Source organism: Halobacterium sp. DL1 (assembly GCA_000230955.3).
In the GTDB taxonomy this organism is placed as follows: Archaea; Halobacteriota; Halobacteria; order Halobacteriales; family Halobacteriaceae; genus Halobacterium.
In genome coordinates, this window is sequence record CP007060.1 from 1,285,557 (window position 1) to 1,341,103 (window position 55,547).

Consider the following 55,547-nt stretch of genomic DNA (forward strand, 5'->3'; position numbering starts at 1 on the left):
CTGGTTCCTGAAGTAGTGTTCCTCGCCCGGCTCTACTGTGTAGGCGTCGCCCGGTTCGAGTCGCTTGCTGTCGCCCTCGACGACGACGGTCAACTCGCCCGCTACCGCCTCGAAGGTCTCGTCTCGCGTGCGGTGAACGTGGGGCGGGAGTTCGGCGGCGTCGGGCGCCAGCCAGACGACCATCTCGGGACGCGGGTCGTCCCAGTCGTCTAGCAGGACGGCCCACGTCCTGGACCCCGGGCCGGACGCGAGTGCGTGCGGGGAGTCGTGGAACAGTTCGGCAGCGGGGCCGTCGGGGTCCAGTTCCAGGCCCAGGCCGTTTGTGGGGTCGCCGTGCTCGTCGAGCGGGCGACCGGTTATCGTGGAGGGCACGTTCAAATTCCACGGGGGGAGCCGGAAAAGTGTTGGCGGGCCTCGACGTCACCCCGTCTTCTCGGCCTCCAGGGGGTTCCTCGACGCCAGCGTGCACGGGAACGACGAGTGCTCGGCGAAGTGCCGCACGAGCATATGTCGCCGGGACCCCGTGACGCCCGCGCTCGACAGCGCGTCGGCGTCGAAGGTGGGTGGTAGTCGTTCGAACAGTCGCCGGGCCTCCGCGAAACTGTCGAAGACCGTGGAGTTGCCCGTGGAGTCCGCTCCGCGGCGCTCGACGACGTACGTGCCGTCCTCGCGGTGCTCGCAGGCGGTGCGGAAGAACTCCTCGCGGCGGGTCAGTGCGTCACCGACGGCGTCGCGCAGTTCGGCGGCGTGCTCGCGGGAGAGCGCGAGTTCCTCGCCGTCCACGGTGACGCGGATGTCGCCGCCGTCTGGCTCGGCGGCGATGGACTGTTCACTATCCGAGAACTCGACCAGGAGCCTGGCTACTCCGGTGCATGTTCGAGCGAAGCGACTCCGACCCTAAAAAGATGTCTACTGCGTGGTGGGCGCTGGCACGGCGCGCAGCGAGCCGACGACCGGGTCCAGAGCCAGGATGCCGTCGTCCTCAGTCGTGGTGGTGTTCTCCTCGGCGGTCGTAGTCGTCGTCTCCTCACTCGTCGTTGTTGTTGTCGTAGTCGTCGTTTGGTCGTCGCTGGTCGTGGTTGTGGTCGTCTCGCCGTCCGAGTCGTTCGAGTCGTCGGTCGCGTTACCCGACGCTCCTTTCGTCCCGAAGAAGTCCGTCTCGATGGTCTGGGTGTGGGTGAGGTCGTCGAGTTCCGCGCGGAACGTCTGGTCGGTGCCCGGCGGCTTGATCTCCGCGTAGAAGTCGATGCGGAGCTCCGTCGTCTGGTTGTTCTCGATGTGGCTCACCCACCACTCGTCGAGTTGCTCGTTGTCGATGACCGTCCGCGTCTCCACGACGCGGTAGGTCTTCCCGGGGATGGTTTCGGTCTCCTGTGTCTCGCCGGACCCCATCTGCACGTCGTTCATCGTGATGTCGTAGCCGACGTTCGAGATGGCGACGGGCGACGCCTTCGGGTTGTAGACGCCGAACTGGATCTGGATGGGCGTCTCGCCCTCGGTAACGGTCCCCCAGGAGGCGTTCGTCTGGCGGATGACCAGCACCGGGTCCTCGACCAGCGCCATGTTCGCGTTCACCGGCCGGTCCTCGCTTGAGTTGAACCCGCCGACGAGGTCCGTGTCGATGGACTTGCTGGCCGGCTGGAACGTCGCGGACCGACCGAGGGTCCCCGACGTCACCGTCGCAGTGACGTCGAGGTCCGTGTGCTCGCCGTTCCGGATGTGGCTCACCCACCAGTCCGGGATGCGCTCGTTCTGGAGGTACGTCGTCAGGTTCAGCGTCGAGTTGCCGGTGCCGATGCCGACGCCCCGCTTGGTCCCCTGGGCCATCGCGACGTCGTTCATCGTCACCGTGTAGTTCACGTTCATGTTCCCGAGCCGTACGCCGACGGGGTTCGGGTTGTTCACCACGAGGTCGGTCTCGATGGCGGTGTCCGTCTCGTTGACCGCCCCGAAGCGGTTGTCGATGCCCTCGACGCTCGGCACCCCGACGACACCCGCGAGGAACGCCCCACCGAGGGTCAGGCTGAGGCCGAACAACACGGTCACGGCTATCCGTATCTTGCTGCCGAACAGCAACGCTCGCGCGTCCATGCTCAGTCCGGTGCACCGTGACGGTGAAAGCTTGTTGGCTGACGGCTGCCGCGAGTAGAACGAGTTAAGGGACGCCCGGGGCAATCACCGCCCATGACGACTGGGTCCGCTCAGGAGACAGACATGGGCGTGGGTATCGGCCTCGTGTTCGGCCTGCTGGCCGCCGCTGCGGCCGTCTACACGTTCGTCGCGCCCGGACAGTTCGAATCGGCTCTCGGCTTCGGTGCCGCGGTGGCGCTCGCCTCGCTCTGCGTCGCCGCCATCCACGCCTGGGGGTAGCCGGAGCGGAAACCGTTAAACCCAATCAGCGCTAACCATTTCCACAATGAGCGACGACTACTCCGACGAGGAACGCCGCATCCTCGATTACCTCCGGGACAGCGTCGAGAAGGGTGAACGCTACTTCCGCTCGAAGAACATCGCGGACCACCTCGGTCTCTCCTCGAAACAGGTCGGTGTGCGGCTGTCGGAACTCGACGAGAAGTCCGAGGACGTCGACATCGAGAAGTGGAGTCGGTCCCGGTCGACGACGTGGCGCGTCGAACCGGCCTGAGCGGCAGAACCCCCGTAATCGGCGGCTTTTTGCGGTCGGCGGTCGAACTGCCGGTATGACAGTTCGGGTCGAACGGACGTTCGATTTGTCGGCGACTCCCGAGGACGTGTGGGCGTTCATCTCGGACCCGGAGAAACGCGCTAGCGTCATCAGCGTCGTCGACAGCTACGAACGGGAGGGAGATACGACGACGTGGCACGTCAGGCTCCCGATTCCCGTCGTCCGGAGCACGATTCCCGTCGAGACCCGCGACGTCGAGACCAGGGCCCCGAGCTACGTCCGTTTCGTCGGCAAGTCACGCATCTTCAACGTGACCGGCGAACACGAGATCGAGGACCGTGAGGGCGGTTCGCGGCTCGTCACCCGGTTCGTCGTGGACGGGAAGGTACCGGGGGTCGAACCGTTCTTCAAGCGCAACCTCGACGACGAACTCGATGAGCTCCGGGACGCCCTGGAGGCGGAGGCCTGAGATGCGACTCGCTCTCGCCCAGATCGGTGTCGAATCTGCGGCCGTCGACGCGAACGTCGAGCGCGCGGTCGACGCCGTCTACGAGGCGGCCGGCGAGGGCGCCGACATCGTCTGTCTGCCGGAGCTGTTCAACGTCGGCTTCTTCGCGTTCGACAGCTACGGGCGCGAGTCCGAGGCGCTCGACGGCGAGACGCTGACGACCCTCCGTGACGCCGCCGTCGAGGCCGACATCGCCGTCCTCGCGGGCACCATCGTGGAGGACCTCGCAGCCTCGCCGGGCGGGCCCGACGACGAGGGACTGGCGAACACCAGCGTGCTGTTCGACGCCGACGGGGAGCGCCGCCTCGTCTACCGGAAACACCACCTGTTCGGCTACGGGTCCGCCGAGGCGGAACTGCTCACGCCAGGCCAGGAGCTCCAGACGGCGGAGCTCCTCGGGTTCACCGTCGGCGTGACGACCTGCTACGACCTCCGGTTCCCGGAGCTCTACCGCGAACTCGTCGACCAGGGCGTCGACCTCGTGCTGGTGCCGTCGGCGTGGCCCTACCCCCGCGTCGAGCACTGGCAGGTGCTCCCGAAGGCGCGCGCCGTCGAAAACCTGGCGTACGTCGCGGCGGTCAACGGGAGCGGCGAGTTCGAAGACGCCGGCCTGGTCGGCCGCTCGACGGTGTACGACCCCTGGGGGACGACGCTCGCGAGCACGGACGACGACCCCGACATCGTCTACGCGGAGGTCGACCCCGAGCGCCCCGCGTCCGTCCGCGAGGAGTTTCCGGCGCTCCGGGACCGCCGCTGCTGACGAGGCGGGAAGTGGAGCCGGGATACGTGAATTTAAGTACGGTCGCGACTTACCGACTGACGCCGGTTGACGACGCTTTTCTCGTCGCACCCGGCAAGAAGAAAACTCCGCGCTCGCGTCCACGTCCGCCAACGGTGGCCGCGTTCCGGGACCCGCGGCCACACTCCGTCCACCTCTCGTTCCGACGCTCGTGCCCACAGCGACGCTATCCCCGAATTTACTCCGCGTCGCTCTCCGACCTCGTTCTCACCGGCCGGTCACGGCAGCGAGACGAGCGTGACGCCAGCGACGACGAGCGCCGCCGCGACCAGCCGCGTCCCGAACCGCGGTTCGTCCAGCAGCAGGCCCCCGAGCACGACCGCCACGACGGCCTGGGAGTTCACGAGCGGGGACGCGATGCTCGCCGAGAGCGTCTGGAAGGAGACCGCCGTCAGGTGCTGTGCGCTGGCGACGAGCACGCCCACGCCGAGCCACTTCGGTAGGTCGCCGCGTGGACCAGCCTCTGGCCAGGCCCGGAGCGCGAAAGGCGCCATCGTGGCGGCGACCGTCGTCAGCAGCACCGGAACGAACACCTGCGGCGGCACCGCGAGTTCCTGCATCAGCAGTCGCTTGCTCACGTCCACGAACCCGAAGATGGCCGCGCTCGCGACAGCGAGCCTGGCCGCTGGCGTCGTGACGGCGCGCCGGAACGGGTCGAGGAACGCCCCCGGTTCGTAGTTGGCCACGTAGATGGCGACGGTGATGAGGACGACGCCGCCAACCTGCAACGCCGTGAGGTGCTCGTCCAGCAGCAGTATCTCCAGCGGGAGGACGAAGACGGGCACCACCTTGCTGATGGGCGCGACGTAGGAGACGTCGCCGAGTTTGAGCGCCCGGAAGAACGCGAGCAGCGCGAACCCCGTGGCGACCGACGACCCGACGAGGAGCGCGAGGGCCGCCGCGTCGAACTCCGCGAGCGGGGCCGGTGGGAGTGTCGCCCAGGCGACGGGAGCATAGATTGTCAGGCCCGCGATGTTCGCGAACAGGACGAACGCCGGCGCGGAGTAGCGCTCGAAGTAGCGCTTCGCGACGAACAGGTAGACACCGAAGACGAGGGCTGCCGCAACGGCGACGGTCACACCAGTCTGCACACCTCCCCGGTGTCCATCGGTCCACAAGAGTGAGTCGATGTCCGGCAGGGCCACCAGATTCCTCGAGACGGTGGCATCGGGCGAGTGCACCGCTCGCTTGGCAGCGTGAACGCTGATTCAGTCGGCCTGCGACGCTTCGCGGATGGCCGCCAGAACAGCGCCGGTGACGACGACGTCGTCGCCGAACTCGGTCAGGTGGATTTCGGGGGCGTCGACCATCAGGTAGTCGCCGACGCACTCCCGAATCGGGTCGAGCACCGCCTCGGGGTTGTTGAGCGCGACGCCGCCACCGACCGCGACCCGGTCAGGCGCGAACGCGTGAACGAGGTTCGCGACGCCCAGCGCGTTCCAGCGGCCGACCCGGTCGACGACGGCCGTCGCCAGCGGGTCGTCCCCTGCTGCGTCGAAGATGGCTGAGGCAGTGAGCGCCTCGCGCGTCGTCGGTAGCGCCGTCTCGATGACCTCCTCCTCCCGGAGTTCGAGCGCGTACGCCGGGATATTCTCGCCGCTCGCGAACCCCTCCCAGTGCCCCGTCTTGCCACAGCCACACCGCCGGTCGCTGTCGGGGTCGAGCACGAAGTGTCCGACCTCCGCCGCGTTGCCGTCCCGGCCGTGGAGCACGGTATCGTCGACGACCACGCCGGCACCGATACCGCTCGACAGCGTGAGGTAGACCACGTTCGCGTCGTCACCGTCCCGGTGTTCGGCGACGGCGCCGGCGACGGCGTCGTTCAGCAGGACCACTGGCGTCTCGTCTGCGAAGTGAGCGGCGACCGTCTCGCGAAGCGGGACGTCCGCCAGGTCGGCGTCGAGGTTCGGCGTCTCCGCGATGATACCGCTGTCGGCGTCGAGTGGGCCGAAGGCCGCGATGCCGACGCCAGCAATCTCTCCGGGAGCGACGCCGCTCTCCGCGAGCGTCGCCTCGATGGCCGCGTCGATACCGGCGGTGAACGCGTCGACAGTCGGTCCCTGCGCCGTCGGTCGGGAGACTTCCGCGACGCTCTCCAGGTGCTCCGTGGTGACGAGACACCGGACGTTCGTCGCGCCGACGTCGATTCCGAAGTAATAGGGCATCTGTTCGGTTGGTCGACCCGGGGCCGCCGGGTGGCCGGGATTACGCGGTCAGTCGTCCTGGAACTTGATGTCCGCCGAGAGGCCCTGGGCCATCTCGATGTCCTTGGAGTTGTTGAGCGTCCACGCGGTGCGCTCGGTGACGGCCTCGATGACCTCGCGGGCGCTCGGGTAGCCGTTGCCGGACTTCTTCACGCCGCCGAACGGCAGCTGGACCTCCGCGCCGATGCACGGGAGGTTGCCGTACGCGAGCCCGATCTCCGCGTTGTCACGGAAGTGGTTGATCTGGCGGTAGTCCTCGCTGATGACCGCGCCGGCGAGGCCGTAGGGGGTGTCGTTGTGGATCTCGACGGCGCGCTCGATGTCGCCGGAGTACTCGATGAGCGCGACGTGCGGCCCGAAGACCTCCTCCTTGATGGAGCGCAGGTCCGGGGAGTAGTCGACCTCGTAGACGAACGGACCGACCCAGTTGCCCTCCTCGTGGCCGTCGGGAATCTCACTGTCGTCGAACTCCGTCCGGTCGACGAGCACGTTCTTTGCCTCCTCGCGGGCGAGGTCGTTGTACTTCCGGATCTTCTCGACGTGCTCGGGCTCGATGGCGGGCCCCATGAACGTCCCGTCGTCGAGCGGGTCGCCGACCGCGACCTTCTCCGCGATCTCGACGTAGCGCTCCTTGAACTCGTCGTAGACGTCCTCGTGGACGATGAGGCGCTCGCTGGAGACGCAGCGCTGGCCGGTCGTCTTGAACGAACTCATCACGGCGGAGTGGACGGCGATGTCGAGGTCCGCGTTCTCCGTCACGACGATGCCGTTCTTCCCGCCCATCTCGCAGGCCGCGAGCTTGCCGGGCTGCTCGGCGACCTTCTGTGCGACCTCCTGACCGACCTCCGCGGAGCCCGTGAACAGCACGGTGTCCACGCGGTCGTCGTCGACGATGGCCGCGCCGGCGTCGCCGAAGCCCTGCACCATGTTGAACACGCCGTCCGGGATGCCCGCGTCCTCGAACATCTCGGCGATGATCTGCCCGCACCACGGCGTCTGCTCGGCGGGCTTCCAGACGACCGTGTTGCCCTCGACGAGCGCGACGGCCATGTGCCAGAACGGGATGGCGACCGGGAAGTTCCACGGCGTGATGCAGCCGACGACGCCGCGGGGCTTGCGCCGCATGTAGGCGTCCTTGTCCGGAATCTCCGAGGGTACCACGTCGCCAGACGGGTGGCGGGCGTCGCCCGCGGCCCACTCGACCATGTGCCACGCCTCGGCGACGTCTGCTTTCCCCTCGCTGATCTCCTTGCCACACTCCTTGGTCACTACTTCGCCGAGTTCCTGGTGTCGGTCTTTGAGCTCCTGGTAGATGTCCCAGAGATACTCGGCGCGGTTGATGCGGGAGAGCGACCCCCACTCTTCCTCGACGGCGTCTGCCGTCGCCGCTGCCTCCTCGACGTCCGCGGGAGTCCCGCGCCGGAACTCGCCGAGCGTCTCGCCGTTGGCTGGGTTGGTGCTCACGAAGGTCTCGTCTCCGTGACCGTCGACCCACTCGCCGTCGATGTAGTGTTGGTACGTCATCGAATGAAGGTGGGGGTGGCACAGTGAAAAAGATACACCTTCTATGGGCGGTGTCCACGCCGCGGGTACTGGTTCTCGCAGGCTCGAGCCGTCTCAGCGAGTCGCGTCTTCCTCTGCGGATGCTGCCTTCTCGATCTCGCCGGTCAGCGCCTCCGAGTCGAAGGCGTGGTCGGGGCGGATCTGGACGAAGGAGAGGAAGTCCTGGGCCCGCAGCAGCGCGTCGGCGGCACTGTCGACGTCCTCGGCATCCTCGACGTTGTAGTTCTCGAGCGCCACGGTAACGACCGTTCGGGCGCCGAGTATCGGTTCCAGCGACGCGAGCGCGGAGGCGAGGTCGTACGCCCGGGCATTCGTGATGCCGTCCTCGGCGACGTTCGTCGCGTCGATGAAGTAGAGTTCGCCGTCGGAGACGAGGACGTTCTCGCCGCGCAGGTCGCCGTGGGCGACGTCGTTGTTGTGCATCAGCGCGAGTGCAGCGAAGAGGTCGGCAGCGTACCGCTCGACGTCCTCTGGCGGTAACTGATCGAGCGGCGTGAACTCGGGGATGTACTCCATGACAAGGACGCCAAGGCCGTCGACCTCGAACGCCTCGAGTGGTCTGGGGGCGTTCAACCCGAGGTCGCGGACCTTCTGGGTCGCCAGGAGTTCGTGTTCGGCCATCTCCACGGGGCCGTCGAACGGTTCGAAGAACCCCTCCCGGCCGCTGGAGAACGCGCCAAGGTTCCGCGCGCCCGTGAACAGCGCGTGGACGAGCGCGTTCTGCCCGGAGACGACTTTCACGAACCACCGGTCGTTCATCACGCACGGCGTGGAGAGCCAGTTGTCAGCGTCGAGGAACGACACCCGGACCGTCTCCTCGTCGTAGCGGTCGGCCATCTCCCTGGCGACGGCCTCCAGGGAGTCCCACGGGACGGTACCTCGGACGAACCGGCGAATGCTCACAGTGGAGAAACGCGCCGGTCAGATAAATGTCCGGCGGCAGTCTGATTCTTCGGACGCCCGGTTTCGACTCCCAGTTCCGGTGTGTTTATGCGGTCGGTGGCAAATTTTGAGACATGAACTTCGACCTTCCCGACGAACACCGGATGATCCGGGACACCGTCCGGGAGTTCTGCCAGGAGGAGATCGAGCCGATCGCGTGGGAGATCGAGGAGGAACACCGCTTCCCCGAGGAGGTGTTCGACGAACTCGCCGCCCTCGACATGATGGGCGTCCCCGTCGACGAGGAGTACGGCGGCCTCGGCGGCGACCAGCTGATGTACGCGCTGGTCACCGAGGAACTCGGTCGCGTCTCAGGTTCTATCGGCCTCTCGTACGCAGCACACATCTCGCTGGCCTCCAAGCCCATCGAGCTGTTCGGCACCGACGAGCAGAAAGAGCGGTGGCTCCGCCCGCTCGCGGAGGGCGAGTATCTGGGCTCGTGGGCGCTCACCGAACCCAGTAGCGGGAGCGACGCCAGCGACATGGACACCACCGCGGAGAAGGACGGCCACGAGTACGTCCTCAACGGCACCAAGCAGTTCATCACCAACGCGTCCGTCGCGGGCAGCGTGCTCGTGAAGGCCGTCACGGAACCCGGCGCGGGCTACGACGGCATCTCGACGTTCATCGTCGACCCCCGCAACGACGACGGCTTCGAGGTCACGACCGAGTGGGACAAGATGGGACTGAACGCCTCCCCGACCTGCGAGATTCAGCTTTCTGACTGCCGCCTCCCCGAGGACCGCCTGCTCGGCGAGGAGGGCGAGGGCTGGGACCAGACGAAGAAGACCCTCGACGGCGGCCGCATCTCCATCGCCGCGCTCTCCACGGGCCTCGCCCAGGGCGCGTTCACTGCCGCGAAGGAGTACGCCGTCGAACGCGAGCAGTTCGGCCAGCCCATCTCGAAGTTCGACGCCATCCGGAACAAGCTCGTCGACATGCACCGGAAGACCGAGCGCGCCCGCCTCCTCACCCACAAGGCCGCAACCCGCTACGACAACGGCCAGTCGGTCACCCAGGAGTCCGCGCTCGCGAAACTCGACGCCAGCGAGGCTGCCCGGGAGGTCGCCGAGGACGCCGTTCAGACCCTCGGCGGCTACGGCTACACCACGGACTTCGCGCCCCAGCGGTTCTTCCGCGACGCGAAACTGATGGAGATCGGCGAAGGCACCAGCGAGATTCAGCACCTCGTTCTCGGTCGCGAACTGGGTCTGTAGTCCTCGGACCCGGCCTCTCTTCTCCTGGGGCGAGTTCTGGAGTCAACACTACCCCGAAAGCCCCCGCTCGCTCGACTCGGGAGTCTCGCTGTGCTCCTCGCTCACTCCGTTCGCTGCGGTGCTTGCGTCGCCTGCCATCGTCGAGCGAGCGGCCCCTTTCAGTCCCACCCACTGCCAGCTGGCCAACCGATGGACCGTGCTGCCTGACGAACTGGCGTGGGGAGACTGAAAGGGGCGGCCGGCTACGGGAAGCCCGGCGACATAAGCACCGCAGGCCGCAGGCCGAGGAGCGCAGCGAGCCGCGCGAGCGGAGCCGGACGGGGCTTTCGAAGTTTTGGCGGCGCTGCTCGGTTCAGCGCCTCGAACGGCACAAGCAGAAACTACTAGCCGCGTTGTTCGAGAATCCGGTCGACGATGGTGCCCGTGGAGAGCAGCTCCTCCTCGTACTTCTGTTCGCGGGGGGAGGCGCGTTTCACTTCGCAGTCCACCCCGCGTTCGGCGAGTTCGGCCTTGATGGCGTCGGCGTCGTGGTGTTGGTCGTAGCCGAGCGCGATGACCGACGGCTCTATCTCCTCGATGGGCGCGAAGATGTCCGAGGGGTGGCCGACGCGGGCGTGGTCGACTGGGTCGAGGGCGGCGACGACGTCGCGGCGCTGGCGGTTCGGGAGGATGGGCGGGTCCTTGTGGGTGACGTTCTCCCGGCGCGCGACGATGACGTGGAGTTCGTCGCCCATCCCGGCGGCGTCCTGCAAGTAGTGGACGTGGCCGGGGTGGATGAGGTCGAACGTTCCCTGCGCGACGACTCGTCTCATTCGAGTTCCTCGTCGATGTCTTCCTGGGTGAAGTCGAAAAACGATTCGGGTTCGGGGAGGTCGACGTCGAGGACGTCGAGGCTGCGGGGTTCGCCCTCGTGGTCGAACGCGCGCCAGCAGTTGCGGTCGTAGGGCGCGCCGAGGATGACGTGGACCTCGCCCTTGCCGAACATCGCGCGGTCGGCGTCGGAGGGCGCGAGCACGCCGTTGGGGTGGGAGTGCACGCTCCCGACGGTGCGCATGTCGTTGGGAACTTGACTCGAGTTGAACGTCGCACTCACGGGGTTCGTCTTCGTCCCGGGAACCATCATCACGTCGGTGACGACGTATCCCTCGTCCGCGACGTCGAGGTCGCGGGCTGGCGTCGCGCGCAGCAGCCCGAGATACTCGTTGGGGTGGGAGTCCTCGGCGGCCTCCATCGCGAACTCCACGGTGTCCTCGGCGATGCCGAGCACGGACGGTCGCCCACCGAACAACATTGTGCGACGGTGGGTGCCCGCGACTGTTGAGGCTTCCGGAACGCCGCCCGTGCGCACCTGTAAAGAGTTAAAAACGCAGACGCCGAACCTGCTGCCAAGATGAACGACGTTACTCCGGACGACGGGGCCGACCGCCCGGTCGTCGTCCGTCTCCACTCTTCTTGTACCACGCAGGAGGTCTCAACTGGTGAATACTACCACGCGACCGTCAACGGCGTCGTCGACTACGGCATCTTCGTGGACATCTCCGAACACGTCTCTGGCCTCGTCCACGAGTCCACGTTCGATGGCGGCGAGTCCTTCGAGGTCGGCGACGAGATCGTCGTCCACCTCGCCGAGGTGCGCGACAACGGCGACCTGAGCTTCGAACTCGCCGACCTCGACGAGTACGACACCGTCGAACGCGAGCACAGCTACGAGCGCAGCGCCGCAGCCACCGTCGGCGAACGCGTCGGCGACACCGTCCACATCGAGGGCGAGGTCGTCCAGATCAAGCAGACCGGCGGCCCGACCATCTTCCGGGTGCGCGACGACACGAGCGCGGTCCCCTGCACGGCCTTCGAGGAGGCCGGCGTCCGCGCCCACCCCGACGTCGAGGTCGGTGACATCGTCCACGTGACGGGTGCCGCCGAGGAGCGCGAGGGAACCTACCAGATAGAGGTCGACGAACTAGACGTGCTCGCAGACGAGGAGGCCACGGACGTCGCGCGCCGCCTCGACGCTGCACTCGCCGACCAGGCCGAACCCATCGACGTCGACCCGCTGGTCGACTGGCCGGCGCTCGAACAGATGATTCCGGGCCTCCGCGATGTCGCACGCACGCTCCGCCGCGCCGTCCTGGAGGGTCGCCCGATCCGGATGCGCCACCACGCCGACGGCGACGGGATGTGCGCCAGCGTCCCGGTCCAGTACGCGCTCACGAAGTTCATCGATGACGCTCACCAGGACGACGACGCGCCCCGCCACCTCCTCAAGCGCCTCCCGTCGAAGGCGCCGTACTACGAGATGGAGGACGCGACCCGCGACCTCAACTTCGCGCTCGAGGACCGCGCGCGCCACGGCCAGAAGCTCCCGCTGCTCCTGATGCTGGACAACGGCAGCACGGCCGAGGACACGCCCGCGTACAAGACCCTCGACCACTACGACATTCCCATCGTCGTCGTCGACCACCACCACCCCGACCCCGAGGCCGTCGACCCGCTCGTCGACGAGCACGTCAACCCCTACCTCCACGGCGAGGACTACCGCATCACGACGGGGATGCTCTGCGTCGAACTCGCCCGAATGCTCTACCCGGGTCTCACCGACGAACTCGAACACGTCCCCGCGGTCGCCGGGCTCTCCGACCGCTCGAAGGCCCAGGCGATGACGGACTACCTCGACCTCGCCCGGGAGGCGGGTTACGACGAGTCGTTCCTCCAGCAGATCAGCGAGGCGCTCGACTACGAGGCGTACATGCTCCGCTACGACCCCGGCACGGACCTCATCAACGACGTGCTGAACGTGAATGGCGACGAGGAACGCCACCGCGAACTGGTGCCGTTTCTCGCCGAGCGTGCCGACGAAGACGTCGAGGAGCAACTCGACGCGGCGATGCCCCACGTCGAACACGAGCGCGTCGCCAACGGCGCGAACCTCTACCGCATCGACGTCGAGAACTACGCCCACCGGTTCACCTACCCCGCGCCGGGGAAGACGACGGGCGAAATCCACGACCGGAAGGTCGAGGAGACCGGCGAACCCGTCATCACCATCGGCTACGGGCCTGACTTTGCAGTCCTGCGCTCGGACGGCGTGCGCCTCGACATCCCGGTGATGGTCGAGGAACTGAACGACGAACTCCCGGGCGCCGGCGTCTCCGGCGGCGGGCACCTCGTCGTCGGCTCCATCAGGTTCGTCCCCGGAATGCGCGAGGAAGTCCTCGACGCCCTCATCGAGAAGATGGCGGAAGCGGAACTCGACGAGGAACTCCGCAGCGCCCCGACGCGGTAACTACCCGCTCGTTCCCTCGAAGCTGATTCTCCGGGCGAAGCAACCGGCGACCAGCGTCGCCGCAGCGACGACAGCCCCGACCCCAACCGGGAGTCGCCAGGCGCCGCCGCGCCAGTCGGCACGGAACGCCCGCTCGTATCGTCGGGCGACGCGCTCGTCGCGGACGACGACGTTCACCTCGCGGTTCTCCGTGACGGCGTGCTGGTTCCAGTTCAGGCTCCCCACGAGCACGCGTTCGCCGTCGACGATGGCTCCCTTGGCGTGGATCTTCTCGAAGCGCGAGCGTGGTTCGACGAGCCGGGCGCTGAGATCGAGGTTCTCGCTGTCGGCGAGCCGTTCGAGCTTCCGGGTGACGTTGCGGTTCTCCTCGCGGTTGTACCAGGCGCCGGAGAGCAGCACTCGGACACGGACGCCTCTTCGTGCGGCGGCAATCGTCCAGTCGAGGAACTCGCTATCGGGGTCGACGCTCACCTGCTCGACGAGCAGCGACTCTTCGGCCGAACCAATCAGGTCTCGAACGCCCCGGCGGGCGTTGTCCGGAGCGACGAGGACGCGGACACTGTCGGCCCGCGTCCGTATCTCGTCGAAGCGGGTCGGGTAGGACGCCGTCGCCGGGTCGCCCTCGACGAGCGTGACGTTCGGACGTACCTCGTGCCAGGGCTTCGCGTCCGCCCAGCCGGCGTCAGCGCGGAACACGCTGGCGAGGTGATTCGACAGGCGGCTGTCCCGGAGCGCCACACCCCACCCGCGACTGCCGTGGCCCCCGGTCCCGGCGGGCTTCCAGTTCTCCGAGAGGACGACCGCGCGGTCGTCGGCGACCGCGTACTTCGGGTGGTGGAAGCTGTAGCGTGCGCGTTCGCCGTCGAGGACGCGGACGTCGACGCCTGCTCCGGCGAGTGTGTCGAGGCGCGGTGCCTGCGCTGCGGGCATCCCGCCGACCGGCCCGCCCTCGACGAGCACGCGGACTTGGACGCCCCGCTGGGCTGCGTCGACGAGTGCGGCGGTCACGCGTTCGGACGTGAGCGTGTAGCCGGCCAGGAAGAGCCGTTCGTCCGCACTCTCGACGACAGACAGCGGTGGTCCGGGCGCGTCCGGCAGCACGAACCCAGTGACCGCGACGTTCTGGCTCGCGAACGGTGGGAAGTCGGTCGCCCCCAGCGGCGTCCACTCGCCCGCTGACCACCGTTCGGCCTCGGGTGCGGCGGGATAGGTCACCGCATCGACAGTCTGATTCCCCGCTCTGAGTGCGACGCGCTCGCCGCCGTTCGACAGCGAGAGCGACCCGTTCAGCCCGACGACTGGGAGGTCGGTGCGGTTCCTCGCAGTTGCGGGGTCGGTGGAGAGTGCGACAGTTCCTGAGAGCGTTCGATTCGGCAGTGGAGCCGTCGTCTCGCCGTCGTCGAGGGCCCAGTCGGTAGTGTTCGTCTCCTCGGGAATGCGCACTGCGACGAACTCGCCGGCGTCGCCGCTCGTGGCGGGGTTGGGAGCGACGGCCGTGATGGTGGCCGAGGCGAGCAGGACGGCGACTGCGAGGCGGACGAGCACGGGGCTGGGTGGTCCCGGCTTCGCACTTGAACGTTCGCGTCGCGAAAATCGAGGACGGGGTCGACGGTACGGGAGTTACGCGGTGGGCGCCGCGCCGGCGTCGATGGCGTCGTCGGCCTTCTGGGCCTCCTGCTGGACGATGTACGAGCGGTCGTCGGTGTACTCGGCGGCGGCCTTGAGGGCGTCCTCGGTGCCGACCTGAACGAGCGCCCAGGCGGCCGACGTGCGGACCGTGTCTGAGTCGTCGTCTGCGAGCACGTCCGTGAGCGGGTCGATGGCGCGCGTGTCGCCGATGAGGCCGAGCGAGCGGGCGGCCTGACTACGGACGCCCTCGTCGTCGGCGACGAGCTGGTCGGCGACGTCCTGGGTCGCCTCCTCGCTGCCGATCTCGCCGAGCGCCTTGATCGCGGTCGTCTGGAGCTTCCGGTTGCTGTCCGAGTCCACGTAGTCGATGACGTGTTCGACGCCGTCCCCGCTGCCGATCTTGCCGATGACCTCGATGGCACGCAGGTCGCGTCGCGCGGCGAGTTCACCGGCCTTTTCGAGGGCGTCCTCGCTGCCGATGTGGAGGAGCGCGTCCATGCAGTACTCCTCCATGAAGTCGGTGTCGCCCAGGTGGTCGAGGGCGAGCAGGATCATCTCGACGTTGCCGCGCTTCTTCCACTCCTTGAGGGCGCTCAGTTCCGGGGGGAAGTCCTTGTGCTTCTGGTTGATGACGTCGTAGTAGCCCTCGAACTGGAGCTTCTGCCGGACGGAGAGGTCGTCCCACTCCTGGGCGTCCTCGACGCCCTCGACGAGTCCGTCGGTTGCCTCGACCAGTTCCGTGATGGTCTCCTCGTCGGTGTCCGGGTGGAGCGCGGCGGCCTCGATGGCGGTGACGACCTGGTCGAGGTCGTCCGCGAGCACGTCCGGGTCGGCGGTGTCGCCGCCGGTGAACGTCTCGCCGAGCACGTCTGCCGCATCGTCGAGGAACGCGTTCACGGTGGCCTGCAGGTCCTGCTCGCCCTGCTCGGTCCAGCGCGTGTCGCGCATCGTGGACTGGGACTCCTCGACGTCGGCGACGGCGTCTTCGGCGTACGGCCCCCGCTGTGCTTCGAGGTCGTCCCGGAGTGCCGAGACCCTCGTTTCGAGGGACTCCTGGGGGTCTTCCTCCTCGTCCTCGTCGTCCGGTTCCGGGAGGTCAGCGGCCTCGATGTCGCTCTCCACGTCGTCGAGTTGCGCCTCGACGTCGTCGAGTTCGGCCTCGGTCTCGGCCGCGTCGAGTTCGGTCTCGGCCTCGTCGAGGCGGACATCCAGCGTCTCGACGCTGAGTTCCGTGGCCTCCTCGTCGGCCGTCTCCTCCGGCGTCTCGGCCGTCTCGTCGGGTTCCTCGTCCCCGTCGCTCATACTAACGGGTTCCGCCAGCGCGCCTATGAGCGTTTCCCTTCGGGCCGCCAGTAGAACCGCGGTGCGAGGAGGAGGTAGGCCACCGCCCACGCCAGCAGCACGCGGGGCAACGCCCGTGAGAACGCAAGCGGCGCGAGGAGTGCGGCCGCCTGGACGAACCCCATCGACAGCGCGTCGCGGGGGTAGAGGTCCGGGTACTGTATCGTCGTTACCATCAGGACGGCGAGGACGCCCGTGGCGGCGACGACGACCAGCGGGTCCGAGACGCCGGCGAGGACGCCCGCCGCGAGCAACGTTGCGGCCAGGGTGGTCGGTACGCCCTCGGTGTGGGCGTTCCCGGTGTCGAAGGCTGTGTACAGACCGAGCCGGACCACGCCAGCGGCGACGAACAGCGCACAGACGCCGACCGCGAGCAGCGCCCGGGGTTCTCCGAATCCCCAGTTGTCGCCCACGTGGGCCACTACGAGGAACGCGGGCGCGACGCCGAACGACGCCACGTCGGCGAGCGAGTCGAGATGTTCCCCGGCAGGCGTCGAGCCGTACCGCCGCGCGAGAAGGCCGTCGAGGCCGTCCGCGATGGCCGCGAGCAGCACCAGTCGCGCCGCGAGTTCTACGTCGACGGTCGCCGCGACGACCGCCACGAAGCCGAGCGCCGCGTTCGCCGACGTGACGGCGTCCGCGACGCCCAACCGGCCGACGAACCGGGGGTGCATGGTTCGCTCATGACGACAGGCGTGCTTACGTGTTTACATCCGTGGTCCGCCCCGTCCGTGGCCGCCGCCCGCGCAGTCGACGCGGACCGCGGCGCCTATATGGGTCACGTGCCGACTGTCGACTATGCAACGCCGGGCGTTCCTCGCCGCCGGCACGGGCCTCGCGACGACTGCTCTCGCCGGCTGTATCGGCCCCTCTCTCGGCTCGACGGACTACGACATCGGGATGCAGTCCAACGCGTTCGTCCCCGAACCCCGCGTCGAGGGCGAGGACCCGCCGACGTTCGCGGCCTCGGTCGGTGAGACGGTCGTCTGGGCGAACAGCGGCTCCCGCAACCACACGGTGACCGCCTACGACGACGGCGTTCCCGAGAGCGCGGACTACTTCGCCTCCGGCGGCTTCGAGAACGAGACGGCCGCTCGCGAGGCGTGGGCGAAGAGCGTCGACGGCGGCGGAATCGTCCGTCCCGGCCAGACGTACGAACACTCCTTCGAGTTGCCTGGCGACTACTACTACGTCTGTATCCCCCACGAGGCTGCGGGGATGATCGGAAAAGTCGTCGTCAGCGAGTAGTACGCGTCGGTCGAAGACCGGTCAGGCCTCGACTTCGTCTTCGTCGACGTCGACCGCGGTCTCCTCCTCCTCGTACACTTCTTCGGGGTGGGCTTCCAGCGTGGCCTTCTGGACCTCGACCCGGCGGAGTGGGTAGATGGTGTTGGCCTCGCCGTAGATTGCCGATGAGAGACGACCCTCGATGACGGAGTCGATGAGCGCCTCGAAGGTGCGCTCCTCGCCAGCTTCCTCCACGAGGTCGATCATCGTGCGGCGGATGGCCTTCTGCTGGCTCTGGTCGGCCTGCTTGGTCGTGTAGGCGACCGGCTGGACCTTCACGCGGTAGTCGTCGGTCGTGAGGACCGTGATGGTCGCCTCGATCTTCGACGAGCCGCGGCGCACGAGACTGCGCTTGTAGTCCCGCGTGAGTTCGTGCTTGACGAACTGCGTCGACGCGGTGTCGCTGCCGACGTCGCTCACCTGGAAGGTGAGTTTGACGTTGTTCTCGCCGCCGTCGGCGAGTTCGCTCATCGTCGTCTCGATGGTTCGGTCGTAGACCTGTTCTGGCTCCTCTGCGGGGGTCTCGCCGAGCTCCTGCCGGTCGAACTCCTCTGGCGCGAGCACGGTGTACCACCGCTTCTCCTGGTTCTGCTTGGATACGGAACGTTCGCTCATGATTGGTGTGTTGTGTGTCGTTCGGCGTGCTCTGCAACTTCGGTCGCCACCGTGACGTTGACGACGTAGTCGTCGAGGGTCGACGCGAGGCCGGCGGTGTCGTCGCGCTCGATGCGCGTGACGACGGTGCCGCTCTCGCCCGACGAACTGGCTTCGTCGCGCTCTACGCGCGTCTCCATCTCGGTGGTGTTGTCCGGGCGAACCGAGCGCGCGACGATCTCGGGGTCCGCAACGTCGGTGCGGACGGTCGCCGTGCGCGTCATAGTTCACCCCGGACGGTCTCTACGAGGGACGCTTCGTCCTCGACGCGCGCGATGGCGACGGACGGCGAACCGACGCCGTTCGGCAGCACGTCGCGCGCGTCTTCGTCGGTCGTCGCGAGCGCAGCGGTGCCGTCACCGACGACGAGCGCCGCGGGTTCGGCCGACCGGTAGTCTCTGACGAGACGGGCGACGGTCGGATTGGCCGTGTCGGCGTTCGCCACGACCACGCCCTTGTGTCGGGCGGGGTCGGCGGCGCGGACTGCTGCGTGCGCGTCCACGGCGTGCGAGCGCCACGCGTCGAGCGCGGGCGTGCCGTCGACGCTCCCGAGCGCGAGAGCGACCCCGAGGCCGGGGGCGTCCCACGCCAGCGCACCGAGCACGTCGGCGTACCCTTCGACCGTCTCGAAGGGGCCGTCCGGCGTCTCGTGCGGGCGGAGCGCGTCACTCACGCGTTCTGCCGCGCGGGCCTCTCCCCCGTCTGTCGCGTCGAGCGCGACCACGGAGGCGAGTCTGCGCCGCGCGTCGTCGTCGAGGTCCGCCGGCAGGCCGAGTTCGGCGAGGGTCGCGCCCGCCGCCTGCTCGTCCCCCGAGAACGACGCGTGTAGCAACGTCGTGTGCGCCAGGCCCGCCGCGAGGTCCGCGGTCGGGACGCCGACGCCCGGTCGCCGACCGAGGTCGGCGGCTTCGCGAACGTTGCTGGACGGCTCACCACCGTCGGCGAGCGCGCCCGCGAACGCCAGCAGTGGACTCGGTGACGCACCGAGTTCCCGGGCCGCGTCGTAGGCTTCGTTGGCGGCGTCAGCCGCGAACGATGCGTCAGCGGCCGGCGTCTCGACCCCGACAGTGACGTGGGTCGCGTCGGCGACGTCCGGAGCCGGAGCCGTTCGAGCCACGCGCACCTGGTACGGTGCGTCGCGCTCGTCGCAGGCCCCCGCCAGCATCGCGGCGGCCGCGAGGCTCCCGCCGGTCGGCGCGGCCGTCACGCGGACGAACTCCGCGTCGGCGAGCGCCGAGACGGCGTCGGGCTCCGTCGTCGCTGTACTGCGTCCCGTCGTCGCCATCTACTCGAGCAGTTCCTTCGCGTTCTCGTGGGAGTACTTGAAGTCCTGGTCGAGTTCGTCGCCCCGGTAGTAGTTTACGAGGCGGCGGATCTTCGACTGCGTGTTCTGCAGTGCGCGCTTGTTCTGGTGGTCCTGTCCGTTCTCCTCGACGTGCTCGTAGAGGCGGACGGCCTTCTCCAGGAGGTTCCGGAGGTCCTCGGGAATCTCGGCGTCTGCGTCGTTCTCCTCGAGAATCTCGGTGACCTTCTTCCCTGTCGCCAGTTTCACGTCCGGAACCGGCGTGCCCTGCACGCCCTCGTCGCGAAGCTTCAGGCCGATCTGGGAGGGGTCGTGCCCCTGCTCGGCCAGCTCCACGACGCGGTCCTCGACTGCGTCTTCGTCTACGTCGCTCCACTCCGGTGGTTCGTCTGCCGTCGGGCGGTCCGAACCGGAGGACCCGCGACGGCGCGTGTGCATTCGTGCCATTGTTCGGATTGGAACTACACGAAACGCTGGCGGCACCCGACGGTGCCACGACACTACCGCAGTCCCAAGCCGCCCCGGCAGCGTGGCGAACAAACGGTGCCACGCACCCGGCGAGCGGCGAGTCGGATCTACGGCCGTGTGGTTCCCTATCGTCTGCAAAACGCCCGGGCACGTAAAGGGTTTCCATCTCCGTACTGGAGCCCGACACCCCACGTCTGCCGTCGAATCGCGGGGTTTATCAGGAACCCCGGGCAAGGAGGAAACGCGTTCGAGGGCTCGTAGATCAGTGGTAGATCATCCCCCTGGCACGGGGAAGGCCTCGGGTTCAAATCCCGACGAGTCCACTCCCGTTCCTTCGCCGTAGTCGGTTTTCGGGTTTCAGCCTATAGCGGGCCGGACGCTCTAACTTTCGTTCGTTACAGTGTGCTACACACCGGCACGCCGGGACCACGACAATAAGATAAATAGTTGACGAGTGGCATCGAATCCAAGTGTCCAGGGGTCGAATCGAGAGGAGAATACTAGATGGAGATTACAAATGGCTGTTCGCGACCGTCCGAGGAAGGGCCTGCAGAGTACTTCACCGGTGACGTTCGAATCGATCCCCTGTTCGAGCCGAACGACGACGCCCGTGCAGCCGCGCTGAGCGTGACGTTCGAGCCTGGCGCGCGCACGGCCTGGCACACGCATCCACTGGGACAGCGCCTCGTCATCACGAGCGGCTGTGGGCTCGTCCAGCGCGAAGACGGTCCGATCGAGGAAGTGCGCGCGGGCGATGTCGTCTGGTTCCCGTCGGGAGAGAAACACTGGCACGGCGCACGACCAGAGAAGGCCATGACGCACATCGCTATCCAGGAGGAACTCGACGGAGACGCCATCTCCTGGATGGAGCACGTCACCGACGACGAGTACGCGGGTAGCGAGTAACGCCTGCTGGCTGATTCCCCGTCATTGGTCGCAACCGACGGAACTCGCGAGATGTCCCAGAACGGGTTGTGATTGTCGCGGTTCAGCTTCCGAACCTCTGGAGAGGCGGGTTGGCATCCTGGCCGCTGCATCCTCTGTTTTGAGGGCGGCATCTGTCCCGGATTTGAATCGGGTATCTTGGGGGCGTGCTGAATAGGGGTGCATCTCCAGCAGTGACGCTCGGCGGGACCGAGATTACCGCACTGAATAGTACAGCCGGAGTACCTGCCGCGGCAACAGAAGTACGGCTGGGCCTGCTACGGTGGTTCTCCGTATTCGTCTCTTGCCGACGATATGGGTATTGTCGCCGACTTCAGTGTCCCAACCGACGCCTGGTGTCTCGGCGAAACTCAGGCAGCGCTTCCGACGGCCACCGTGGAACTCGACCGCTTCGTCGCCCACAATCCAGAGTACGTAATGCCGTTCCTCTGGGTCCTGGACACCACTCCAGACGCGTTCGAAGAGGCAGTACTCACCGACCCGACAGTCGAGAGTGCCACCGTCACCGGCTCCTTCGATGGTGCCCACCTCTATCAAATCGGCTGGACAGACGTCGTGAGTGACCGCCTCCGCACTATCGTCGACCACGATGGAGTCATTCTCAACGCGCTTGGCTCTGGCGAACGTTGAACGAAGCCATCGTAGTGGCAACTACTGGCAGGAAGCGAGCGTAAGGGCGGCTCTGCCAGTGGCTGCGAGTGGTTCTCTGGGTTCGTTCAGTCGTGGTTGCTTGGGATACTGAACTCGGTGCCGCCACAGTTCGGGCACGCGTCGTGAACTGAAACGACCTCGCCATCCCGGGCTCGCGCCGCCCACCGCCGCCGGCAGTCGTCGCATCTGACCGTCAACGAGGCCATCGTGGTTACGCCTGGGAGTCCTCTCCCGGTTCGACGATGACGGTTCCGTGGCCATTGACGGTGACGACCTGGTCGGCGTATTCGAAGGCGAGGGAGCTCTCACCCTGGCCTGGCCCGTCGGGTGCAGCGGAGAAGAGCCCATCGAGGGCGTCGGGGTCGAGAACGGAATACAGCGGCGGCAACTCCAGGGGACCCATTCCGGTGGCGGTCGCCACGGCGGTGACGACTGCCTCAGTTGCCGGGTGTGTTTGCTGGTCGAACTCCGCCCGATAACTCTCAGTCGGCTCGTGATACTCTATGTGGGTGGCAGCCGTAGAATCCGCGAGATCTCGACCGGCAGGTCCCTCTCCGAGAGTCATTGACCTAGGAGTATGCTTGAGCGCCGGGTGTAGATTGCTTCTTCGTGTGAGCGGCATTTATATGGAATGTGGTGATCAGTCGGCGGAACTGGCCAGAGTGCTGCCGATGAGGTGATCAATGCCCCGTCGGAGGCGCGACCCGAAGGACTGCCCGGTAATCCCGACTTCAGCAGCGAGGTCCTTGAGGGAGGCCTCCCGTGGTGAGTGGTAGTACCCCCGCTCGTAGGCGAGCAGGAGCGCTTCTCGCTGGGCGTCAGTCAGGGCGTACTCGGCCCCGCTTCTGAGTGCGGCAACCGAGTGGAGCGAGGCCAGTTTGACGGGGATGCCGTGGTCGCGGCAGTACTGCTGGAACGCGGAGATTCCCTCACGGGTGTCGCTCCGGACCTCGAACGTCCAACTCCCCTCTGACCCGGCGCCGGAGACGAGCGTCACGCTCGTCTCGGTGATGGCTCTGAGCACGCCGTGGTGAGTGGGGACCCAGTCGACGCGCAGCAGATACTCGTCGTCAATCTGGTCGACGAGGGTGACGGCTTTCACGTCGGCGTGGCTGGACGCCGTGGCTACGATTCGTTTCTGCTCCGTGGAGCTTGCCCCTCGAACCCAGACGTAGGGAATGAGCGCGTGGTTGGTCGGGACGATGCGCTCCAGTTCGACGGTCACGCTGGGGAACTCTGTGAAGAGGCTTCCCAGGGGGAACGACTCGGACGGGATCGTGAACTCGCCAACCGTCGCCATAGTCGAACTACGGCGCCCGGTGTGATAAGGAGTGGCATGCAACTCATAGTCGTACGCTGGTTGCCCCTCCTGACGGGGTCACTGGCCCACTTGGACGTGACCGCGAAGCGACGACGCTATCACTTCCGACGACCGGAGAAGGAACAGTTTACGTCCCACTGGCCAGTAGCGCACCCAGTGACCGACCGTTCGAACCGGACGGGTGACACCCGGGAACGGAGACGCAGGCGCCCTCCATTTCGGCCTCCGCTAGGGGTTCGGCGATGAGCCTCGCTATCGAGGCTCTCGTCGAGGCGGCGACCGGACCGCCGGGTCTCGTCCTCATCTTCGTCTACTCGGTGCTGGTCGCGTTCGTGCTCCCGCTACCTGGGGAACTCGTCCTGCTGCCGGCACCACAGATGGAACTGGGCGTCTCGCCGGCCCTCAGCATCGGGGTCGTCATTCTCGTGAGCGCCGCCGGGAAGGCAGTCGGGAGTCTCGCCGCGTTCCGCATCGGTCGTGGGGCGGCCAGCGCCCGTCCGGCGCAGTGGCTCCTCGACCGCCTCACCCCTGGTCACGGCGAACCGCAGCGTGGCGGGCCCCTGATGGCCTTCGTCCGCCGGTACGAGTACCCGGGGCTGGTGGCGCTGCTCTCCGTGCCGCTGATGCCCGACACAGTCGTCATCTACGCCTTCTCCATCCTCAGCGCCGACGACGAGCGACGCCTCTTCCTCGCCGCCTTCTTCGGCACAATCGGGCGACTGCTGGTGACGCTGGCGCTGGTGACTGGTGCGCTGGCTGTCGTCTGAGAGCGGCCACCGCCGCGACCCCGCGACACGCTTACGTGTTCGGTCGCTGTCGGTGGGCGCATGTCCGAGGACCCGCTGTTCTGCGAGAACTGCGAGAAGCACCTGGCCCACGAGGAGGTTCACAGGGTGGACGGCGTCCCGCAACTCGACCCCGAGACCTTTGAGATGGAGAACCAGGTCGCGGAAGTGTACCAGTGTCGAGGCTGTGGACTCGTCCTCGGTTTCGACGCGCCCGCCTGACCGGCGTACGCGGGACGACGCCGCGGCGTTCTGTGGGACCACCAACCTATTTCTCCCCGGTCGCGGAACTTCGGGACGAACCATGGCTCCCTCCACCGATGCTGTCGAGGACACCGCCCGCGAGTTCGCCACGCGATTCGCCGACGAGTCGTTCGCGGCGGCCGCGGAACTGCTCTCCGAGGACGGCCGGGACGCGGTCGTCGAGTCGTTCCCAACCTTCCACATGGTGCCCGGCGAGGACGCAGAGACGGCGTTCCGGCGGTACTGGTACGGGCTGACCGAGCAGTACGGCGCCTTCGAGTCGGTCGGCGACGTGACGGTCGACGACGACGCGGTGACCGTCGAGCTCGCGTTCGCGCAGGGCAGCCAGCCACTGGAACTGTCCGTCGACGACGGCGCGGTGACGAACGTCTCGTTCCCGGTGTCGTACACGCCACCAGAGTACGCGGACGAGTCCGCGTTCACCGAGCGCGAGGTGACCGTCGACGCTGGCGACGTCGAACTCGGCGGCACTCTCACGGTGCCCGCGGGCGAGACGCCCGTGCCGGGGGTCCTGCTGGTCCACGGCGCTGGCCTCCACGACCGTGACGGGACCGCCGGCGAGAGCAGGATTCTGCAGGACCTCGCGTGGGGACTCGGATCGCGAGGTGTCGCAGTACTCCGGTACGAGAAGCGCCTCCTCGACCACGAGGACGAGATTCCCCCGGAGGAGCACGACCTAGACACCGTCGTCATCGACGACGCCATCGCCGCGGTCGACGAACTCGCGAACGCGGACGAGGTCGACGCCGACAGGGTGTTCGTCGCGGGACACAGCCAGGGCGGCATGTGTGCGCCCAGCATCGCCGAGCGACACGGCGTTCGAGCGAGCGTAGCGAGCTCGAGCTCGGCAGGCTCGCAAAGCGAGTCTGCCGGCGGCGTCGCGGGCATCGTGAGCCTCGACGGGCCGGCCGATCCCGGGATCGACGTCGAGGCAATCACCGACAACATCCGGTACGGCCTCTCGCCGGACGGCGAACTCACGGAGGCCCAGGCGGAGTTTCTCGCCGAGGAGCGGGCCGAACTCGAGGCGGCCGCGAACGGGGAGTACGACGAGGACGACACGGTACTGGGCGGCCCCGCAACGCTGCACGAGAGCTTCGTCTCGATGGACCCCGTCGAGACTGCGAACGACCTGTCGGTCCCGCTGTTCGCCGCCACGACCGAGCGAGTCGACCCCGAGGTACAGTCGGAGCTTGTCGAGTCGCGCCGGGAAGGTGTCGAGCAGTGGCGGGAAGCAGGGTCGATCGACGACGACCGCTTCGAGCACTACGAGGACGTCGGCCACTACTTCCAGCACGGGGAGACACCCGCGACGACGATGGAACACCTCAAATTCGGCGGGAACGTCGCCGACTACGTGGTCGAGGACGTCGCGGAGTGGGTCCACGAAGTGAGCGAGCGCTGAGGGCGGTCTCGCGGTGAGGGGACCGATTGTGGACCGACCACTTTGTCCCGTTCTCGCTCGGTTGCTCGCTCAGGCCTCAGCGTTCGACGCGAACTGGTCCGGAGAGTCCTCCTTGACGCGCCGTTCGGTGCGCTCCTCGCGCGGTCGCCCGGGTCGCTCCCGGTGAGACGGTCGAGCACCCACAGCACCGCGAGGAACGGGGCCAGCGGGAGGAAGAGCAGGAGCGACCCCGCAGCGACGGCGATGACGCTCATCTCGGCGTCGGGTTCGAAGCCACTCGCCGGGCCGACGCTGTTCTGGTCAGTCGTGGCACGTAGACGTAGGTGCGCCGAAAATACCACACGCGAGGCGGAGACGGAGAACAGGCCGGCGTGGAGTTTCCGGGCAGTCGCGCCTCGATCAGGCGGGGCTCGGCGTCTGGACCGTGGAGATGTACGAGGTGAGGTCCTTGGTGGTGATGATGCCGATGACGGTGTCGTCGTCGAGGACCGGCATGTGGTGGAACCCGTGCTCGACCATCGCGTCCGCGACGTCTCGAATGGAGTCCTGTACGCTCGCGGTGACGACGCCCGTGGTCATGTAGCGCTCGACGGTCGTCTCGGCCTTCGGCTTGCTCTTCGCGACGATGTCGACGAAGTCCGTGGTCGTGAGGATTCCCTCGAGGTGGTCCTCTTCGTCGACGACGATGAGCGAGCCGATGCCGTGTTCGAGCATCAGGTCCGCCGCGTCCGCGACGAGCGTGTCCTTCGAGACCGTGTGGAGGTCGTCCGACATCAGCTGGCCGACGAAAATATCGTCCATGTGCGAACGTGCTACCGGACGTGTGATAAACGTTGTCCGATTCGACCAGTCGCTGGGGCGAACGAGCGCGGAGTATGCGCCGGGATAATTCTCCCAGCCGGAAAAATTATCACATAGTCGAAACGTCTTAGTTGGCGTCTGTCGACGTTCACGCATGGACGACCGCCCCCGCATCGAGACCCGCGCAGTCGGTCACGGAGAAGACCCCGGAGCGACGCTCCGTGGCGACGTCGTCTCCCCCATCCACCTCGCGTCCACGTTCGCCCTCCCGGAACTCGACACCAACCTCAGTCTGGAGGACGTCGACCCCGCCGAGGGACAGTTCCTCTACTCCCGGCTCAACAATCCGACACGTCACGCCCTGGAGCAGCGCCTCGCCTCCCTGGAGGGCGGTGAGCACGGCTTCGCGTTCTCCTCGGGCACGTCGGCCATCGCCACCGCGGTCATGGCGTCCGTCGAACCCGGCGACCACGTCGTCGCCTTCGACGACCTGTACGCCGGGACTCGGCGCCTCCTCGAGACGTTGTTCCGCGACAGACTGGGCGTCGACGTCTCGTTCGTGGACGCCACCGACCCCGACAACGTCGCCGACGCGGTCCGCCCCGAGACGACGCTGCTCTGGATGGAGACGCCCACCAACCCGCTGCTGAAGCTCTGTGACGTCCGGGCCATCGCCGACATCGCCCAGGACGCAGACGCCCGCCTCGGCGTCGACAACACGTTCCTCAGCCCGTACTTCCAGACCCCACTCGACCTCGGCGCGGACGTCGTCGCCCACTCCACGACGAAGTACCTCAACGGCCACAGCGACTCCGTCGGCGGGGCTCTCGTCACCGACGACGAGTCGTTCGCCGACGACGTGGCGTTCCTCCAGCAGGTGGGTCTCGGCAACGTGCTCTCGCCGTTCGACGCCTACCTCGTGTTGCGCGGCACCAAGACGCTCGCACCCCGGATGCGCGACCACGAGGCGAACGCGCTCGCCATCGCGGAGTACCTGGAGTCTCACGACGCGGTCAGCGCGGTCCACTACCCCGGACTGGAGAGCCACCCGCAGCACGAACTCGCTCGCGAGCAGACCGCCGGCTACGGCGGCATCCTCTCCTTCGAACTCGACGGCGACTTCGCGGACGCGAAGCGGTTCCTGGAGGCCCTCGAGGAGTTCGCGCTCGCGGTCAGCGTCGGCGGCGTCGAGTCTCTCGCCGAACTCCCCGCGGGGATGACCCACGAACCGATTCCCAAGGCCGAGCGGGATTCCCAGGGCATCACCGACTCGCTGATACGGATCTCCGTCGGGATCGAGCACGTCGACGACCTCGTCGCGGACCTCGACCGCGGCTTCGCGGCGATGCGCGGCCAGCCAGTGGACCAGTAGTGGACCAGTAGTGATACGGGATAACCGGTTCGCTCAGGTCGCGCTCAGGGCGACCACGCGGCCATCGGCGTACATCACGTAAATCTCCGCCGCGCCGTCGCCGTCCGTGTCCGCGAGTCGTGGGTGGGTGTAGACGACGACGTCGCGGCTGTACGTCGCCACCACCTGGCCGTCCGACGGCGAGACGACCTTCACCATGCCGTCGTTCGTCGTCGCGACGAGTTCTCGGTCGCCGTCGCCGTCCACGTCGCCGAGCACCGGTGGGGGCATCATCTGGACGTCCGCGGTCGTCAGTGTCGTCGTCCACTCCGTCTCCCCGCTCTCAGCGTCGAGGTTGCGGAGGACGCCGTCCGCCGCGGTGGCGTAGACCTCCAGTGTTCCGTCGTCGTCGCCGTCGCCGACCGCCCGGACCGCCGCCAGTGCCTCGAACTCGCGGGTCCACTCGGCGCGACCGGTGCGGCCGTCCACCGCGACGACGGACCCGCCACGCGTCGCCACCACTATCTCGCGCGCCGGGTCGTCGTCGACGTTCGCCGTCGTCATCCACGTTATCGACGTCTCGGTGAGGTTCGCCCGGTGCCAGACGGTCGACCCGTCCTGCTCGAACAGGTTGAGTTCGCCACCGCCGGCCACGCCCACGACGAGTTCCCGGTCGCCGTCCGCGTCGAAGTCAGCGACCGACGGCTGCCCCCAGGTGTAGGCGTCCAGCTGCCGCGTCCACGCTGCCGTCCCGTTCGCGTGGACGACCGATACCTCGCCGCGCGCGTCGACCACGACCACCTCCCGCTCGCCGCCCCCGACGAAGTCAGTTAGGAGCGGGCCGGAGTAGCCGTAGGAGGATAGCTCGTAACTGAACTCCGCGTCGCCGGTACGGGCGTCGAACCCGGTGACTCGCCGTTCGGTCGTCGCGACGAACACCTCCAGCGTGCCGTCGCCGTCGAGGTCACCGACGACGGGGTCCGCGACGGCGTGGATGGCGCAGTCCTCGGGCGCGACTGGGTGGCTCCACTCCCGGTCGCCGTCACCGTCCAGCGCGAACAGTCCGCAGTCGTCGGTTCCCTTTCGGCCGCTCACCGGCGCGAACACGAACATCTCGTCCCCGAGTCTCGCCGCCGCCGGCTCGTGGTGGGTCACGCGCACGTCGCGCCCGGTGTCGCTCACCCACGCCACCGAGAGGTCGGTGCTGTCGCCGCCGGAACCGCCGAACGCGAGGAACGCGCCGCTCGCTCGGCGACGACTCTCCCGTATGCGCTGGACGCGCGTCGTCGGTGTTCTGCTCGCCGTCCCGTGGCTGGTCGGCGTCGCCGCTGCCCACGAGGTCCCGGGCGGGCGCCTCGACGCGCCACTCCCGCTCCCACTGCTGTTCGCGGGGGCCGGCTTCACGGTCGCGGCGACCGCGTGTTGGTTCGCCCGCGACGACCACACCGTCGACGAGCGAGAGCGACGCCAGGTGGAAGTTCCGTGGCTCCCGCTCGGCAGACACCTCCTCCGTGCGGTCGGCCTGGTGGGGTTCGCGGGCGTGCTCTGGTTCGGGCTGTTCGGGCTGCAGGTGGCCGCCGACAACCCCGCCACGCTGTTCGCGTGGGCGGTCGCGCTGAAGGGCGTCGGCCTCGTCGCCGTCGTCGCCGGGAGCCCGTGGCGCTCGCTGTCGCCCTGGCGAACCGCCTACGACGCGTTCGTCGCGCTCGAGGGCGACGAGCTAGCGCGCTTCGACTACCCGGACTGGCTCGGCGTCTGGCCCGCAGTCGTCGGGTTCGTCCTCCTCGTCGGCGTCACCGAGAACCTCACCGGGATTCCCCAGTCGCCACGCCTCACCGCGGGCGTCCTCGCCGCTTACGCGGTTCTGATGCTCCTCGGCGGACTCGCGTTCGGCCGCACGTTCTTCGACCGGGCCGACGCCCTGGCGGTGCTCTACGCCCTCCTCGGTCGGGTCTCGCCACTGGAGTGGCGCGAGCGGGGCGTCGTCGTCCGCCCACCCTGGGCCGCCTGCGCTCGCACGCCGTCGACTCCAGGCGTCGCGGCCTTTGTCGTCGCGGCTGTCTACACCGTCACCTTCGACGGGTTCTCGAACTCGCCCGAGTACCAGACCGTCTACTTCGCCCTCCGCGACGCCACCGGCGCAGTCACGCCGCTCGCGCTCTACGTCGCGGGCCTCGCGGCGTTCCTGGTCGCGTTCGCCGTGGTCGCGCTCGCGGCGGACCGACTCGGGTCGGGGCGGAGCGTTCGGGGCGCGGCCGCCGCGTTCGCGCCGACCGTCGTCCCCATCGCGGCCGCCTACGAGGTGGCCCACAACTACTCGTTCGTCGCGCGGAACCTCTCGCAGTTGCTGTCGCTGGTCGACGGGGTCTCTGTCTCCCTGCTCGGCTGGCTGCCGCTGTCGGCGTTCTGGTGGTCGCAGGTGGCGCTCGTCGTCGCCGGCCACCTCCTCGCCGTGGCGGCCGCACACCTCGTCGTCAGCGCCCGGTACGGCAAGCACGCCGGTCGGGCCCACGCGCCGCTCGTCGCGCTGATGGTCGGCTACACGGTGCTCTCCCTGTGGGTCGTCTCCCGCCCGGTCGTGACCTGACCCGAGCGCTTAGCACGCTCCGGCCGCAAGGGACGGTCGTGATTCCCGTCGCGCACGCCCAGTCGGCTGGCCTGAGCCTCCCCCTGGTGGCGGCGCTCGCTGTCGCCGGGCTCGCCGCCGCCGTGCTCACGGGCGCGGCGCTCGCCGTCTTTCTGCGACGCAAGTCCCGCTCGCACCTGCTGGTCGCACTCGCGCTCGGCGCTCTGCTCGCCCGCACCGGCGTCGCCGCCGCGAGCATCGGTGGCGCGATGGCTCTCGACAGCCACCACCTCGTCGAGCACTCGCTGGACGTGGTGATGGCGGCACTCGTCGTCGCTGCGGTCTACTACGCCCGATCTACAGAGGTCTCCTCGGGAGGTGGGACGCGGTGACGGCCGTCCGCGAGCGCGTCCGCGACCACGTCGCCGCGAACCCCGGCGTCCACTTCAACGCCGTCGTGCGACAACTCGACCTCGCGCCCGGGCAGGTCCAGCACCACGTGCGCAGCCTCCGCGACGACGGCGCGCTCGCCGTCGACGGGTTCTACGGCCGTACGCACTACTTCCCGCCGGAGACGCCCGAGTGGGAGCGCGCGGCGCTCGCGCTCGCCCGCCGCGAGACGGCCCGCGACGTCCTCCTCTGCCTGCTGGACACGTGCCCGTCGTCGCCGAGTGACGTGGCCGAACGCGTCGGAGTCGCCCGGAGCACCCTCGAACACCACGTCTCGAATTTCGTCGAGTGCGGCGTCGTGGAGAAGCGCCGCGACGCCCGCAACCGCGTGACGCTCGCACTCACGCGGCCTGAGGATACGGTTCGCGTGCTCGACGCGGTCCAGCCGTCGGTTCCGGAGCGCTTCGTCGACCGCTTCGAGCGCCTCGTCGACGACCTACTGGACTGACTGCGCGCGGCCGCCGCTGACAGCGCGAACGACGCTCCCGAGCAGCAGCACCACGCTCGCCGCGAAGAAGACGCCGCCGACGGGGGACGAGGGGTCGAGGAACGCCCAGTAGGCGGGCGTCGCCGCCGCGCCGAACAGCACGGAGAGCACGCCGTAGAACGCCGGCGCGCAACAGCAGCACGCGGTCGCGCCGGTCGTCGCCGCCATCCCGAGCGCCGACGTGCCGGAGCTGTCCCTGGTGCCAGTGGCCCACTGCTGGACCATCACGCCGACGTTGAGCGCCGCCAGAGTCCCGAGCAGGGTGACCAGGAGGACGGTGCCCACCGAGAAGTAGCCTGCCAGCGGTACTGACGGGAAGACGAACTCGACGGCGGGCCACGCGACCAGCGGGTCCGCCACCGGCAGGAAGATGACGAGCGGTTCTGTGGGAGCGCCCACGCCCGGGTCCGGGTTCAGCGTGAGGGTGCCCGCCGAAAACAGGAAGAACACGGAGAATAGCGTCCCGGCGAGCAGTCCGGCGCCGAGCGGGCGGCGGTCCCGGCGGAGGCTCTGGAGGACGGCCCGCGCGTCCCGCCACAGGACGTAGCCGACGGCCAGCACGACGGTCACGACGAGCACGTGGCCGGCCGGGTTGTAGACGCCCCCGTTCGGCATCGCGACTGGGTAGACGACCCACGCCGCGAGGAGGATTCCCAGGCCGGCGTACCGCGGCCGCTGGGGCCACCTGAGTCGACCGACGACGAGGCTACCGACGGCCATCGCGACGCCGACGACGAGGCTCAGCGTCGGGTAGATGTCCGTGAGCGTCGGCGGCGTCTCGGCGACGACCTGGAGTTCGACGAGACCGACGAGTCCGAACAGTCCGGCGACGGTGGCCGTGAACGCGACCACGGCGCTCGTCGTGCTCTCGACCGCGCTGCGTCGGTAGGCGGCGACAGCGCCCGCCGAGATGCCGCCGCCCACCAGCACCAGCACGAACAGCAGCCAGTGGGGGGTTCCGGCGTGCGTCGTGCCGGAGTGGGCCGCCGCCGTACCGACGGCAGTGCTGGCCGCGAGACCGCTCCCGGTGGCGCGCGCGACGCGCCGGATCGTCTGCATGGTCGGAGATAGCGAGCGGGCACCTTAACGGATTCTGGTTCGCCCGTCGAATTCGACGCCCGCACCAGAACCCCTTTTCAGACACGCCCGTAACGGTCGACCATGCACTCCGACGAGTGCGGTATCCCCCGCCGCGCGTTCCTCAAGTCGGCAGTCGCCATCGGCGGCGCGAGCGCGCTGGCGGCCTGCGTGGACCGCGAGAGCGAGGTCTCTGTCCCGACCGGCACCGACGACCCCGCGTCCCTGCCCGCACGCCAGCACGCGTGGAACGACTACGCCGCCCGCGACGACGCCGGCAACGTCCTGCCGCCTCGCCACCACGTCCTCCTCCACCTCGACTACGACGGCTCCGAACCGACGGCCGACGACCGCCGGACACTCGAGGACGCGCTCCGCTCGCTGGAGCGCGCCTACGAGTGGTCGAACGAGGGCCTGCTGTTCACGCTCGGCTACTCGCCCGCGTACTTCGAGTCACTCGGCGGGTCGCCCGCTGACGTAGACCTGCCAGAACCACGCGCCCTCTCGGAACTCGAAGACCCCGAGTTCGACACTCCTGACGCAATCCTCCACTTCGCGAGCGACCACGCGCAGGTCGTCCTCGCGGCCGAGGAGGGGATGCGCGGGAACCGCGAGGCGCTCAACGACGGACCGGTCGACGCCACGCTGACCGACGCGTTCTCGGTAGCCGACCGTCGAACCGGCTTCGTCGGCGAGGGTCTCCCGGCCGACAACCAGGACACGGGCGGCGTCCCGGACTCGAAACCGGTCGACGAGGACGCCCCGCTGTACATGGGGTTCAAATCCGACTTCGAGAAGAGCCAGGCGACCGAGGACCGCGTCACGATTCAGTCCGGTCCGTTCGCGGGCGGCACCACCCAGCACGTCTCCCACATCGACCTGAACCTCCAGCAGTGGTACGAGCAGGACGGCCGCGAGGAGCGCGTCGCGAAGATGTTCTGTCCGGCCCACGCCGACTCGGGCGCCGTCGAGGGGACCGGCGAGAATCTCGGAGATAGCCCCCAGCTAGACGACTGTGCGGACCCTCTGGAGGACGCCCAGCAGCGCGGCGTCGTCGGCCACGGCCAGAAACTCCAGTCCGTGCGCGAGGACGGCCGCCCCATCATCCTCCGGCGGGACTTCGACTCCACGGACTTCGACCACGCGGGCACCCACTTCCTCGCCCTCCAGCGAGAGCTATCGGACTTCGTCACCACCAGAGACGCCATGAACGCCACGGACATCACGGACCAGTCGGCAGTCGGACGGCGCACGAACAACGGCATCAGGCAGTATCTCTCGGTGACCCACCGCGGGAACTACCTGCTGCCGCCGCGCGGGAAGCGCACGCTCCCCACTCCGGAGGGCGGCGATGCGTAGACGCGACGTGCTAGCCGCGGCAGGTGCCACGGGCCTCGCTGCGTCGGCTGGCTGTCTCGGCTTCCTCGAGACGGAGCGCGCGAGTCGCGAACCGCCGGTCCCCGAGAACCGGCCGGACGCGCCCTACCTCCCCTCGCACACGGAGGGAATGGAGATGGCGGGGATGGTCGCGAACGGGCGATACCGCTGCGCCCTGTCGTACACGTTTGCCCACCGCTTCTGGCTCGTGAACGGGGAGAGCACCGAGCGCGTCGACGTCGAGGACGGCGACGACGTCCACCTGATGGCGTCGGTGTGGGACGCCGAGGCGGGCGTCGCGCTCCCCGCGACGAGCCCCCACATTACCCTCTCCGGCCCGGACGGCGAGACCAGTTCGTTGGCCCCCTGGCAGATGCTCTCCCAGCAGATGGGCGTCCACTACGGCGACAACGTCGGCCTCGGAGCGGAGGGCGACTACGAGGCCACGGTCCAAGTCGCCCTCGGCGGGACGCGGCGGACGGACTCGGTCGAGACCCCGGACGGCCCGATACAGTTCTCCTTCTCGTTCACGTTCGAGCGGAACGCCCTGAACGAACTCCCCTACGAGGACATCCCGGCGGACCGCGAGGGGAACGAAGGCGCCGTCGACCCGATGGACACGAAGGCCGTGCAGGTCGGCCGAGTGCCCGCCGCGAACTCGTTCCCGATTCCGCTCCGCGGGAGCGGCGCGACGGAAGGCGTGGAACTGGCCGTCGGGGGCACCGACCAGCGCGGCCAGTTCGCGACGGGGGACGACAAGTCCTACCTCGTCGGGTCGCTGCGCACCCAGCACAACCGATTCCCGCTTCCCGCCGCCACGCTCGTCGCGGACGTCGTGCGGGACGGCGAGACGCGCTACGACGGCCCGCTGACTGCGACCCTCGACCCGGAACTCGGCTTCCACTACGGCGCCACCGTTCCGTCGCTATCCGAGGTTGACGAAGTGACAGTCCGGATGCAGGCGCCACCACAAGTCTCCCGCCACGAGGGGTACGAGACGGCGTTCTTCGGCTTCGATTCGGTGCGGCTCTGAGCGGCCGCTGTTCCCGGCTCGACGCCCGGACCGACAGGTCTGCACGCCCACCTATCGAAGCGGCCAGTAACGTGTAACCAAGTGGGGCGATGTGGAAAGTAGAGCGTCGCTACCGGGTATTGCCACCGGATTCAACCGATTGGGCGTCGTAGCAAATATATGTCGACAATCGGGTCGGTCGTCAGCCTGGCGCGCGACCGAAACCTCACGTTCCTGGGGGCGGGTATCGCCTACTACGCGTTCGTCTCGATAATCCCGCTGCTGTTGCTCGCCGTGGTTGTCGCGTCGGTCGTCGGGGGCCAGGAACTGGCCGCCCGCGTGACCGAACTGGTCAGTCAGCAGCTCTCCGGGTCCGGTCAGGAGCTCGTGACCGAGGCGTTGACCAACACCACCGGCCGCGGGGCGGCGTCCGTGGTCGGTGTCGTCACGCTGACGTGGACCGCACTGAAGCTGTTCCGCGGCCTCGACCAGGCGTTCGACGAGGTGTACGCCGACGACATCGAGTCGTCGTTCCTCGACCAGGTCAAGGACGCGCTCGTGGTCGTAGTCGGTATCGGCCTCGCCGTCGGCCTCGTCGTCGCCGTCGGCGCCGCGCTCGCAATCCTGCCGCTAGAGATACCGTTCGTCAACGTCCTCGGGTCGCTTGTGCTGATTGCCGTGCTCACTGTCGCGCTCCTCCCGATCTACTACGTGCTCCCGCCGGTCGACGTGACCGTCGTCGAGGTGCTCCCGGGCGCCCTCGTGGCCGCCGTCGGCTGGGTAATCCTCCAGGTCGGCTTCCGCATCTACGCGGCCAACGCCAGCCGGTTCGCGGCCTACGGCATTATCGGCGCGGTCCTGCTGTTCGTCACGTGGCTCTACTTCGCCAGCATCGTCGTCCTCATCGGCGCGGCGGTGAACGCCGTCCGGCGCGGCGTGCGGACCGAGGTCGTCTGAATCTGGATTTGCGAGCCCGGCTACGGTTCGGCCGACAGCCGGTTCGCCCGGACGACGACGTAGAGGAGGACGAGGCCGGTGCCGACTGCGAGGACGAACTGGGTCGCGAGCGAGAACAGGACGGTCAGCCACGGGAAAATCGCCGGAATCTCGAGGAGCAGGACGCGGAGGGGAATCGGGACGAGCGCGGCGACAGCGACCGTGAGGACGAGCTTCGCGAGCGGAACCGCCTCCGCGCGCAACTGGGCCGTGTCTAACTCGCCGTTGGCGTCGAAGAACGGTCTGGAGGGCGACATGTGAAGCCATCCAGAGCCGCCTCGTATAGCTCTTCTGGAGGGCTGATGGCAACTCCGCTACTGTTTTGTCGCGGTCGACGAACGTGGCGTATGGAACGACTCCGTGACTCCTTCGAGGACGCGCCGGTCATCGAGAAAGACGGTGGCTACGAGTACGTCGTCCTCCCCATCAGCAACGGCGTGCCGATGCTCGAACCTGCTCTCCTCCGCGAGGTGGTCGTCGGCGTGACCCGCGTCGCCGAACTGGAAGACGTCGACAAGATCGTCACCCCGGAGGCGATGGGCATCCACATCTCTACGGCCGTGAGTCTCCAGACGGACATCCCGCTGACAGTCGTCCGGAAGCGCGAGTACGGGCTCCCGGGCGAGGTGTCACTCCACCAGGAGACGGGGTACTCCGAGGGCGAGATGTACCTCAACGACGTCGAGGCGGGCGACCGCGTGCTCGTCCTCGACGACCTGCTCTCGACCGGCGGGACGCTGCGCGCGCTCACCGACGCGCTCGACGACGTCGGCGCCGAGGTGGCGGACGTCGTCGTCGTCATCCGGAAGGTCGGCTCCGACAGCGAGATGGCGGATTCGCCCCACGACGTGACCGCGCTCGTCGACATCGAGGTCGCGGACGGCGAGGTCGAAGTCGTCGAGGAGTACCAGTAGCGACCCGGTCGGCGACCGTTCTCCTTCCCGCTCTCGAACCCGGTTCTCCCAGCACGGTTACGTCGCTGGCGCACGTTCGTTCGTACATGACCGGCACCCACCCGCTCGCCCAGCGGGGGCGACGATGAGCGATGCGTCGCAGGCGGTCGAACTCGACGGTGTCTGGAAGACCTACCAACTCGGCGAGCAGACCGTCGACGCCCTCCGCGACGTCTCGCTGACGCTCTCCCGTGGGTCGTACACGGCCGTGATGGGGCCGAGCGGCTCCGGGAAGAGCACCCTGATGAATCTCGTCGGCTGTCTCGACACGCCAACGGAGGGTCGCGTGGACGTAGACGGTCGGGACGTCACCGCGCTCTCCGAGCGCGAGCGGACCCGGCTCCGCGGCCGGGAGATCGGGTTCGTCTTCCAGACGTTCAACCTGATGCCGCGGCTCACCGCCGCCGAGAACGTCGCGCTCCCGATGGTGTTCCAGGACGTCCCCCGGAGCGACCGCGAGGACCGCGCCCGCGACCTGCTGGGCCGCGTCGGCCTCGGCGACCGGGCGGACCACCGCCCGAGCGAGCTCTCCGGCGGTCAGCGCCAGCGCGTCGCCATCGCCCGCGCGCTCGCTAACGACCCGGCGCTGTTGCTCGCGGACGAGCCGACCGGGAACCTCGACACGGAGACTGGCCAGCGGATCATGGACCTGTTCGCGGAACTCCACGCGGCCGGCAACACCGTCCTCATGGTGACCCACGAGCGCCACGTGGCCGAGCACGCCGACCGCATCGTCCACCTCCTCGACGGCGAGGTCGAACGCGAGGAACGGGTCGCGGAACCCCGCCGACCCCACGCGGGGGGTGAGCTGTGAACCCAATCGAGAGCCTGCGGATGAGTCTGCGCGCCATCCGCGGCCACCGGCTCCGCTCGCTGCTTACGACGCTGGGGGTCGCCATCGGCGTGGCCGCGGTCATCACGTTCGTCACGCTCGGCGCGAGCCTGCAGGCGGACGTGCTCGGCCAGGTGACCGGCCAGCAGACGCCCTCGATGACAGTCACCGCGGGGCCGACCGACGCGGGCCCCGGCTCACCGGGGCCACAGCAGGCCGTGTTCACGGAGCACGACGTGGCCGAGATCCGGAACGTAACGGGGGTGAGAGACGTCATCCCGATTGGGTCCGTCCCCATCTCGGGCATCCGCACGCGGGGGCAGACGCTGGGGTACAACCGGCTCACCGCAACCACGCCGAAATTCTTCGACTACCGGCAGGACGCCGAATTCGTCGCCGGGGAGCCGTTCGAACTGGGCGCCCGGGAGGTGGTCATCAACGAACCCGCGCTCGCGCTGTTCGATGAGAACGTCAGCCTCGGACAGCGCATCGGCGTCGTCCGACCGGACGGCACGCTGGTCAACGCCACGCTCGTCGGCGTGGTCGAGAGCAACGGCGGTCCGTTCGGAGACTCGTCGTTCCCGGAGGTGTACGTCCCGACGGACCCGTTCTACACGAACCAGCTCGAGAGCCCGAACCAGGGCGTCGAACAGCGCGTCTACCCCACGCTGATGGTGGTCGCTACCGACTTCCCGACGGTCGAGGCCGTCGAGGGGCGCGTGGTCAGGTACCTCAAGGAGGAGTCCGACGCCCGCGAACTGAAATCGGAGAGCTTCTCGTTCACCGTGCGGACGCCACAGGACCTCATCGACCAGATACAGGACCTGCTGAACACGTTCACGGCGTTCGTCACCGGCATCGCGGTCATCTCGCTGGTCGTCGGGTCCATCGGCATCGCGAACATCATGCTCGTCAGCGTCACCGAGCGGACCCGCGAGATCGGCATCATGAAGGCCATCGGGGCGCAGAACCGCGACATCCTCCAGTTGTTCCTCGTGGAGGCGGTGGTGCTGGGCGTCGTGGGCGCCGTCGTCGGCACCCTGCTCGGCATTCTCGGGGGCTGGGCGGCGACCCGGTACGTCGAACTCCCGATGACGTTCCCTGTCGAGTGGGCGGGCATCGCCGTCGTCGTCGGCCTCCTCGTCGGCGTCGTCGCGGGGCTCTACCCGGCGTGGGACGCGGCGCGGACGGACCCCATCGACGCGCTCCGCTACGAGTAACTGTCGTGGCTTCAACAGTATGGTAAACGGGCACAAGGGTTTTTCACGCTGGGGGGAATGGACCCCCCAATGGCAGGGGACGACGCCGAGGACAACAGGGGTCCAGTCGGCGGCGAGGGTGGCGACGGGAACGACGGGTCAGCGGACGATACCGCCGGGGGTGGCGGTGGGTCCCGACGACCCGGCGGGAGCGCGGACCCCCCGTCCGACGGCGACGCGGACGACGTGACGTTCGGAGCGGCAGAATCGACCGGGGAATCGTCGGAGGAGGCAGCAGGGGACCTGTTCGACGAGTCCGATAGTGGACGCGAGAGGTTCGACGAACTGGAACCCGCCGTCGAGCGCGTCCCGGGGACGGGGCGGGAGACGGCGCTGAACACCGACCTCGAACCCGCAGTCGAGCAACTCGTCGGCGAGGGCGGCGCGACGGTCGGCGACTACTCCTGGGTGGACTACCTCCAGGAGTACGGCCACTCGGCGGCCGCCCACCGGGTCGAGCAGCGCCGCGAGCGAGTGAAACACGAGCTCGCAGTGGTCGAGTCGGACGCCGAGAACCCGGAGAATCCGGAGAACCCCGAGGACCGTGTCGAACCGCCGTACCCGGAGTTCGCGGAGTTCGGCGCCGACCCGCCGCGCCCGAACTGGAAGCGCGTCGACGCCGACCCGACGGACGACTTGGGATTCGAGCCCGAGGCCCGGGACACTGTCGTCGGCACGGCGGCCCGCCGCGCGCAGAACCTCCACGACTACTTCGACGAGTTCACCGACCCCGAGACGACGCCAGTGAACTCCGAGGAGTGGATGTGGGAGCACTTCAAGCGGGAGTACTACTACGTCGGGGAGAACGACTGGACGCGGCCGCGCGACGACGACGGCGACATCGTGCGATTCGACCCCGTCGAATACCTCGGCTTCGACCCGGAGAACACCGCTCACTGGCTCTCCGTGAAGACCGAGGCCGCCGACGAGATGCTCGACCTCGAGGACGAGCGCACGGTGAACGTCCGCGACGACGTCGACGAGGGCGCGTTCTTCTCGACGGTGGAGGGGCGGACGACGATGGCGAACCGCTACGACCTCGAGAAGGCGGTGTCGATGGAGAAGAAGACCCACTTCAGCGAGGTGGAGCGCTACTGGGTGAACAAGCCGTACGCGTTCGTCCTCATCTTCCACTCCGACCGCGAGAACGAGAAGAAGTACTACCTCGTCGAACCGTACCGCAACCCCATCGAGACCGACCTCCAGTCGTTCCTCACGGACAAACTCCGGACCGCCATCAAGTACGCTAGCGAGGGCGTGATGGCCGCGGGCGACGACACCCAGCGCCGGTCGGTCATCGAGCGCGAGACCCGGAAACTGCTCGAGAGGTACGACCTCTACGAGGGCCCGCCAACCACCGCACAGTCCCTGCTCGACCGCCTGCTCGTCGCGCTCGGACAGCGCGACGCACCAGCGGTGCTCGACCCGGACGAGATAGATGGCATCCAGGCCCGGCCAGAACCGGTGGTGCTCGAGGAGGACGCCGACCAGTTGACGCAGTACCAGGTCGAGACGCTGCTGTACGTCCTGCAGCGCAACTTCATCGGCTACGAGCGCATCGACGGCATCAAGCACGACATCAACGTCGAGGACGTCTCCTGCGACGGCTACAACTCGCCGGTCTTCGTCTACCACACGGACTACGAGAACCTCATCACGAACGTCCACCACGGCCAGGAGGACCTCGACAACTTCGTCGTGAAACTCGCCCAGCGCTCCGGGAAAGGCATCAGTAAGCGCCAGCCACAGGTCGACGCGACGCTCCCGGACGGCTCCCGCGCACAGTTGACCCTCGGCAAGGAGGTCAGCGACCACGGGACGAACTACACCATCCGGCAGTTCAAGGACGTCCCGTTCACGCCGGTCGACCTCATCAACTGGCAGACGTTCAGCCTCGACGAGATGGCGTTCCTCTGGCTCGCCATCGAGAACCACAAAAGCGTCGTCTTCGCCGGGGGTACAGCCTCCGGGAAGACGACCAGCCTGAACGCGGTCTCGCTGTTCATCCCGAGCAACTCGAAGATTGTCTCCATCGAGGACACGCGGGAGGTCGAACTCCCGCAGCGCAACTGGATCGCGAGCGTCACCCGGCCGAGTTTCGGGGAGGACGAGACGGGCGACATCGACGAGTTCGACCTGCTGGAGGCCGCGCTCCGCCAGCGGCCCGACTACATCGTGATGGGCGAGGTGCGCGGCGAGGAGGGCCGGACGCTGTTCCAGGTGATGAGCACCGGCCACACGACGTACACGACGTTCCACGCGGACAACGTCGGCGAGGTGCTCAAGCGGTTCACCACCGAACCCATCAACGTCTCGAAGACGCTGTTCACCGCCCTCGACCTGGTCTCCGTGCAGACGGAGACGCGGGTGCGCGGCCAGAAGGTGCGCCGGAACCGCTCCATCACGGAAATCAACCGCTACGACCCGGAGAACGACGAGATCAACGTCAACGACGTCTTCCAGTGGGAGCCCGAGGACGACTCCTTCCGGCAGACGGCGGACTCCTCGACGCTCGACGAGATCAAGTTCGACCGCGGGTGGACCCAGGTCGAACTCCAGCGCGAACTCCAGGAGCGGCGTGTGCTCCTCGCCTACCTCATCCAGGAGGGGCTCAACGAGTACGCGCAGGTCGCCGCGACGGCGCAGGCGTACATCAACGACCCCGAGACGATTCTCGCGCTGGTCGCCAACGACCGCCTGGAGGAGGCCCTCGAGGACCTCCGCGGGATGGAGAGCGTCATCATCGACGTCGACCCCGACAAGGAGGAGATGGTGCCACGGCCCGACCCCACCGAGCAGGTCTTTGCGGAGACGGAGGCCATCCTGGAGGCGGCCCGCGAGGAAGACGGCGTGCTCACCGAGTACGAGGGCGTGACGCCGGACTCGCTGGCGGCCGCGCTCTCCCCGGACGCCGCCGATGACGACATCGTCGCCTAGCGCCGCGGTCTCGACGCGGAGGCGCTCGAGGCGGCCATCGAGCGCGTCGCCGGCGACCCCGCCGACGGCTTCGGGGAGTTCGAACCGGCGAGCGCGAAGGCGGACGACGAAGTCGCCGACGGCGGGACACCGAAGGACTCCGCGGCGGACGCGAGCGACGGGCCACCCGCTGACGGCTCGTGGTCTGCGTCCGGCGGCCCGTCGGACGGGGAGGGCGGTACCGAATGAGCACGGGGTCCCGTACGTTCGGCGAGGGCGCGGACTCGCTCGCCGACACCTTCTACCCCCTCTACCGGTGGGCGTTCGGCGAGCAGAGCGACTTCGTCGCGGACATCGAGACGAAGCTGGCGGAGGCCCGCATGGACGACCCCGCGGAGCTGTTCGTCTCGCGGGCCATCGGCGTCGGCGTGCTCGTCGGCGCGCTGTTCTGGCTGCTCGGCCTCGCCCTCGGCTACGTGCTGTTCTACATGGGGGTCATCGGGACGGCGTCGATAATCGGCCTCCCCGTCCCGAACGAGACGCTGCTGGCCATCGTGCAGGCCATCAAGATTCCCGCGCTCGTCGTGGCCACGGGCCTCGTCTTCGGCTTCATGGGGTTCACGGTCGGGTTCGGCGCGCTCGTCGCGTTACCGTACATGCGTTCGAGCTCACGGGAGCGTGAGATCAACATGCTGCTCGCGGACTCCATCTCGTTCATGTACGCGCTGTCCATCGGCGGGATGAACCAGCTCGAGATTCTGGAGGCGATGGCGAAGGCCGACGACACGTACGGCGAGGTGGCCATGGAGTTCCGGAGCATCGTCCAGGAGACCGAGTACTTCGACACGGACTACCGGACGGCGGTGCGGAATCGCGCGATGGAGACGCCCAGCGACGAACTGAGCCAGTTCCTCACGGACATGCTCTCCATCATCAACTCCGGCGGGGACATGACGGAGTTCCTCTCGGACAAGAAGGACAAGCACATGCGAACCGCCAAGCAGCAACAGGAGCTAACCCTGGAGACCCTGGAGCTGTTCGGCGAGATGTACATGACGCTGTCGCTGTTCCCGCTGCTGCTCATCATCATCCTCGTCATCATGAGCATGCTCGGGCAGGCCCAGATGCGACTGCTGTACGCCACGGTCTACCTGCTCGTGCCAATCGTCGGCCTCGGCTTTCTCGTGCTGGTCTCCACGGTCAAGGAGGACGAGGTCGGCGACGGCTACCTCGAACTAGACGACGGCGCGGACGGCCCCAAGGAGCCCGGCCTGCTGAACCTCGGTCTCGTCGAGCGCTTCGTCGGCGACTACGCCATCTTCGACCGGGTGAAGAGCCGCGAGGGGACCTACGAGACCAAACAGCTCATCCGCCACCCCGCCCGGTTCTTCCGGAACAACCCGCTGTTCACGCTCGCGTTCACCGTCCCCGTGATGGTGGTGTTCATGGGGGCCGCGGTCATCGGCGGCGTCGCGCCGACCAGCGTCGACGGGATGGTCGACGCCCCCATCTGGGGGACGTTCCTCTACGTCTACCTGCCGCTGTACGTCATCGGAACACCGCTCGCGTTCTTCCGCGAGTGGAACGTGCGCTCGCGGCGACGCATCACGGACAAACTCTCGGACAACCTCCGGAAGCTCTCCTCGGCCAACGACACCGGGATGACGCTGCTGGAGTCCATCAGCATGGTCTCGGACACGACGGGCGGCAAACTCGGCGAGGAGTTCGAGGTGATGTACGCGAAGGTGAACTACGGGACGAACCTCCGGCAGGCGCTCGTGGAGTTCAACAACAAGTACCACATCCCGCGGCTCGCCCGCACCGTGAAGCTCATCTCGAAGGCCCAGGAGGCGTCCAGCCAGATTACCGCCGTGCTCTCGACGGCCGCCCAGGCCAGCGAGAACCAGGACGACATCGAGCGCGAGCGGCGCTCGCGGGCCCGCATGCAGGTCGTCATCATCGTGATGACCTACCTCACGCTGCTCGCCGTGATGATCATCCTGAAGGTGAAGTTCCTCGGCACGATGGCGGGGCTCTCGACGTCCACGGCGGGCGGCGCCGGCGCGAACGCCGACATGAGCTTCGGCGGGGACATCGACACCGAACTGCTCGGCGTGATGTTCTTCCACGCCGTGACGATGCAGGGCATCATCTCGGGGTTCATCGCGGGCTACATCCGGGACGCGGACCTGCTGTCGGGCGTGAAGTTCGCGGTGGTACTGCCGACCATCGCGCTGCTCGCGTTCGCGTTCACGTAACATGAGCCGCGCACAGACCACTATGGACTTCGCCACGGGCGTCAGCATCTTCCTCGTCACCGTGGCGTTCGCGTTCGCGTTCGTCCCCGGCATCATCACGCCGTTCACCGGCACGAACGTCGGCGACCCCGTCACTGCCAACCGCCTCGCTGACGGCCTCGCGTCGGACCGACTCGCCGACCCCGGCGCGCCCTACACGCTCGACCGGGACCGAGTGGAATCGTTCTTCACCGACGGTACGGACCTCTCGGAGCGCCTCGCCGTCCCCGAGTTCCGTTCGGCGAACGTGACACTGGAGAACAGGTCCGGGGTCGCGAGCGTCGCGGGGGAATCCGCGACAGCGGGCGACCCGGTGCCGGACAGCGCGGACGTCACCGTCGCGTGGCGCTCCGTCTCCCTCGACGGCCAGCGCCACGAACTCGTGGTGCGGGTGTGGTAGCGTGCGGGGGCAAGCACACACCCTGGAGGGCGTCGCCGCCGCGCTCATCGTCGTCGTCGCGGTGGCGTTCACGCTCCAGGCCACCGCCGTCACGCCGCTCACCGCGAGCACAGCGAGCCAGCACATCGAGACCCAGCACGAACAGGCGGCCGCCGGACTCCTCGAGACGGCGAGCGCCGACGGGTCGCTGTCGGCGACGCTGCGCCACTGGAACGCGACGCGGGCGGGGTTCTGGAACGCCAGCCGCCAGGGGTACTACGTCGGCAGCACGCCGAACACCACGTTTGGTGACGCCCTCGAGGCGACGTTCGGGGAGCGCTCTGTCGCGTACAATCTGAACGCCTACTACGTCGACGGCGACGGTGACCGCCGGCTCAGGCGCATCGTCTACAACGGGCAGCCGAGCTCCGACGCCGTCGCCGCGACGCGGCTCGTGACGCTGTACGACGACCAGCCAGTCACGGGCACCGACGGCGGGCCGACCCTGGAGAACGCGTCGTACTTCGGCCCCGACGACCCCGGGCCCGCGTACGGCGTCGTCGAGGTGGAGGTGGTCGTGTGGCGGATGTGAGCCGCGGCGTCTCCACGGCGCTGGGGTACGTCCTGAACCTCGGCGTCGCCGCCATCCTCGTCACGACGCTGATGCTGTCGGCCGGCACGCTCGTCGACGACCAGCGTCGAGTGGCCGTCGAGACGGAACTGGAGGTCGTCGGTGAGCGGGTCGCCGCCGACCTCGCCTCGGCCGACCGCCTCGCGCGAGCGAGCGACGGCGGCTCCGTCCGATACGTGGTCGACGTTCCGACCCGCGTCGCGGGGACGACCTTCGAGGTGCAGGTCAACGAGAGCGGTAACGACCGTGTCGTCCTCGTCGCCGACCGGCCCCGGGTCCGGGTGAGCGTCCCCTACGACAGCGAGACGTCGATCCCGGGGGCGAACACGTCGAGTGGCCGGTTCGCGTTCGTCTACGACGCGGGCACGGACACCCTGGAGGTGGCGGATGTCTGAGCGGAGCCGTGCGGTGAGCGACACGCTGGGGTTCGTGCTCGTCTTCGGCATCGTCGTCTCCACCGTCGCCGTCGCCTACGTCGGCGGCTTCGACGCGCTCACGGGCGCCCGCGACGCCCAGCAGTTCGCCAACACGGAGCGGGCTTTCGACGTGCTGGACGCGAACGTCGAGGACCTGGCGGTTCGGGGCGCGCCGAGTCGGACCACCGAGATACTGCTCTCCGACGGCGGCCTACGGTTCGGCGACCCCGTGACGTTCAACGTCAGTGCGGGCAGTGACTACTACGCGACGACCGTCAGGCCACTCGTCTATCACGCGGACGACGGCAACGAACTCGTCTACTCCAACGGCGCCCTCTTCCGGCAGTACGGCGACCGCGCGATACTGTTCGACGAACCGCAGTTTGCCGCCGGCAACCGGACCTTCGTCCCATACGTCGTCACGCGCGCCGCCAGCGCCGACGTCAGCACGGACAACACCCGCCGCCTGCTCGTCCGGACCACGGTGTCGGACCGTGAGGTCAGGACCTTCGAGGATGTGAACGCGAACCTGACCGTCACCTCGCCGCGGGCGGCGGCGTGGGAGCGCTACCTCGAAGGCGAACTGGACGCCGACTGCACAGGTCCGGCCGACGGCGTCGACGGCGAGGTGCGCTGTCCGCTGGACGCCGCCGACGTCTACGTGCAGGCCGTCGTCGTGGACGTCGCGTTCAACTGAGCGTCACGTTGATGGCGTTCTCCGTGACGTGCAGGAACGTCACCACGCGGGAACTGGACGAGGAGTACTCGACGTTCCCCGTGGAGGCCTGCAGGTCGACGCTCGCGGAGTTTCCGGGGGCGTTGTTCTTCCCCTTCGACTCGACCTCCAGGTCCAGATTCGGTCCCAGTTCCGAGAGGTAGTGGTTCACGACGTCCCCAGTGGAGTTGTTCGAGAGCGGAGACGTGGCACCCTGGTACGTGACGTTCGTGGGTCCGGTGAGGTCGAGGTGGAGCGTCGGCGTATCGCCGTCACAGGAGTACGAGTACGTCGAACCGTCCGCGGTGAACGCGGTATCGTTCTGCCACGCGTGGGTCGTTCCGCCGTCCGTGTACGAGATGGTCACCGTCGACTCCTTGTCCTTGCACGGGTTCGCGCCGTCCACGTTCACCTCGAAGCGCTCGGAGCCGCCGTCGTCGGCGACCAGCGACCAGTCGAGGTCGTTGAAACTCGAGGCCTTCTTCGGTTCGAGCGTGAACGACAGCGAGTCGATGGGCTCGTCGTCCCCGAGTCCGCGGAGTTTAACGGGGGTCTCCTGGAGCGTGAATCCGCCGCCCGTCCCCCGCGCGAGCAGTTCCAGTTCGACGGTCTGGTTCCCCTCGTGGATCGTCACGTTGCCGGTGCTCCGGTCCTCGAAGAACGTCGCCCACCCGCGGTAGTACTCGCTCTGGACGGTCACGACCACGGTGCCGTTCGAGAGCGGGTTCGACCGGTTCGCCGTGGGGAACTTCGAGACGTTGACGGTGTCGTTCGGCGTGACGCGCGCAGTCGGCTTCCCCATCACCGACGACTCACCGCCAGTGACCCGGATGAGCGGCAGTGTCAGCGTGGCGTCCTGGTAGTTGAACTCCGGGGGCGACACCATCCGCGAGCCGGCGCCGTCCGAGCGCCAGACGCCGCCACCCTGGTAGGCTACCTCCGAGTCCTCGTTCTCGTACACCACCGCGCCCAGCGACGCGTTCAGGATGGGGTCGCCGACCTGGTCACCGTCGCCGTCCTTTCGTATCACCGTGATGTGACCGGAGTCGGGCCGTACGTCGTAACTGCCGCCCGCGGAACCGGACAGCGACACCGTCTGACCGTCCGTCTGGCCCAGCGCTACGAGCGCGCCCCGCGCGTCGAACAGGCTCAGCGACTGTTCGGCTCGGTCGACGGACGCGGAGTGTTCTGCACTGTCGAGCGCGCTGCCGGCCACGGTCACGACGACGCCGACGCTCGCCACGGTGATGGCGAGCAACAGCACCAGCCCAATCGTCTCCGACTGGCCGCGCGCGTCCATGCGACACCCCTTCACAGCTATCACGCAATAACCTGACGGGCAAGGTGAAGCGAGCTTACAGATACCAGTCAAAACGTCGAGACACTCGGAGCAACGAGCGTCAACCGACGGACAGAGCCGAAGTTACGAAAACCGGAGGCCGGAGCCGAAGCTACGAACGTCGAACAAAGAGGAGGAACAGGGCGTGACGGGACCGAGCGAACGCGGAGCGTTCGCGAGGGTCGTCACGGCCGCGAACGAGCGCAGCGAGTGAGCGGGCGTGACGGGACTCGAACCGGAGGGAGCCGGTCGGCCTCCCGTCGGTCGGCCGCTGCGACTCCCAGGGTTCGAGCCCGGCGTGCCGGTTCCCTCGTCGCTACGCTCCTCGGTGCACGGGCGTGACGGGACTCGAACCCGCGATCTAGAGGTTAGGAACCTCTCGCCGTAGTCCGCTAGGCCACACGCCCTCGTCCGCAGTGAGGGCGGGCCATCGAAAAACCGTTACGCTACTTCTCGGAGTCGGTGTCCGTGGACGCGTCGGTGGTGTCGGCGGTGTCGGCGGTCGACTCGGTGTCGCCCTCCGCGGAGTCGTCGGGGTCGCGCATCTCCTGGAGTTCGGTCTCGATCTCTTCGCGGCCCTTCTGGAACTCACCGATGGCCTGACCGCTGGAGCGTGCGAGTTTCGGGATCTTGTTCGCGCCGAACAGGAGGACGGCGATGAGCAGGAGAACTGCCCACTCCATACCCCCCGGGAGTCCGCCGACGAACAGTGGTGTACTGGTGAACATCGCTATCTGGTGGTAGCCTACCTTCGATTATAGGCTTTATGCTCCTTTCAGGTTCGCAGTATCGACGCGCTCCGTGCAGGGAATGCCTACCTCGGGCGCCGTAGCGCGTGTTGACCCAGGCGCGTTCCTGCAGCCAGATTTCGACGGCGATGCCTACGACTTTTTCCGTCAGCGGACGAATGACCGAACATGAGTGACGCCACTGAGTCAGACTCCGGATACAAGTACGACCCGGGAGAGGACCACGCGTTCCCTGACGAGCTTCTGAACCGCGTCCTGGAGTTCGTCGACGACGACGAGGAAATCACCGCCTACCTCGAGGCACAGAACGTCAACCCCGTGGTCAGGAAGGGTTACAACGACCACGGAGCCAAGCACATCGAAATCGTTCGCAACCGCGCGCTCAACCTCTACGACCTCCTGAAACGCGGCGGCGTTCACTTCAACGGCGCGAGCGACCAGGGCCTCGAGGAGGCCGACGAGGCGGTCATCGTCGCGCTCGCCGCGACAATCCACGACATCGGCCACGTCGTCCACCGCGACAGCCACGCCTACTACTCGATTCCGCTCGCCGCCGACCTCCTCGACCGCGTGCTCCCGGAGTTCTACGACGTCGCAGAGTCGGTCCGGATGAAGGCCGAAGTCCTCCACGCAATCCTCTGTCACCACACCGAGGAGGACCCGCTCACCACCGAGGCCGGCGTCATCCGCGTCGCCGACGGCCTCGACATGGAACACGGTCGCTCCCGACTCCCGTACGAGCGCGGCGGCCGCGGCATCAACACCATCTCCAGCCAGGCCATCGAACGGGTCACCCTCGAGGAGGGGACCGATGTCCCCGTCCTCGTCGAGATCGAGATGCGCAACGCCGCGGGCGTCTACCAGGTCGACAACCTCCTCAAGGAGAAACTGCACCGCTCGGGCATCGAGGACGAGGTCCGCATCGTCGCGCTCAACACCGGCGGCGAGGACAACCAACTCGTCGAACGCATCGAGCTCTAGGCAGCCACTTTTTGCGCTGACGCCGAAAGAGCGCGTAGCGCTCTTTCGAGATGACGAAGGCCGCCGGGGACGTCTCTCGAACCACGGGCCTTTGGCCGCCCTCGGCAAAAACTTGCGGAAAAAGCACTCCTCTCTCACTTCGCTACGCTCCGTTCGGTCGTCGGCCCGCGCTCGCATTGCTCGTGCGGCCAAACTCGGCTCCGCTTCGCTCCGCCGAGTATGCTTCCTTGACCGCTACAGCAACCACTATTCCTCGAAGCCGTCTTCGAATTTGAACGTCCCGTTGCGCTGGACGACTTCGCCGTCCACCTCGATGAACGAGTCCTCGCTCATGTCCGTAATCATGTCCACGTGGATGGCCGATTCGTTCTGCTCGCGGTCCGGGCCGACGTTCTCCTCGTACGCGCTACCGAGCGCGAGGTGGACGGTGTCGCCCATCTTCTCGTCGAACAGCATGTTGTAGGTGAAGCGGTCGATGCCCCGGTTCATCCCGATGCCGAGTTCGCCGACGCGGCGGGCGCCGCCGTCGGTGTCGAGGATTTCCTCGAGGGCATCCTCCTTCTGGCGGGCGGAATACTCCACGACCTCACCGTCTTCGAAGGTGAGGCGGGCGTCCAGGATCTCCTCACCGCGCCACATCCGCGGCTTGTCGAAGCGCACGGTCCCCTCGACGCTGTCCGGGACGGGCGCGGTGAACGCCTCGCCGCCCGGCATGTTGTTGTCGTCGGCGTCGTTTCCGCCGATCATGCCGTCGACGGACATTGTGAGGTCCGTCTCCTCGCTCGAGACGATGCGGACCTCGCTGGCGTCGTCGAGTATCTCCACCATCTGGGCCTGGAACTCGCGCTGGGCGTCCCAGTCGCGGTCGACGGCGCGGTAGACGAAGTCCTCGTAGGCCGCGGTGCTCATTCCGGCCTTCTGGGCGTTCCCCGGCGCCGGATACATCGTGCCGACCCAGCGCGTCTCCTTGAGGGCGTCCTGGAGGTCTTTGTTCTCCCGGCGCTCCGCGGTGACGTTCTCCGACGGGACGTCGCTCGTCTCTGCCATGTTCCGTGCGCCGTTGATGCCGATGTAGGCGTCCGTCTCCTCGAGCAACGCCAGCGTGTGTTCGGGACGGGTGTACTCCTCGGGGTCCATCGCGCGACCGTACGCCCTGCTCGCCCGGGAGTTCCGCCAGGAGAGTGTCGGTCGCGCGCCGATTTCGCCGAGTTTCTCGTAGACGGCGACCACGAGGTCCTCAGCGACGGTGGGCGCGTTGACCCGCACCATGTCGCCCTGCTCGACCGTCGCGCACTGCTCGACCAGAATCTCCGCGTGCCGACGGACTCTGTCGTCCATACTTGTTGGGCCAGTGGACCGACCAAAAGCGTGTACATTCCAGACGTTCCGGCAAGGAGTCGCGGGTCGTCCGTTTCGAGGGACTGTGCGCGACCGGGTTCGGCGTCGGTGGCGAGATTGCTACTGGAGACCGACCGGGACTCAGTCCTCTTCGACCCACTCGAAGCCGTCCGCTCGCGTCTCCTGGACGTTCTGGCCCGACTCCACGTCACCGTCGAGCGTCTCGCCAGTCGCGTCGACCTCGAAGCTGTCGACGCGGTCGCGCAGCACCTCTGCACGGTCCGACAGGGAGCGCGCCTGCTGGGTCACCTCCGACAGCGTGCTCGCCTGCTCCTCGGCCGCCTCTGCCGCGGTCCCGGCCTCCTCGGCAGTCTCCTCGCCGAGGGTCACCACGTCGTCGACGGCGCCGGTGACGTCCGCCACGGACGACGCCTGTTCGTCCATCGCGCGGCTGATCTCCTGCATCCCAGTGTCGGCTTCCTCGACGCTCTCTACGATGTTCTCGAGGGTTACGTGGGTCTCCTCGACCGTCTCGACGCCGTCGCCGACGCGGTCCTGGATGGTCCCCATCGCGGCGACGCTCTCGTCGGTCTGCTCGCGCACGTCGGACACGAGCGCCTCGATGTCGCCTGCGGACTGCCTGGTCTCCGCGGCGAGTCCCTTCACCTCCTCGGCGACCACCGCGAAGCCGTCGCCCGCCTCGCCGGCCCGCGCGGCCTCGATGGACGCGTTCAGCGCGAGGATATTTGTCTGCTCGGCGATGTCCGTGATGACGTCCACGATGGACTCGATCTCGGCCATCTGGGACTCCAGTTCCCCCACGGCCGCGGCGGTGCGCTCGGTCTCGGCCTCGATGTCGCGGAGCTCCGCGACCGCCTCGGCCGCCGCGTCGCGCCCCTCGTCGCCCAGGTCCGCCGTGGCGCGGGACGTTTCGGCCACCTCGTCTGCCGACGCGGCCACCTCTTCGATGGTCGCGGACATGTCGTCGGTCTCGACGGCCACGGACTCCAGTTCGTCGCGCTGCTCGCCGGTCCGGTCGCTGATGCGGTCGACCGACGACGACACGTCCCGGCCGACCCGCTCGACGGATTCGACGCGTGCGGACACCTCGTCGCTGGCGCCCGCCACTTCGTCGGCGAACGACGCGACGCCCGCGACCGTCTCCTCCATCTCCTCGGCCATCTCGTTGAACGACGCCGCGACCTCCGCCAGCGCGTCCTGCTCGACGGAGTCGTCGAGACGCACCGTCAGGTCCCCGTCAGCGTACGCGGCCATCGAAGCGGAGAACGACGCGGCCGTCCGCCTGAGTTCCTCGGCGCGGCGCTCTGACTTCCGCTTCGCCGCCTCCGCCCGCTCCGTCGCCGCCTCGGCGTCTGCGCGCGCCTCCTCCGCGGACTCCCGCTCGCGCTCGGCGGCGCTGATGCGTTCCTCGACGGTGTCCCGCAGGCCCGCGAACGAGTCGAACAGACCGCCGATCTCGTCCTTGCGGCCGACGTCGAGGTTCGTGTCGTACTCGCCGCGTTCGAGCGCGTCGGCCTTCCGACCGAGCACGTTCAGCGCGGTGACCGTTCCCCGACCGAGCGTGAGGCCGATGAACGCCAGCCCCAGGAGCGCGACGCCGACCATCAGGAGCACCCGCTCGGTCACGGTCGAGCGCAGCGCGTACGCCTCGCTCGTCGGCACGTGGAGTGCGACCGCCCAGTCGGTCCCCTGGACTGGCGCGTAGGCGACGACGTGGCCCTCGTCGAAGGCTTTCGCCGCTTCGCCGTCCCGCAGGAACCCGCTCCCGCCGCTGCCCGCCGCCGCGACGACCGTCGAGTTGTTGGCCCCGGCGTACGCCTGCAGCGTCGCGACGGCACCGTCGTCGGCCAGCACCGCTCCCGACACGCTCACGAGTTGCGTGTTACTGTTCGTGGTGGGTTGGCGGAAGTTCGTCGTCACGGCCCCGAGGTCCGTCGTCAGCACCACCCCCGTCCGGGTCCCGAACTCGGCGGGGATGCGCGCGACGAACGCCACCCGCGTCGCGCCGTCTTTCACGTACGGCTCCGAGACGAAGACGCCATCGTCGCCGAAGGAAATCTCCTGGGCGCTCCACGGCGCGCTCTCGGCGGTCAGCCGCTGTCGGCGCATCCCCGGGTCGGTGCTCGCGATGCTCTCCTGGGACTGGAAGTTGACGTAGTGGACGTTCCGCACGTCCGCTGGCATCCTCGCGAGTTCCTCCGCGAGGAACGACTGGACGCGCGTGTAGTTCCCGCCGACGAGGACGTCGTACTGCGCCAGCATCCGCGCGTTGTTCGTCCGCTCGTCGAGCCACTCGGAGACGGACGCGGCGCTCAACTCCGCGGCCGTCGTGTACTCCGAGCGCGACTGCTGTTCTAGCTGGTTCGACGTCTCGACGTAGGTCGCCGCCCCGACTGCTCCGATGCACAGCACCACGACGAGCAGCGCCACCCCGAACTTCGCGAGGTAGCTCCGGCGCACGAACCCCGGCGTGAGGCGACGAGTGACTCGGCTCGCCAGCGAACGAAGCGACATCGTTGAGACGCCGACCGACCAAACACATAAAGATACTGACGACGGTTTCACTGGTGAAAACCGACCGGGAGTCGGGCTGTGGGTGCCCTCCGACTCCTCCCTCCCCACTTTCCCGGGCCTACCATCGTTCTCCGGGAACGCTTCGCTCGGCCGCGATTCGTTCGGCCAATCTGTTTTGGGCGTAGAGCTATCCCACCACCTGTGGTACCATGTAGCATGGATGGGATTCTGAACAAGACGACGAACACGGTACACAAACACGAGCTCAGGCAGACCGAGGCACGAACTCCCTGCGGCGCCACTAAGTACATCGCCGACAGGCAACTCGACAGGGTCGACATCGCCGAGGCGGTCACCGACCACGAGGTGGACAAGTGCGGTCGTTGCTTCTCGGACGGCGGCGGCTACTGAACGCTCGCCGAGAACAGCCACGCGTACTGAGGTCGCTCGACACGTTCGTTCGGCAGAAATGCACCGACCGGGAGTCTCGTGAGCGCAGCGAACGAGACGTCGGTCGGAAACGACCCCAGGGAGTGCACCGACCGGGATTTGAACCGGAGCCAGACGTGCTCGCTCACTCCGTTCGCTGTGCGCGACTGGCAGGGTCCAGAATCCCTGCGCATTTCGTCTCACTTCTTCGACAGAAATGCACCGACCGGGATTTGAACCCGGGCCATGAGCTTGGAAGGCTCAGGTCCTGCCACTAGACCATCGGTGCGTTCGTTCCACTCGCGCACCGTGGCGCTCGAATCCGTCGGATTCGCTCACCATCGGCGCTCACCACCACTTTCCCTGCGTCGTTTATGGGCGTTTCCCTTCGGCCGAGGGTTCAAGTCCAAAGGCGAGACCAACCCGTCGCGTGCTCTGAGTGACGCGGTCGCACGGACGAGCGAAACGGCGGGTGCGCCGTGTGACCGGGAGCGAGACCCCGTCTGTACGCCCTATCTGGAAGCGACTACGGCGTAGCAGTTCCCGCTGGACACGAACGCGTCCTCGACGGCGAGCGCGCTCGCATCGAGGTCTGCGCGGAACTCCGCGGGGTCGTAGACGTGGTAGAATCGCGGGACCGTCTCGCCGCCGGGGAGCGTCCAGTCGACGGTGGTGTCGAAGCCCTCGTCGGCGTCGAATCGGTCGTGTTCAGTGCTCCAGGCGCTCACGAGCGCGGCAGCCCCGGGCGAGAGGACGCGCGCCAGTTCGTCGAGGCTGGCGATTCGCGATTCCCTGGTCGGGAGGTGGTGGAGCGTCGCGACGTACACTGCGAGGTCCACACAGCCATCACAGAGGGGGAGTCGGGCAGCATCGCCCGCCAGAAGGTCGGGGTCGAAGTCTCGGGCCGCGGCGCGCTCGCGGGCGGCGTCGAGGAGGCCGCGACTGGCATCGAGGGCGAGCACGCGGTCGGCGCGCTCCGCGAGTAGTTCCGCGTGACGGCCGTTGCCGCAACCGACGTCGAGGGCCGTCTCCGCGGTGCGGTCCGCGAGGAAGGACTCCACCTCCGGCCAGGGGTACTCCCGGGTCTTCGAGAAGTGGTCGGCGATGCGGTCGTACGTGTGGTGGACGTCCCGGGTCATCCGATGAGGACGAACAGTCCGTACGCAATGGTCAGCATCACGGCGGCGTGTTTCACGCCCGCCTTCACCGTCCCGTCGCCCATCTGTCCGGCCACCAGCCCCGAGCAGACCGTCTGCACCAGTCCCGTGTGGAAGAAGACGAGGCTGTAGCGGTCCTTGTCCGCTTGCGTGAGCTGCGTCGACTCGGAGAACGGGCCGGTTGAAATCGCCTCGTCGGCGGCGGCCTGGGAACCATCGGCGGTGGCGGCGGCCGCCTCCGCCACCGGGATGTTCGGGATGAAGATCGTGTCCAGCGCGACGATGATGGCGAGGAACACGAAGAACGCGATGTAGATGACGACGACGTACGTGAGCAGTTCGTTCCGCCGGTCGCGTTCGAGTCGCCGCGTCGCCTTCGCCTCGTTCGCCGCGATGCGCAGCACCGGACCGAGGTCGCCGCTGGCGTTCATCGCGTTCGTCGTGAGCGCGACCACGCGGGAGATGGCCGGCGTGTTCGACCGTTTCCGGAACCGCTGGAGGGCGTGCTCGACGCGAGCGCCCCACTGGACGTCGGCCCACGTTCGCTCCAGTTCCTGCGTGAGCGCGCCGAGTTTGCTGCCCACCGTCTTTCCGAAGCTCTCGACGACGGGCATCCCGGCCTCGTTCGTGCTCGCGAACCGGTCGAGGAAGTCCGGAACCCCGGCCTCGACGGCCTTCAGCCGGCGACGGTGGACCTCGTAGGCGACGGCGAACGTCCCCAGCACGAACAGCGCCGCGTGGATCAGCGGGTCGTCGTACGCCGTGATGTCGGTCGAACGAGCAGCCACTAGCGGCCACCACTGGACGACGAGGTAGAGCGCAGCGACCGGCGCGGTCACCCAGAACAGCACCGTCGGCGTCTCCAGGACGACCGCGAACGGATGTCTGAGTCGGTAGAGGAGAGGCCGGAGCCGTTCGTGGACGTCGAGGCGTTCGCGGTTCGTCGTGTTCCCGGCGGTCGCGGGCGGTCCTGCGGTCACCGTGCCGCCGTCGCTGCGGACCGCCCCGGTCACCCGCGGGATTGACTGGAAGCGCGCGCCCGACTCGATGGCAGTTTCGTCCTCTTCAGGTCTGCCCGTCGCCGTCTCCGTGATGCTGTCGAGGTAGACGACGAAGCCGGCGGTGGCGAGCGGCACGAGGAGGTACGCGGTCACGCGGAGGAAGTCGAGGGTGTCGCCCATCGTCAGGCCGATGACGACGAGGATGGTGATGAGGAACAGCGGCCCCGCGACGAAGACGGTGACGTACGCCTCCGCGAGCGTCGCGAGTAGTTCGAGGAACTGCTTCTGCT

59 protein-coding genes and 3 tRNA genes (2 of these 62 cut by a window edge) are annotated in these 55,547 nt (G+C 67.8%); 31 read left to right on the plus strand and 31 right to left on the minus strand.

Going from position 1 to position 55,547, the window contains the following annotated elements; all coding sequences use genetic code 11:
- From HALDL1_08240 to HALDL1_08250, 3 genes are all read right to left on the minus strand, one after another.
- Positions 1-372, minus strand: partial view of a hypothetical protein gene (locus HALDL1_08240; protein AHG05247.1) — the 5' portion only. The gene continues 318 nt to the left of window position 1, outside the view; only the first 372 of its 690 coding nucleotides appear in the window; its start codon is at positions 370-372; its stop codon lies off the left edge, out of view.
- A gap of 48 nt (positions 373-420) precedes the next feature.
- Complete coding sequence (locus HALDL1_08245) at positions 421-783, minus strand: hypothetical protein (GenBank protein ID AHG03587.1); 363 nt, start codon at positions 781-783, stop codon at positions 421-423.
- Positions 784-909: 126 nt separating this feature from the next.
- Positions 910-2,091, minus strand: coding sequence for a membrane protein (locus HALDL1_08250; GenBank protein ID AHG03588.1), 1,182 nt, complete (start codon positions 2,089-2,091; stop codon positions 910-912).
- A gap of 93 nt (positions 2,092-2,184) precedes the next feature.
- Between HALDL1_08250 and HALDL1_08255 the strand changes: the two genes are divergently transcribed.
- From HALDL1_08255 to HALDL1_08270, 4 genes are read left to right on the plus strand one after another with little or no spacing between them, the layout of a single operon-like run.
- Positions 2,185-2,370: a hypothetical protein gene (locus HALDL1_08255; GenBank protein ID AHG03589.1), complete on the plus strand. Its 186-nt coding sequence runs from the start codon at positions 2,185-2,187 to the stop codon at positions 2,368-2,370.
- A 46-nt stretch (positions 2,371-2,416) separates the two neighbouring features.
- Positions 2,417-2,644 (plus strand): hypothetical protein, encoded by a 228-nt coding sequence (locus HALDL1_08260; GenBank protein ID AHG03590.1) that lies wholly within the window; start codon positions 2,417-2,419, stop codon positions 2,642-2,644.
- Positions 2,645-2,699: 55 nt separating this feature from the next.
- Positions 2,700-3,113, plus strand: a complete 414-nt coding sequence (locus HALDL1_08265) for a polyketide cyclase (protein AHG03591.1) — start codon at positions 2,700-2,702, stop codon at positions 3,111-3,113.
- Position 3,114: 1 nt separating this feature from the next.
- Positions 3,115-3,912, plus strand: coding sequence for an apolipoprotein N- acyltransferase (locus HALDL1_08270; GenBank protein AHG03592.1), 798 nt, complete (start codon positions 3,115-3,117; stop codon positions 3,910-3,912).
- Between the two features lie 257 nt (positions 3,913-4,169).
- Here HALDL1_08270 and HALDL1_08275 read toward each other — a convergent pair whose 3' ends face one another.
- The 4 genes from HALDL1_08275 to HALDL1_08290 form a co-directional block, all read right to left on the minus strand.
- Complete coding sequence (locus HALDL1_08275; GenBank protein AHG03593.1) at positions 4,170-5,042, minus strand: hypothetical protein; 873 nt, start codon at positions 5,040-5,042, stop codon at positions 4,170-4,172.
- 117 nt (positions 5,043-5,159) lie between these two features.
- Positions 5,160-6,116 carry a glucokinase gene (locus HALDL1_08280; GenBank protein ID AHG03594.1) on the minus strand — a complete coding sequence of 319 codons (957 nt, stop codon included), beginning with the start codon at positions 6,114-6,116 and terminating at the stop codon, positions 5,160-5,162.
- Positions 6,117-6,164: 48 nt separating this feature from the next.
- Complete coding sequence (locus tag HALDL1_08285) at positions 6,165-7,679, minus strand: hypothetical protein (GenBank protein ID AHG03595.1); 1,515 nt, start codon at positions 7,677-7,679, stop codon at positions 6,165-6,167.
- Positions 7,680-7,772: 93 nt separating this feature from the next.
- Positions 7,773-8,621, minus strand: coding sequence for an aminoglycoside phosphotransferase (locus HALDL1_08290; GenBank protein AHG03596.1), 849 nt, complete (start codon positions 8,619-8,621; stop codon positions 7,773-7,775).
- 113 nt (positions 8,622-8,734) lie between these two features.
- Here HALDL1_08290 and HALDL1_08295 point away from each other — a divergent pair, with 113 nt between their 5' ends.
- Complete coding sequence (locus HALDL1_08295; protein ID AHG03597.1) at positions 8,735-9,877, plus strand: acyl-CoA dehydrogenase; 1,143 nt, start codon at positions 8,735-8,737, stop codon at positions 9,875-9,877.
- Between the two features lie 383 nt (positions 9,878-10,260).
- Here HALDL1_08295 and HALDL1_08300 read toward each other — a convergent pair whose 3' ends face one another.
- Positions 10,261-10,689 carry an FAD synthase gene (locus HALDL1_08300; GenBank protein AHG03598.1) on the minus strand — a complete coding sequence of 143 codons (429 nt, stop codon included), beginning with the start codon at positions 10,687-10,689 and terminating at the stop codon, positions 10,261-10,263.
- Positions 10,686-11,168 carry a proteasome Rpn11 subunit JAMM motif protein gene (locus HALDL1_08305; protein ID AHG03599.1) on the minus strand — a complete coding sequence of 161 codons (483 nt, stop codon included), beginning with the start codon at positions 11,166-11,168 and terminating at the stop codon, positions 10,686-10,688. The genes HALDL1_08300 and HALDL1_08305 overlap by 4 nt, the downstream gene beginning before the upstream one ends.
- 99 nt (positions 11,169-11,267) lie before the next feature.
- Here HALDL1_08305 and HALDL1_08310 point away from each other — a divergent pair, with 99 nt between their 5' ends.
- Positions 11,268-13,160, plus strand: coding sequence for a RecJ domain-containing protein (locus tag HALDL1_08310; GenBank protein ID AHG03600.1), 1,893 nt, complete (start codon positions 11,268-11,270; stop codon positions 13,158-13,160).
- Here HALDL1_08310 and HALDL1_08315 read toward each other — a convergent pair whose 3' ends face one another.
- From HALDL1_08315 to HALDL1_08325, 3 genes are all read right to left on the minus strand, one after another.
- A complete protein-coding gene (locus HALDL1_08315; GenBank protein ID AHG03601.1) occupies positions 13,161-14,705 on the minus strand; it encodes a phospholipase in 1,545 nt (514 codons plus the stop codon). It abuts the gene before it with no gap.
- 75 nt (positions 14,706-14,780) lie between these two features.
- Positions 14,781-16,091 (minus strand): phycocyanobilin lyase, encoded by a 1,311-nt coding sequence (locus HALDL1_08320; GenBank protein ID AHG03602.1) that lies wholly within the window; start codon positions 16,089-16,091, stop codon positions 14,781-14,783.
- Between the two features lie 23 nt (positions 16,092-16,114).
- A complete protein-coding gene (locus HALDL1_08325) occupies positions 16,115-16,804 on the minus strand; it encodes a CDP-diacylglycerol--serine O-phosphatidyltransferase (GenBank protein ID AHG03603.1) in 690 nt (229 codons plus the stop codon).
- Between the two features lie 124 nt (positions 16,805-16,928).
- On the opposite strand from HALDL1_08325, the gene HALDL1_08330 reads away from it, so the two are divergent.
- Positions 16,929-17,378, plus strand: coding sequence for a halocyanin (locus HALDL1_08330; protein ID AHG03604.1), 450 nt, complete (start codon positions 16,929-16,931; stop codon positions 17,376-17,378).
- 21 nt (positions 17,379-17,399) lie between these two features.
- On the opposite strand, the gene HALDL1_08335 is transcribed toward HALDL1_08330, so the two are convergent.
- From HALDL1_08335 to HALDL1_08350, 4 genes are read right to left on the minus strand one after another with little or no spacing between them, the layout of a single operon-like run.
- Positions 17,400-18,032 carry a 30S ribosomal protein S3 gene (locus HALDL1_08335; GenBank protein ID AHG03605.1) on the minus strand — a complete coding sequence of 211 codons (633 nt, stop codon included), beginning with the start codon at positions 18,030-18,032 and terminating at the stop codon, positions 17,400-17,402.
- Positions 18,029-18,295, minus strand: a complete 267-nt coding sequence (locus tag HALDL1_08340; GenBank protein AHG03606.1) for a rps operon protein — start codon at positions 18,293-18,295, stop codon at positions 18,029-18,031. The genes HALDL1_08335 and HALDL1_08340 overlap by 4 nt, the downstream gene beginning before the upstream one ends.
- Entirely contained in the window at positions 18,292-19,356 is a 1,065-nt protein-coding gene (locus HALDL1_08345; protein AHG03607.1) for a hypothetical protein, read from the minus strand. The genes HALDL1_08340 and HALDL1_08345 overlap by 4 nt, the downstream gene beginning before the upstream one ends.
- Positions 19,357-19,821: a 30S ribosomal protein S15 gene (locus HALDL1_08350; protein ID AHG03608.1), complete on the minus strand. Its 465-nt coding sequence runs from the start codon at positions 19,819-19,821 to the stop codon at positions 19,357-19,359. It abuts the gene before it with no gap.
- Positions 19,822-20,093: 272 nt separating this feature from the next.
- On the opposite strand from HALDL1_08350, the gene HALDL1_08355 reads away from it, so the two are divergent.
- The 3 genes from HALDL1_08355 (at position 20,094) to HALDL1_08365 (ending at position 21,417) form a co-directional block, all read left to right on the plus strand.
- Positions 20,094-20,165: transfer RNA gene (locus HALDL1_08355), tRNA-Ala, on the plus strand.
- 181 nt (positions 20,166-20,346) lie between these two features.
- Positions 20,347-20,748: a cupin gene (locus tag HALDL1_08360; protein ID AHG03609.1), complete on the plus strand. Its 402-nt coding sequence runs from the start codon at positions 20,347-20,349 to the stop codon at positions 20,746-20,748.
- 333 nt (positions 20,749-21,081) lie between these two features.
- Positions 21,082-21,417 carry a hypothetical protein gene (locus tag HALDL1_08365; GenBank protein ID AHG05248.1) on the plus strand — a complete coding sequence of 112 codons (336 nt, stop codon included), beginning with the start codon at positions 21,082-21,084 and terminating at the stop codon, positions 21,415-21,417.
- 232 nt (positions 21,418-21,649) lie between these two features.
- Here the strand turns inward: HALDL1_08365 and HALDL1_08370 are convergent, their stop codons facing one another.
- The gene (locus tag HALDL1_08370) at positions 21,650-22,003 is read right to left on the minus strand and encodes a hypothetical protein (protein ID AHG03610.1); all 354 of its coding nucleotides are present in this window, start codon (positions 22,001-22,003) and stop codon (positions 21,650-21,652) included.
- A gap of 75 nt (positions 22,004-22,078) precedes the next feature.
- Positions 22,079-22,738: a bacterio-opsin activator gene (locus tag HALDL1_08375; protein AHG03611.1), complete on the minus strand. Its 660-nt coding sequence runs from the start codon at positions 22,736-22,738 to the stop codon at positions 22,079-22,081.
- 263 nt (positions 22,739-23,001) lie between these two features.
- Between HALDL1_08375 and HALDL1_08380 the strand changes: the two genes are divergently transcribed.
- The 3 genes from HALDL1_08380 (at position 23,002) to HALDL1_08390 (ending at position 25,213) form a co-directional block, all read left to right on the plus strand.
- Positions 23,002-23,526, plus strand: a complete 525-nt coding sequence (locus tag HALDL1_08380) for a hypothetical protein (protein ID AHG03612.1) — start codon at positions 23,002-23,004, stop codon at positions 23,524-23,526.
- A 60-nt stretch (positions 23,527-23,586) separates the two neighbouring features.
- Positions 23,587-23,766, plus strand: coding sequence for a hypothetical protein (locus HALDL1_08385; GenBank protein ID AHG05249.1), 180 nt, complete (start codon positions 23,587-23,589; stop codon positions 23,764-23,766).
- 82 nt (positions 23,767-23,848) lie between these two features.
- The gene (locus tag HALDL1_08390; protein AHG03613.1) at positions 23,849-25,213 is read left to right on the plus strand and encodes a hypothetical protein; all 1,365 of its coding nucleotides are present in this window, start codon (positions 23,849-23,851) and stop codon (positions 25,211-25,213) included.
- Positions 25,214-25,612: 399 nt separating this feature from the next.
- Here the strand turns inward: HALDL1_08390 and HALDL1_08395 are convergent, their stop codons facing one another.
- Positions 25,613-26,014 (minus strand): histidine kinase, encoded by a 402-nt coding sequence (locus HALDL1_08395; GenBank protein ID AHG03614.1) that lies wholly within the window; start codon positions 26,012-26,014, stop codon positions 25,613-25,615.
- 154 nt (positions 26,015-26,168) lie between these two features.
- Here HALDL1_08395 and HALDL1_08400 point away from each other — a divergent pair, with 154 nt between their 5' ends.
- Positions 26,169-27,386, plus strand: coding sequence for a cystathionine beta-lyase (locus HALDL1_08400; GenBank protein AHG03615.1), 1,218 nt, complete (start codon positions 26,169-26,171; stop codon positions 27,384-27,386).
- A 33-nt stretch (positions 27,387-27,419) separates the two neighbouring features.
- Here HALDL1_08400 and HALDL1_08405 read toward each other — a convergent pair whose 3' ends face one another.
- Positions 27,420-28,811, minus strand: coding sequence for a hypothetical protein (locus tag HALDL1_08405; GenBank protein AHG03616.1), 1,392 nt, complete (start codon positions 28,809-28,811; stop codon positions 27,420-27,422).
- A gap of 25 nt (positions 28,812-28,836) precedes the next feature.
- Between HALDL1_08405 and HALDL1_08410 the strand changes: the two genes are divergently transcribed.
- The 3 genes from HALDL1_08410 to HALDL1_08420 are packed head-to-tail and all read left to right on the plus strand — an operon-like array spanning position 28,837 to position 30,829.
- The gene (locus tag HALDL1_08410; GenBank protein ID AHG05250.1) at positions 28,837-29,952 is read left to right on the plus strand and encodes a hypothetical protein; all 1,116 of its coding nucleotides are present in this window, start codon (positions 28,837-28,839) and stop codon (positions 29,950-29,952) included.
- Positions 29,922-30,323 carry a hypothetical protein gene (locus HALDL1_08415; GenBank protein AHG03617.1) on the plus strand — a complete coding sequence of 134 codons (402 nt, stop codon included), beginning with the start codon at positions 29,922-29,924 and terminating at the stop codon, positions 30,321-30,323. The genes HALDL1_08410 and HALDL1_08415 overlap by 31 nt, the downstream gene beginning before the upstream one ends.
- A complete protein-coding gene (locus HALDL1_08420; protein AHG03618.1) occupies positions 30,320-30,829 on the plus strand; it encodes a transcriptional regulator in 510 nt (169 codons plus the stop codon). The genes HALDL1_08415 and HALDL1_08420 overlap by 4 nt, the downstream gene beginning before the upstream one ends.
- Here HALDL1_08420 and HALDL1_08425 read toward each other — a convergent pair.
- A complete protein-coding gene (locus tag HALDL1_08425; protein AHG03619.1) occupies positions 30,818-31,927 on the minus strand; it encodes a hypothetical protein in 1,110 nt (369 codons plus the stop codon). The two genes, HALDL1_08420 and HALDL1_08425, sit on opposite strands and share 12 nt — an antisense overlap.
- 102 nt (positions 31,928-32,029) lie before the next feature.
- Between HALDL1_08425 and HALDL1_08430 the strand changes: the two genes are divergently transcribed.
- From HALDL1_08430 to HALDL1_08440, 3 genes are all read left to right on the plus strand, one after another.
- Complete coding sequence (locus HALDL1_08430; protein ID AHG03620.1) at positions 32,030-33,304, plus strand: Tat pathway signal protein; 1,275 nt, start codon at positions 32,030-32,032, stop codon at positions 33,302-33,304.
- A complete protein-coding gene (locus tag HALDL1_08435) occupies positions 33,297-34,355 on the plus strand; it encodes a hypothetical protein (protein AHG03621.1) in 1,059 nt (352 codons plus the stop codon). Before HALDL1_08430 ends, HALDL1_08435 begins: the two co-directional genes overlap by 8 nt.
- A gap of 159 nt (positions 34,356-34,514) precedes the next feature.
- A complete protein-coding gene (locus HALDL1_08440) occupies positions 34,515-35,291 on the plus strand; it encodes a ribonuclease BN (GenBank protein ID AHG03622.1) in 777 nt (258 codons plus the stop codon).
- 20 nt (positions 35,292-35,311) lie between these two features.
- On the opposite strand, the gene HALDL1_08445 is transcribed toward HALDL1_08440, so the two are convergent.
- The gene (locus HALDL1_08445) at positions 35,312-35,587 is read right to left on the minus strand and encodes a hypothetical protein (GenBank protein ID AHG03623.1); all 276 of its coding nucleotides are present in this window, start codon (positions 35,585-35,587) and stop codon (positions 35,312-35,314) included.
- Positions 35,588-35,677: 90 nt separating this feature from the next.
- Here HALDL1_08445 and HALDL1_08450 point away from each other — a divergent pair, with 90 nt between their 5' ends.
- The 9 genes from HALDL1_08450 (at position 35,678) to HALDL1_08490 (ending at position 45,710) form a co-directional block, all read left to right on the plus strand.
- Positions 35,678-36,244 (plus strand): adenine phosphoribosyltransferase, encoded by a 567-nt coding sequence (locus tag HALDL1_08450; GenBank protein ID AHG03624.1) that lies wholly within the window; start codon positions 35,678-35,680, stop codon positions 36,242-36,244.
- Positions 36,245-36,368: 124 nt separating this feature from the next.
- Positions 36,369-37,097 (plus strand): ABC transporter ATP-binding protein, encoded by a 729-nt coding sequence (locus tag HALDL1_08455; protein AHG03625.1) that lies wholly within the window; start codon positions 36,369-36,371, stop codon positions 37,095-37,097.
- Positions 37,094-38,335 carry a hypothetical protein gene (locus HALDL1_08460; GenBank protein ID AHG03626.1) on the plus strand — a complete coding sequence of 414 codons (1,242 nt, stop codon included), beginning with the start codon at positions 37,094-37,096 and terminating at the stop codon, positions 38,333-38,335. Before HALDL1_08455 ends, HALDL1_08460 begins: the two co-directional genes overlap by 4 nt.
- A gap of 69 nt (positions 38,336-38,404) precedes the next feature.
- Complete coding sequence (locus HALDL1_08465) at positions 38,405-41,311, plus strand: secretion system protein (GenBank protein ID AHG03627.1); 2,907 nt, start codon at positions 38,405-38,407, stop codon at positions 41,309-41,311.
- 224 nt (positions 41,312-41,535) lie between these two features.
- Entirely contained in the window at positions 41,536-43,548 is a 2,013-nt protein-coding gene (locus HALDL1_08470) for a type II secretion system protein (protein AHG03628.1), read from the plus strand.
- 1 nt (position 43,549) lies between these two features.
- The gene (locus HALDL1_08475) at positions 43,550-43,987 is read left to right on the plus strand and encodes a hypothetical protein (protein ID AHG03629.1); all 438 of its coding nucleotides are present in this window, start codon (positions 43,550-43,552) and stop codon (positions 43,985-43,987) included.
- A gap of 1 nt (position 43,988) precedes the next feature.
- Complete coding sequence (locus HALDL1_08480) at positions 43,989-44,558, plus strand: hypothetical protein (GenBank protein AHG03630.1); 570 nt, start codon at positions 43,989-43,991, stop codon at positions 44,556-44,558.
- Positions 44,555-44,992, plus strand: a complete 438-nt coding sequence (locus HALDL1_08485) for a hypothetical protein (protein AHG03631.1) — start codon at positions 44,555-44,557, stop codon at positions 44,990-44,992. The genes HALDL1_08480 and HALDL1_08485 overlap by 4 nt, the downstream gene beginning before the upstream one ends.
- On the plus strand, positions 44,985-45,710 hold the full coding sequence (locus HALDL1_08490; GenBank protein ID AHG03632.1) for a hypothetical protein: 726 nt from the start codon (positions 44,985-44,987) through the stop codon (positions 45,708-45,710). Before HALDL1_08485 ends, HALDL1_08490 begins: the two co-directional genes overlap by 8 nt.
- Here HALDL1_08490 and HALDL1_08495 read toward each other — a convergent pair.
- The 3 genes from HALDL1_08495 to HALDL1_08505 all read right to left on the minus strand — a co-directional run bounded on the left by HALDL1_08495 (position 45,703) and on the right by HALDL1_08505 (position 47,795).
- Complete coding sequence (locus tag HALDL1_08495) at positions 45,703-47,028, minus strand: hypothetical protein (GenBank protein AHG05251.1); 1,326 nt, start codon at positions 47,026-47,028, stop codon at positions 45,703-45,705. The two genes, HALDL1_08490 and HALDL1_08495, sit on opposite strands and share 8 nt — an antisense overlap.
- Before the next feature lie 372 nt (positions 47,029-47,400).
- Positions 47,401-47,474, minus strand: a tRNA-Arg gene (locus HALDL1_08500).
- Positions 47,475-47,513: 39 nt separating this feature from the next.
- On the minus strand, positions 47,514-47,795 hold the full coding sequence (locus HALDL1_08505) for a twin-arginine translocation protein, TatA/E family subunit (GenBank protein AHG03633.1): 282 nt from the start codon (positions 47,793-47,795) through the stop codon (positions 47,514-47,516).
- Positions 47,796-47,984: 189 nt separating this feature from the next.
- On the opposite strand from HALDL1_08505, the gene HALDL1_08510 reads away from it, so the two are divergent.
- Positions 47,985-48,797: a phosphohydrolase gene (locus HALDL1_08510; GenBank protein AHG03634.1), complete on the plus strand. Its 813-nt coding sequence runs from the start codon at positions 47,985-47,987 to the stop codon at positions 48,795-48,797.
- Positions 48,798-49,043: 246 nt separating this feature from the next.
- Here HALDL1_08510 and HALDL1_08515 read toward each other — a convergent pair whose 3' ends face one another.
- Positions 49,044-50,135, minus strand: coding sequence for an aminopeptidase (locus HALDL1_08515; protein AHG03635.1), 1,092 nt, complete (start codon positions 50,133-50,135; stop codon positions 49,044-49,046).
- Positions 50,136-50,276: 141 nt separating this feature from the next.
- Complete coding sequence (locus tag HALDL1_08520; protein ID AHG03636.1) at positions 50,277-52,670, minus strand: chemotaxis protein; 2,394 nt, start codon at positions 52,668-52,670, stop codon at positions 50,277-50,279.
- A gap of 201 nt (positions 52,671-52,871) precedes the next feature.
- Between HALDL1_08520 and HALDL1_08525 the strand changes: the two genes are divergently transcribed.
- Entirely contained in the window at positions 52,872-53,081 is a 210-nt protein-coding gene (locus HALDL1_08525) for a hypothetical protein (protein AHG03637.1), read from the plus strand.
- Here HALDL1_08525 and HALDL1_08530 read toward each other — a convergent pair.
- The 4 genes from HALDL1_08530 to HALDL1_08545 all read right to left on the minus strand — a co-directional run.
- Complete coding sequence (locus tag HALDL1_08530) at positions 53,075-53,248, minus strand: hypothetical protein (GenBank protein ID AHG05252.1); 174 nt, start codon at positions 53,246-53,248, stop codon at positions 53,075-53,077. The two genes, HALDL1_08525 and HALDL1_08530, sit on opposite strands and share 7 nt — an antisense overlap.
- Positions 53,249-53,317: 69 nt before the next feature.
- Positions 53,318-53,388, minus strand: a tRNA-Gly gene (locus tag HALDL1_08535).
- Positions 53,389-53,611: 223 nt separating this feature from the next.
- Positions 53,612-54,238 (minus strand): S-adenosylmethionine-dependent methyltransferase, encoded by a 627-nt coding sequence (locus tag HALDL1_08540; GenBank protein ID AHG03638.1) that lies wholly within the window; start codon positions 54,236-54,238, stop codon positions 53,612-53,614.
- Positions 54,235-55,547 carry the 3' portion of a type II secretion protein F gene (locus HALDL1_08545; protein AHG03639.1) on the minus strand. It continues 823 nt past the right edge of the window, so only the last 1,313 of its 2,136 coding nucleotides appear in the window; its start codon lies off the right edge, out of view; it ends in the stop codon at positions 54,235-54,237. Before HALDL1_08545 ends, HALDL1_08540 begins: the two co-directional genes overlap by 4 nt.

Bases quoted from the DNA above. Each gene is read 5' to 3' on its own strand.
- HALDL1_08375 (AHG03611.1), bottom strand. From the start codon at position 22,738: ATGGCGACGGTTGGCGAGTTCACGATCCCGTCCGAGTCGTTCCCCCTG.
- HALDL1_08440 (AHG03622.1), top strand. From the start codon at position 34,515: ATGTCGACAATCGGGTCGGTCGTCAGCCTGGCGCGCGACCGAAACCTC.
- HALDL1_08395 (AHG03614.1), bottom strand. From the start codon at position 26,014: ATGGACGATATTTTCGTCGGCCAGCTGATGTCGGACGACCTCCACACG.
- HALDL1_08435 (AHG03621.1), top strand. From the start codon at position 33,297: ATGCGTAGACGCGACGTGCTAGCCGCGGCAGGTGCCACGGGCCTCGCT.
- HALDL1_08455 (AHG03625.1), top strand. From the start codon at position 36,369: ATGAGCGATGCGTCGCAGGCGGTCGAACTCGACGGTGTCTGGAAGACC.
- HALDL1_08340 (AHG03606.1), bottom strand. From the start codon at position 18,295: ATGACGCGCACGGCGACCGTCCGCACCGACGTTGCGGACCCCGAGATC.
- HALDL1_08360 (AHG03609.1), top strand. From the start codon at position 20,347: ATGGAGATTACAAATGGCTGTTCGCGACCGTCCGAGGAAGGGCCTGCA.
- HALDL1_08475 (AHG03629.1), top strand. From the start codon at position 43,550: ATGAGCCGCGCACAGACCACTATGGACTTCGCCACGGGCGTCAGCATC.
- HALDL1_08540 (AHG03638.1), bottom strand. From the start codon at position 54,238: ATGACCCGGGACGTCCACCACACGTACGACCGCATCGCCGACCACTTC.
- HALDL1_08325 (AHG03603.1), bottom strand. From the start codon at position 16,804: ATGCACCCCCGGTTCGTCGGCCGGTTGGGCGTCGCGGACGCCGTCACG.
- HALDL1_08330 (AHG03604.1), top strand. From the start codon at position 16,929: ATGCAACGCCGGGCGTTCCTCGCCGCCGGCACGGGCCTCGCGACGACT.
- HALDL1_08255 (AHG03589.1), top strand. From the start codon at position 2,185: ATGACGACTGGGTCCGCTCAGGAGACAGACATGGGCGTGGGTATCGGC.
- HALDL1_08270 (AHG03592.1), top strand. From the start codon at position 3,115: ATGCGACTCGCTCTCGCCCAGATCGGTGTCGAATCTGCGGCCGTCGAC.
- HALDL1_08335 (AHG03605.1), bottom strand. From the start codon at position 18,032: ATGAGCGAACGTTCCGTATCCAAGCAGAACCAGGAGAAGCGGTGGTAC.
- HALDL1_08265 (AHG03591.1), top strand. From the start codon at position 2,700: ATGACAGTTCGGGTCGAACGGACGTTCGATTTGTCGGCGACTCCCGAG.
- HALDL1_08370 (AHG03610.1), bottom strand. From the start codon at position 22,003: ATGACTCTCGGAGAGGGACCTGCCGGTCGAGATCTCGCGGATTCTACG.
- HALDL1_08495 (AHG05251.1), bottom strand. From the start codon at position 47,028: ATGGACGCGCGCGGCCAGTCGGAGACGATTGGGCTGGTGCTGTTGCTC.
- HALDL1_08450 (AHG03624.1), top strand. From the start codon at position 35,678: ATGGAACGACTCCGTGACTCCTTCGAGGACGCGCCGGTCATCGAGAAA.
- HALDL1_08425 (AHG03619.1), bottom strand. From the start codon at position 31,927: ATGCAGACGATCCGGCGCGTCGCGCGCGCCACCGGGAGCGGTCTCGCG.
- HALDL1_08470 (AHG03628.1), top strand. From the start codon at position 41,536: ATGAGCACGGGGTCCCGTACGTTCGGCGAGGGCGCGGACTCGCTCGCC.
- HALDL1_08300 (AHG03598.1), bottom strand. From the start codon at position 10,689: ATGAGACGAGTCGTCGCGCAGGGAACGTTCGACCTCATCCACCCCGGC.
- HALDL1_08365 (AHG05248.1), top strand. From the start codon at position 21,082: ATGGGTATTGTCGCCGACTTCAGTGTCCCAACCGACGCCTGGTGTCTC.
- HALDL1_08380 (AHG03612.1), top strand. From the start codon at position 23,002: ATGAGCCTCGCTATCGAGGCTCTCGTCGAGGCGGCGACCGGACCGCCG.
- HALDL1_08385 (AHG05249.1), top strand. From the start codon at position 23,587: ATGTCCGAGGACCCGCTGTTCTGCGAGAACTGCGAGAAGCACCTGGCC.
- HALDL1_08350 (AHG03608.1), bottom strand. From the start codon at position 19,821: ATGGCACGAATGCACACGCGCCGTCGCGGGTCCTCCGGTTCGGACCGC.
- HALDL1_08390 (AHG03613.1), top strand. From the start codon at position 23,849: ATGGCTCCCTCCACCGATGCTGTCGAGGACACCGCCCGCGAGTTCGCC.
- HALDL1_08505 (AHG03633.1), bottom strand. From the start codon at position 47,795: ATGTTCACCAGTACACCACTGTTCGTCGGCGGACTCCCGGGGGGTATG.
- HALDL1_08430 (AHG03620.1), top strand. From the start codon at position 32,030: ATGCACTCCGACGAGTGCGGTATCCCCCGCCGCGCGTTCCTCAAGTCG.
- HALDL1_08280 (AHG03594.1), bottom strand. From the start codon at position 6,116: ATGCCCTATTACTTCGGAATCGACGTCGGCGCGACGAACGTCCGGTGT.
- HALDL1_08310 (AHG03600.1), top strand. From the start codon at position 11,268: ATGAACGACGTTACTCCGGACGACGGGGCCGACCGCCCGGTCGTCGTC.
- HALDL1_08295 (AHG03597.1), top strand. From the start codon at position 8,735: ATGAACTTCGACCTTCCCGACGAACACCGGATGATCCGGGACACCGTC.
- HALDL1_08400 (AHG03615.1), top strand. From the start codon at position 26,169: ATGGACGACCGCCCCCGCATCGAGACCCGCGCAGTCGGTCACGGAGAA.
- HALDL1_08510 (AHG03634.1), top strand. From the start codon at position 47,985: ATGAGTGACGCCACTGAGTCAGACTCCGGATACAAGTACGACCCGGGA.
- HALDL1_08320 (AHG03602.1), bottom strand. From the start codon at position 16,091: ATGAGCGACGGGGACGAGGAACCCGACGAGACGGCCGAGACGCCGGAG.
- HALDL1_08285 (AHG03595.1), bottom strand. From the start codon at position 7,679: ATGACGTACCAACACTACATCGACGGCGAGTGGGTCGACGGTCACGGA.
- HALDL1_08345 (AHG03607.1), bottom strand. From the start codon at position 19,356: ATGGCGACGACGGGACGCAGTACAGCGACGACGGAGCCCGACGCCGTC.
- HALDL1_08305 (AHG03599.1), bottom strand. From the start codon at position 11,168: ATGTTGTTCGGTGGGCGACCGTCCGTGCTCGGCATCGCCGAGGACACC.
- HALDL1_08445 (AHG03623.1), bottom strand. From the start codon at position 35,587: ATGTCGCCCTCCAGACCGTTCTTCGACGCCAACGGCGAGTTAGACACG.
- HALDL1_08250 (AHG03588.1), bottom strand. From the start codon at position 2,091: ATGGACGCGCGAGCGTTGCTGTTCGGCAGCAAGATACGGATAGCCGTG.
- HALDL1_08465 (AHG03627.1), top strand. From the start codon at position 38,405: ATGGCAGGGGACGACGCCGAGGACAACAGGGGTCCAGTCGGCGGCGAG.
- HALDL1_08490 (AHG03632.1), top strand. From the start codon at position 44,985: ATGTCTGAGCGGAGCCGTGCGGTGAGCGACACGCTGGGGTTCGTGCTC.
- HALDL1_08515 (AHG03635.1), bottom strand. From the start codon at position 50,135: ATGGACGACAGAGTCCGTCGGCACGCGGAGATTCTGGTCGAGCAGTGC.
- HALDL1_08520 (AHG03636.1), bottom strand. From the start codon at position 52,670: ATGTCGCTTCGTTCGCTGGCGAGCCGAGTCACTCGTCGCCTCACGCCG.
- HALDL1_08260 (AHG03590.1), top strand. From the start codon at position 2,417: ATGAGCGACGACTACTCCGACGAGGAACGCCGCATCCTCGATTACCTC.